The organism is Anaerostipes sp. MSJ-23, from assembly GCF_018918155.1.
Taxonomy (GTDB): Bacteria; Bacillota; Clostridia; order Lachnospirales; family Lachnospiraceae; genus Anaerostipes.
Window position 1 is genome coordinate 1 of the sequence record NZ_JAHLPY010000009.1, and the last position, 57,671, is coordinate 57,671.

At 35.8% G+C, this 57,671-nt stretch carries 55 protein-coding genes (1 of these 55 running past the window's edge); 16 read left to right on the forward strand and 39 right to left on the reverse strand.

The genetic code is table 11. The annotated features are described in order from the left end of the window. The 3 genes from KQI71_RS07195 to KQI71_RS07210 form a co-directional block, all read left to right on the forward strand. A partial coding sequence (locus tag KQI71_RS07195) for a transposase (protein ID WP_216435243.1) occupies positions 1–204 on the forward strand: 204 nt, incomplete at its 5' end. Between the two features lie 156 nt (positions 205–360). After that, positions 361–1,161 (forward strand): IS1380 family transposase, encoded by an 801-nt coding sequence (locus tag KQI71_RS07205; RefSeq protein WP_216435319.1) that lies wholly within the window; start codon positions 361–363, stop codon positions 1,159–1,161. A 440-nt stretch (positions 1,162–1,601) separates the two neighbouring features. Beyond that, the gene (locus KQI71_RS07210) at positions 1,602–2,156 is read left to right on the forward strand and encodes a hypothetical protein (RefSeq protein ID WP_216435244.1); all 555 of its coding nucleotides are present in this window, start codon (positions 1,602–1,604) and stop codon (positions 2,154–2,156) included. 98 nt (positions 2,157–2,254) lie between these two features. Here the strand turns inward: KQI71_RS07210 and KQI71_RS07215 are convergent, their stop codons facing one another. The 7 genes from KQI71_RS07215 to nth all read right to left on the reverse strand — a co-directional run bounded on the left by KQI71_RS07215 (position 2,255) and on the right by nth (position 8,074). Continuing rightward, positions 2,255–2,752: a tRNA (cytidine(34)-2'-O)-methyltransferase gene (locus KQI71_RS07215; protein ID WP_216435245.1), complete on the reverse strand. Its 498-nt coding sequence runs from the start codon at positions 2,750–2,752 to the stop codon at positions 2,255–2,257. Further along, complete coding sequence (locus KQI71_RS07220; RefSeq protein WP_216435246.1) at positions 2,753–3,916, reverse strand: aminotransferase class I/II-fold pyridoxal phosphate-dependent enzyme; 1,164 nt, start codon at positions 3,914–3,916, stop codon at positions 2,753–2,755. Then, positions 3,916–4,410 (reverse strand): Lrp/AsnC family transcriptional regulator, encoded by a 495-nt coding sequence (locus tag KQI71_RS07225; RefSeq protein WP_216435247.1) that lies wholly within the window; start codon positions 4,408–4,410, stop codon positions 3,916–3,918. The genes KQI71_RS07220 and KQI71_RS07225 overlap by 1 nt, the downstream gene beginning before the upstream one ends. Before the next feature lie 22 nt (positions 4,411–4,432). Beyond that, positions 4,433–5,053, reverse strand: a complete 621-nt coding sequence (locus KQI71_RS07230) for an AIR synthase-related protein (protein WP_216435248.1) — start codon at positions 5,051–5,053, stop codon at positions 4,433–4,435. A gap of 21 nt (positions 5,054–5,074) precedes the next feature. After that, positions 5,075–6,598, reverse strand: a complete 1,524-nt coding sequence (locus tag KQI71_RS07235) for a VanW family protein (protein WP_216435249.1) — start codon at positions 6,596–6,598, stop codon at positions 5,075–5,077. A 115-nt stretch (positions 6,599–6,713) separates the two neighbouring features. Continuing rightward, positions 6,714–7,421: a 3'-5' exonuclease gene (locus KQI71_RS07240; protein ID WP_216435250.1), complete on the reverse strand. Its 708-nt coding sequence runs from the start codon at positions 7,419–7,421 to the stop codon at positions 6,714–6,716. Beyond that, positions 7,418–8,074, reverse strand: coding sequence for an endonuclease III (gene nth, locus KQI71_RS07245; RefSeq protein WP_216435251.1), 657 nt, complete (start codon positions 8,072–8,074; stop codon positions 7,418–7,420). Before nth ends, KQI71_RS07240 begins: the two co-directional genes overlap by 4 nt. A gap of 125 nt (positions 8,075–8,199) precedes the next feature. Between nth and KQI71_RS07250 the strand changes: the two genes are divergently transcribed. The 3 genes from KQI71_RS07250 to KQI71_RS07260 all read left to right on the forward strand — a co-directional run bounded on the left by KQI71_RS07250 (position 8,200) and on the right by KQI71_RS07260 (position 11,041). Continuing rightward, a complete protein-coding gene (locus KQI71_RS07250) occupies positions 8,200–9,072 on the forward strand; it encodes a Cof-type HAD-IIB family hydrolase (protein WP_216435252.1) in 873 nt (290 codons plus the stop codon). 86 nt (positions 9,073–9,158) lie between these two features. Then, entirely contained in the window at positions 9,159–10,064 is a 906-nt protein-coding gene (locus KQI71_RS07255) for a Cof-type HAD-IIB family hydrolase (RefSeq protein WP_216435253.1), read from the forward strand. 92 nt (positions 10,065–10,156) lie between these two features. After that, a complete protein-coding gene (locus KQI71_RS07260; RefSeq protein ID WP_216435254.1) occupies positions 10,157–11,041 on the forward strand; it encodes a Cof-type HAD-IIB family hydrolase in 885 nt (294 codons plus the stop codon). Positions 11,042–11,117: 76 nt separating this feature from the next. On the opposite strand, the gene pyk is transcribed toward KQI71_RS07260, so the two are convergent. From pyk to KQI71_RS07310, 10 genes are all read right to left on the reverse strand, one after another. Further along, complete coding sequence (gene pyk / locus KQI71_RS07265; protein ID WP_216435255.1) at positions 11,118–12,113, reverse strand: pyruvate kinase; 996 nt, start codon at positions 12,111–12,113, stop codon at positions 11,118–11,120. Between the two features lie 108 nt (positions 12,114–12,221). Next, positions 12,222–13,070: a Cof-type HAD-IIB family hydrolase gene (locus KQI71_RS07270; protein ID WP_216435256.1), complete on the reverse strand. Its 849-nt coding sequence runs from the start codon at positions 13,068–13,070 to the stop codon at positions 12,222–12,224. Between the two features lie 14 nt (positions 13,071–13,084). Then, a complete protein-coding gene (locus KQI71_RS07275) occupies positions 13,085–13,588 on the reverse strand; it encodes a hypothetical protein (RefSeq protein WP_216435257.1) in 504 nt (167 codons plus the stop codon). A gap of 34 nt (positions 13,589–13,622) precedes the next feature. Further along, positions 13,623–14,957 carry a 6-phospho-alpha-glucosidase gene (locus KQI71_RS07280; RefSeq protein ID WP_216435258.1) on the reverse strand — a complete coding sequence of 445 codons (1,335 nt, stop codon included), beginning with the start codon at positions 14,955–14,957 and terminating at the stop codon, positions 13,623–13,625. 179 nt (positions 14,958–15,136) lie between these two features. Then, entirely contained in the window at positions 15,137–15,907 is a 771-nt protein-coding gene (locus KQI71_RS07285) for a MurR/RpiR family transcriptional regulator (RefSeq protein ID WP_216435259.1), read from the reverse strand. Beyond that, positions 15,907–16,674, reverse strand: coding sequence for a MurR/RpiR family transcriptional regulator (locus KQI71_RS07290; protein WP_216435260.1), 768 nt, complete (start codon positions 16,672–16,674; stop codon positions 15,907–15,909). The genes KQI71_RS07285 and KQI71_RS07290 overlap by 1 nt, the downstream gene beginning before the upstream one ends. A 323-nt stretch (positions 16,675–16,997) precedes the next feature. Beyond that, on the reverse strand, positions 16,998–17,651 hold the full coding sequence (locus tag KQI71_RS07295; protein WP_253287989.1) for a YczE/YyaS/YitT family protein: 654 nt from the start codon (positions 17,649–17,651) through the stop codon (positions 16,998–17,000). Positions 17,652–17,726: 75 nt separating this feature from the next. Next, positions 17,727–18,212 carry a PTS sugar transporter subunit IIA gene (locus KQI71_RS07300; RefSeq protein ID WP_216435261.1) on the reverse strand — a complete coding sequence of 162 codons (486 nt, stop codon included), beginning with the start codon at positions 18,210–18,212 and terminating at the stop codon, positions 17,727–17,729. 42 nt (positions 18,213–18,254) lie between these two features. After that, the gene (locus KQI71_RS07305) at positions 18,255–19,589 is read right to left on the reverse strand and encodes a 6-phospho-alpha-glucosidase (RefSeq protein WP_216435262.1); all 1,335 of its coding nucleotides are present in this window, start codon (positions 19,587–19,589) and stop codon (positions 18,255–18,257) included. Between the two features lie 30 nt (positions 19,590–19,619). Then, entirely contained in the window at positions 19,620–21,188 is a 1,569-nt protein-coding gene (locus KQI71_RS07310) for an alpha-glucoside-specific PTS transporter subunit IIBC (protein ID WP_216435263.1), read from the reverse strand. A 268-nt stretch (positions 21,189–21,456) separates the two neighbouring features. Between KQI71_RS07310 and KQI71_RS07315 the strand changes: the two genes are divergently transcribed. Further along, positions 21,457–23,160 carry an ABC-ATPase domain-containing protein gene (locus KQI71_RS07315; protein WP_216435264.1) on the forward strand — a complete coding sequence of 568 codons (1,704 nt, stop codon included), beginning with the start codon at positions 21,457–21,459 and terminating at the stop codon, positions 23,158–23,160. Here the strand turns inward: KQI71_RS07315 and KQI71_RS07320 are convergent. Then, positions 23,157–24,026, reverse strand: a complete 870-nt coding sequence (locus KQI71_RS07320; protein ID WP_216435265.1) for a LysR family transcriptional regulator — start codon at positions 24,024–24,026, stop codon at positions 23,157–23,159. The genes KQI71_RS07315 and KQI71_RS07320 overlap by 4 nt on opposite strands. 191 nt (positions 24,027–24,217) lie before the next feature. Here KQI71_RS07320 and KQI71_RS07325 point away from each other — a divergent pair, with 191 nt between their 5' ends. Together KQI71_RS07325 and KQI71_RS07330 are read left to right on the forward strand one after the other, a co-directional pair. Further along, entirely contained in the window at positions 24,218–24,868 is a 651-nt protein-coding gene (locus KQI71_RS07325) for a YczE/YyaS/YitT family protein (protein WP_216435266.1), read from the forward strand. Positions 24,869–24,951: 83 nt separating this feature from the next. Continuing rightward, complete coding sequence (locus KQI71_RS07330; RefSeq protein WP_216435267.1) at positions 24,952–26,685, forward strand: ABC transporter ATP-binding protein; 1,734 nt, start codon at positions 24,952–24,954, stop codon at positions 26,683–26,685. On the opposite strand, the gene pdxT is transcribed toward KQI71_RS07330, so the two are convergent. Then, on the reverse strand, positions 26,661–27,224 hold the full coding sequence (gene pdxT, locus KQI71_RS07335; RefSeq protein WP_216435268.1) for a pyridoxal 5'-phosphate synthase glutaminase subunit PdxT: 564 nt from the start codon (positions 27,222–27,224) through the stop codon (positions 26,661–26,663). The two genes, KQI71_RS07330 and pdxT, sit on opposite strands and share 25 nt — an antisense overlap. A 1-nt stretch (position 27,225) precedes the next feature. Then, positions 27,226–28,098 (reverse strand): pyridoxal 5'-phosphate synthase lyase subunit PdxS, encoded by an 873-nt coding sequence (gene pdxS / locus KQI71_RS07340; protein WP_216435269.1) that lies wholly within the window; start codon positions 28,096–28,098, stop codon positions 27,226–27,228. A gap of 105 nt (positions 28,099–28,203) precedes the next feature. On the opposite strand from pdxS, the gene pdxR reads away from it, so the two are divergent. Continuing rightward, positions 28,204–29,643 carry a MocR-like pyridoxine biosynthesis transcription factor PdxR gene (pdxR, locus tag KQI71_RS07345; protein WP_216435320.1) on the forward strand — a complete coding sequence of 480 codons (1,440 nt, stop codon included), beginning with the start codon at positions 28,204–28,206 and terminating at the stop codon, positions 29,641–29,643. On the opposite strand, the gene KQI71_RS07350 is transcribed toward pdxR, so the two are convergent. From KQI71_RS07350 to KQI71_RS07365, 4 genes are all read right to left on the reverse strand, one after another. Beyond that, positions 29,638–31,314 carry a glycoside hydrolase family 13 protein gene (locus KQI71_RS07350; protein ID WP_216435270.1) on the reverse strand — a complete coding sequence of 559 codons (1,677 nt, stop codon included), beginning with the start codon at positions 31,312–31,314 and terminating at the stop codon, positions 29,638–29,640. The two genes, pdxR and KQI71_RS07350, sit on opposite strands and share 6 nt — an antisense overlap. Before the next feature lie 194 nt (positions 31,315–31,508). Further along, on the reverse strand, positions 31,509–32,384 hold the full coding sequence (locus KQI71_RS07355) for a polysaccharide deacetylase family protein (protein ID WP_216435271.1): 876 nt from the start codon (positions 32,382–32,384) through the stop codon (positions 31,509–31,511). A 2-nt stretch (positions 32,385–32,386) separates the two neighbouring features. Next, positions 32,387–34,048 carry an adenine deaminase gene (ade, locus tag KQI71_RS07360; RefSeq protein ID WP_216435272.1) on the reverse strand — a complete coding sequence of 554 codons (1,662 nt, stop codon included), beginning with the start codon at positions 34,046–34,048 and terminating at the stop codon, positions 32,387–32,389. A 14-nt stretch (positions 34,049–34,062) separates the two neighbouring features. Further along, positions 34,063–34,674 carry a C39 family peptidase gene (locus KQI71_RS07365; protein ID WP_216435273.1) on the reverse strand — a complete coding sequence of 204 codons (612 nt, stop codon included), beginning with the start codon at positions 34,672–34,674 and terminating at the stop codon, positions 34,063–34,065. Between the two features lie 89 nt (positions 34,675–34,763). On the opposite strand from KQI71_RS07365, the gene KQI71_RS07370 reads away from it, so the two are divergent. Then, positions 34,764–35,390, forward strand: coding sequence for a TIGR01906 family membrane protein (locus tag KQI71_RS07370; RefSeq protein WP_216435274.1), 627 nt, complete (start codon positions 34,764–34,766; stop codon positions 35,388–35,390). Positions 35,391–35,479: 89 nt separating this feature from the next. After that, the gene (locus KQI71_RS07375) at positions 35,480–36,514 is read left to right on the forward strand and encodes a phosphatidylinositol-specific phospholipase C/glycerophosphodiester phosphodiesterase family protein (RefSeq protein WP_216435275.1); all 1,035 of its coding nucleotides are present in this window, start codon (positions 35,480–35,482) and stop codon (positions 36,512–36,514) included. Between the two features lie 19 nt (positions 36,515–36,533). Here the strand turns inward: KQI71_RS07375 and KQI71_RS07380 are convergent, their stop codons facing one another. From KQI71_RS07380 to KQI71_RS07410, 7 genes are all read right to left on the reverse strand, one after another. Continuing rightward, on the reverse strand, positions 36,534–37,499 hold the full coding sequence (locus tag KQI71_RS07380; RefSeq protein ID WP_216435276.1) for a D-2-hydroxyacid dehydrogenase: 966 nt from the start codon (positions 37,497–37,499) through the stop codon (positions 36,534–36,536). A 255-nt stretch (positions 37,500–37,754) separates the two neighbouring features. After that, positions 37,755–38,903 (reverse strand): lactaldehyde reductase, encoded by a 1,149-nt coding sequence (gene fucO / locus KQI71_RS07385; RefSeq protein WP_216435277.1) that lies wholly within the window; start codon positions 38,901–38,903, stop codon positions 37,755–37,757. A 136-nt stretch (positions 38,904–39,039) separates the two neighbouring features. Next, on the reverse strand, positions 39,040–39,588 hold the full coding sequence (locus KQI71_RS07390) for a TetR/AcrR family transcriptional regulator C-terminal domain-containing protein (protein ID WP_216435278.1): 549 nt from the start codon (positions 39,586–39,588) through the stop codon (positions 39,040–39,042). Between the two features lie 306 nt (positions 39,589–39,894). Further along, positions 39,895–40,803, reverse strand: a complete 909-nt coding sequence (locus KQI71_RS07395; protein ID WP_216435279.1) for a LysR family transcriptional regulator — start codon at positions 40,801–40,803, stop codon at positions 39,895–39,897. 44 nt (positions 40,804–40,847) lie between these two features. After that, positions 40,848–42,155 (reverse strand): O-acetylhomoserine aminocarboxypropyltransferase/cysteine synthase family protein, encoded by a 1,308-nt coding sequence (locus KQI71_RS07400; RefSeq protein WP_216435280.1) that lies wholly within the window; start codon positions 42,153–42,155, stop codon positions 40,848–40,850. A 250-nt stretch (positions 42,156–42,405) separates the two neighbouring features. Then, the gene (locus tag KQI71_RS07405; protein ID WP_216435281.1) at positions 42,406–43,428 is read right to left on the reverse strand and encodes a DnaJ C-terminal domain-containing protein; all 1,023 of its coding nucleotides are present in this window, start codon (positions 43,426–43,428) and stop codon (positions 42,406–42,408) included. A gap of 74 nt (positions 43,429–43,502) precedes the next feature. After that, on the reverse strand, positions 43,503–43,937 hold the full coding sequence (locus KQI71_RS07410) for an Hsp20/alpha crystallin family protein (RefSeq protein WP_216435282.1): 435 nt from the start codon (positions 43,935–43,937) through the stop codon (positions 43,503–43,505). 362 nt (positions 43,938–44,299) lie between these two features. On the opposite strand from KQI71_RS07410, the gene hcp reads away from it, so the two are divergent. Next, the gene (hcp, locus tag KQI71_RS07415) at positions 44,300–45,853 is read left to right on the forward strand and encodes a hydroxylamine reductase (protein ID WP_334300761.1); all 1,554 of its coding nucleotides are present in this window, start codon (positions 44,300–44,302) and stop codon (positions 45,851–45,853) included. Between the two features lie 87 nt (positions 45,854–45,940). Here the strand turns inward: hcp and KQI71_RS07420 are convergent, their stop codons facing one another. From KQI71_RS07420 to KQI71_RS07430, 3 genes are all read right to left on the reverse strand, one after another. After that, positions 45,941–46,351 (reverse strand): GNAT family N-acetyltransferase, encoded by a 411-nt coding sequence (locus tag KQI71_RS07420; RefSeq protein ID WP_216435284.1) that lies wholly within the window; start codon positions 46,349–46,351, stop codon positions 45,941–45,943. Positions 46,352–46,366: 15 nt separating this feature from the next. Then, the gene (locus tag KQI71_RS07425) at positions 46,367–46,753 is read right to left on the reverse strand and encodes a winged helix-turn-helix transcriptional regulator (protein ID WP_216435285.1); all 387 of its coding nucleotides are present in this window, start codon (positions 46,751–46,753) and stop codon (positions 46,367–46,369) included. 95 nt (positions 46,754–46,848) lie between these two features. Beyond that, complete coding sequence (locus KQI71_RS07430; RefSeq protein WP_253287991.1) at positions 46,849–47,205, reverse strand: pyridoxamine 5'-phosphate oxidase family protein; 357 nt, start codon at positions 47,203–47,205, stop codon at positions 46,849–46,851. Positions 47,206–47,428: 223 nt separating this feature from the next. Between KQI71_RS07430 and KQI71_RS07435 the strand changes: the two genes are divergently transcribed. Then, entirely contained in the window at positions 47,429–48,361 is a 933-nt protein-coding gene (locus KQI71_RS07435; protein ID WP_216435286.1) for a lactonase family protein, read from the forward strand. 4 nt (positions 48,362–48,365) lie between these two features. Here the strand turns inward: KQI71_RS07435 and rlmD are convergent, their stop codons facing one another. The 3 genes from rlmD to ppk1 form a co-directional block, all read right to left on the reverse strand. Beyond that, positions 48,366–49,742: a 23S rRNA (uracil(1939)-C(5))-methyltransferase RlmD gene (gene rlmD / locus KQI71_RS07440; protein WP_216435287.1), complete on the reverse strand. Its 1,377-nt coding sequence runs from the start codon at positions 49,740–49,742 to the stop codon at positions 48,366–48,368. A gap of 8 nt (positions 49,743–49,750) precedes the next feature. After that, positions 49,751–50,692 (reverse strand): 3'-5' exoribonuclease YhaM family protein, encoded by a 942-nt coding sequence (locus tag KQI71_RS07445; protein WP_216435288.1) that lies wholly within the window; start codon positions 50,690–50,692, stop codon positions 49,751–49,753. Between the two features lie 187 nt (positions 50,693–50,879). After that, positions 50,880–52,925 (reverse strand): polyphosphate kinase 1, encoded by a 2,046-nt coding sequence (ppk1, locus tag KQI71_RS07450; RefSeq protein WP_216435289.1) that lies wholly within the window; start codon positions 52,923–52,925, stop codon positions 50,880–50,882. Between the two features lie 220 nt (positions 52,926–53,145). On the opposite strand from ppk1, the gene KQI71_RS07455 reads away from it, so the two are divergent. Together KQI71_RS07455 and KQI71_RS07460 are read left to right on the forward strand one after the other, a co-directional pair. Further along, on the forward strand, positions 53,146–55,554 hold the full coding sequence (locus tag KQI71_RS07455) for an endonuclease MutS2 (RefSeq protein ID WP_216435290.1): 2,409 nt from the start codon (positions 53,146–53,148) through the stop codon (positions 55,552–55,554). Positions 55,555–55,572: 18 nt separating this feature from the next. After that, a complete protein-coding gene (locus KQI71_RS07460; protein WP_216435291.1) occupies positions 55,573–55,947 on the forward strand; it encodes a DUF3783 domain-containing protein in 375 nt (124 codons plus the stop codon). A 156-nt stretch (positions 55,948–56,103) separates the two neighbouring features. On the opposite strand, the gene KQI71_RS07465 is transcribed toward KQI71_RS07460, so the two are convergent. Together KQI71_RS07465 and KQI71_RS07470 are read right to left on the reverse strand one after the other, a co-directional pair. Next, complete coding sequence (locus tag KQI71_RS07465; protein ID WP_216435292.1) at positions 56,104–56,697, reverse strand: sortase; 594 nt, start codon at positions 56,695–56,697, stop codon at positions 56,104–56,106. Then, positions 56,687–57,671 carry the 3' portion of a Cna B-type domain-containing protein gene (locus KQI71_RS07470; protein WP_216435293.1) on the reverse strand. It continues 20 nt past the right edge of the window, so the window shows 985 of its 1,005 coding nt (coding positions 21–1,005); the start codon falls outside the window, past its right edge; its stop codon occupies positions 56,687–56,689. The genes KQI71_RS07465 and KQI71_RS07470 overlap by 11 nt, the downstream gene beginning before the upstream one ends.

Genomic DNA, 57,671 nt, shown 5'->3' on the forward strand with positions numbered 1-57,671 from the left:
GATGATAAGATCAGAAAACATACAGACAGCAAAAATGCGATCCAGAAGATCTACCAGCTGATCGCTGGATATTTTCAGGATGATGATGCAGATGAACTGACATCCGATCCAGTCTTTACAACGATCCTTGATAAAAGTTCTCTTGCATCACAGCCGACCATGTCTCGTTTTATCAACCGCTGTGATGAGATCTGCCGGTATTAGTTTGAGCTCATTCATCAGAAGTTAAGAGAGCGGATCTATTCATGGAAAAGACCGGATCATCTTTTGATCGATATCGATTCTACCCTGTTCACAACTTTTGGAACACAGGAAGGAAACTCTTTTAACTCACATTACAGAGATTAAGGATATCATCCTCTGGTTGCCTATGATGGACTGACAGGTGATCTGCTAAGTGCCTGCCTTCGGCCGGGAAGCAGTTATACTTCGAAAAATACAGTTGATTTTCTGAAACCTCTTTTGGACGAATTTAACAGATATTATCCGGATATTCCTCTGTACCTCCGAGGTGACAGTGGGTTCGCTGACATTATGATCTACGAAGCTCTGGAATCCAATGGGGTATCCTATGCGATCCGTATGAAAGAAAACAGACGGTTACATAGTGCTGCATCTTTTATAGAAGATGAACTGTTTACAAAAACAAAAGATAACCAGATCAATCATGCCGTCAGTTATGGCGAGTTCTTCTATAAAGCCGACAGCTGGCTTTATCCAAGAAGGATCGTCTGCAAGATAGAAAAGCCAGAAGGTCAGATGAACTTTTTGTATACTTTTATCGTGACAAACATGGATGGCCGTCCAGAGGATCTGATCTGTTTTTACTGGAAACGAGGCCTAATGGAAACATTTATCCGCGAATCAAAACACGGATTTCACATGGATGCCATGAGCAGTCACAGCATGACGGTCAATGCGAATAAACTGCAGATCAGTATGCTGGCATATAACTTATTTAATTGGTTTCGACGACTGGTACTTCCAAGAAGCATTCAAAAACTACAGGTTGATACAATTCGTTTCAAACGATTAAAAATAGCAGCAAAACTTGTTCGTTCTGCAAGATATCTGACATTTAAGCTGTGCAGTCATTGTCCATATAAAAATGAATTCTATGAAATTTTAGAACACATTTGTGGATTAAAGCAACTGGAATAACAAAATCTTTGTACCTTGACAGTTTCAAAATGTTCTTTATAAATTGATAGGATAAGTCTGCCTTTTTTTAGACTGTATTGGGGTAAAACAGAACGTATTTGAAATAGATACAAAAGCAATGATAGACCATGAGCAACTTTAGTTGCTCATGAATAATTCAGGTTAATGACAGTCTTATATTTTAAAAGAAAAGGAAGCAAAAGGCTATCAAGCCGTTGCCAATGTTTCACCAAAGACTGTAAGCACTACAAATATTTATTACGGCGGTTACAAATCCTCTGGAAAACTAAAAACATACACAACATATACTGCCATTCCTAATAAACGAGTATATAAAACAACCGACGTAAATGTAACTCTTTATCAATCAAAAATTTTAGATATACATACTTATACTAGTGAAAAATCTATATAATAATTATTAGTCTAAGGAGGTTTACATGAAAAAAAAGATTCTTATCTCCATTATTTTTGTTCTGAGCACAATAACATTGTTTGCCTGTAAAAAGACTTCTTCTGAAAGTAAATCAAAGAAAACAAATGCTTATCAGATCTTTCAACAAGACTACAAAAATATTGTGAAAAATTATAAACCTGATGGATTTACATCTATCAAAGACGGGGAGCATTCCTATTCATCTACGTCTTTTCCTGAAAATGATTATTTCAATGAAAAAAATGATATGGTAAATGATGATGCATTCAAACCATGCAAACGAAATTTATATTATATTAATAAAAAGAATCATGTTGTATTATATATTACCCATATGTATGTAAAGACTGCCATGAAAAAACAATGGCTAACCTATGATGTTCCAGCACAAGAATGTTCTGGAGAAAACATCCCATACTTTACCGAAGATTTTATGACATACCGTCACACTATGGTTAGTTTCAAAACAATTTATACTGGGAAGGATAAAAAATTCAAAAAAGAAACCCAGAACATTGCATCAAAAGCCATTCAACAATATATCAAATGTTTAAAATAAGGATGTTGTCAATCCCTACACTCAATAACATAAGCGCACAAAAAGCCCCAGCAGATGCTAACTACTGAGGCTTTTGCTTATTTTTATACGGTGAAACATCACCACTTGTAATGATGTAGCTGTCCTTCCATTTGAAACGCCTGAAATCCCTGATGTCTTAATACTTCATATGCTACAATGGCTACAGAATTTGATAAATTCAGAGATCGAATATGTGGCAACATCGGAATTCGAATAGCCGTTTCTTCATAATCAAGAAGAATTTCTTCTGGAATTCCAGCACTTTCCTTTCCAAACATAACATAAACATCTTCATCATTCTCATAGGTTGGATCTGAATAAACATGTTTTGCTTTTGTTGTTGCCATATAGATTTTTGGATGATTATTTTTTTCCAGAAAATCTTCAAAATTAATATAAGTACGTACATCAAGCTTATCCCAATAATCAAGCCCGGCACGTTTAATCATTCTTTCATTTAAACGAAAACCAAGTGGTTCAATCAAATGCAGCACTGCTCCGCAGGCTACGCATGTTCTTCCAATATTTCCTGTATTAGCCGGCATTTCCGGCTCATGTAATACTATGTGAAGCATCTATTTCTCCAATCTTTTGATAAATCTTTCCAGTCTTCCAAGTGCCTCTTTTAATTCTTCAATGGAATAAGCATAAGAAACTCTCAGGTAACCTTCTCCACATTTTCCAAATGCAGATCCTGGAACGATCGCTACTTTTTCTTCCTTTAAAAGTTGTGTTGCAAACTGTTCTGATGTCATACCAAACTTTTTAATCGATGGGAAAATATAAAAGGCGCCTTCTGGTTCAAAGCAATCCAATCCCATTCTCTTAAATTCGTGAATTAGGAATCTTCTTCTTTGGTTATATGCTGTACGCATTTCTGCTACTTCATCATCACATGAACGCATTGCCTCAATTGCCGCATACTGACTAGTCGTTGGTGCAGCCATAATACAAAATTGATGTACTTTGATCATCTGCTTCATAATCTCTCTTGGAGCTGCAACATAACCAAGTCTCCATCCCGTCATAGCAAACGCCTTAGAAAATCCATTAATCACAATCGAACGATCTTTCATTTCTGGCAAAGCTGCAATACTAAAATGTTCATGCCCATAAGTAAGTTCCGAATAAATTTCATCTGAAATAACCATCAAATCATGTTCATGTGCAAAATCTGCAATCGGCTCCAACTCTTCTTTTGTCATAACCGCACCCGTTGGATTGTTCGGGAAAGAGATGATAATTGCCTTTGTTTTATCTGTGACAGCCGCTTCTAGCTGTTCCTTTTTTAATTTAAACTTGTCTTCTTCCTTAAGACTTACGGTAACTGGAACTCCTCCCGCCATAATGACGCAAGCAACATAAGAAACAAAACAAGGCTGCACGATAATTACTTCGTCTCCTGGATTTAATATCGTACGCATGGCAACATCAATTCCTTCACTTCCACCAACAGTTACAAGAATCTCATGGCATGGATGATAAACAAGCTGATATTTTCTTTCTAAGTATTCACTGATCTCATATCTGAGTTCTTTTAATCCTGCATTTGATGTATAAAAAGTCTTTCCTCTTTCCAGAGAATAAATTCCTTCTTCGCGAATTCTCCATGGGGTATCAAAATCTGGTTCCCCAACACCAAGAGAAATGGCATCTGGCATCTCACTAACAATATCAAAAAACTTTCGAATCCCAGATGGCTCTAATCCCACAACTCTTTCTGATAAAAAATTTCTCATTATGGAGTCACCGCCTGTCTTTCATCTACCTTTTTTGCTTCCAGCACAGTTCCATGATCTTTATATTTTTTCAATACAAAATGAGTCACTGTACTGACAACAGATTCAAGCGGCGCAAGTTTTGATGATGTAAATAGAGAAATTTCTTTCATCGTCTTACCTTCCAGCATAACCATGAAATCATATCCTCCAGACATTAGATATACTGCCTTTACTTCAGGGAAATTATAAATACGTTCTGCAATTCTGTCGAATCCCTGTCCTCTCTGAGGTGTTACTTTTACCTCAATCATCGCCGTCAGCTGATCTTTACTTGTATTATCCCAGTTAATCAACGTGTGATAACCACAGATAATATGTTCCTTCTCCATATCTGCGATCTCATTGGCGACCTCTTCTTCTGACACATCCAGCATTACTGCGAGATCATGAAGTTCCAGACGACTGTTCTTTTCAATCAGCTTTAAAATCAATTCCCTAAGTTCTGTGTTCATAACATCCTCCATTTCCATATAACTAACAAATCTTATATAGCTCATCATATCTTGAAGCTTCCAGATTTCCTACTTTTCCCTGGCGATAGATCAGTTTTTCTCTGGATGCCGTTGTATGACCGATAATTCTTGCCTGAATCTCTCTTCTTTGTAAAGTATCTGCCAGCTTTCTTCCCTGATTTGTTGCAATTAAAATGCATCCTCCTGATAAAAGTTGGTATGGATTCAGATCATATTTTTCGCATAATTCAATTGTTGGTTGTTTTATAACAATATCTTCGATTGAAATTTCCAGTCCAATACCTGCTTTTTTTGCGAGTTCCCACAAAGCTCTATAAATTCCACCTTCTAGAACAATCTGTACCGCAGAAACATCACATCCTGCAGTAATATCTTCTGGTATAAAACGTGACATTTCCAAACACTGATACGCTTCTTCCAGAAAAGGTTTTGAAAACCACTGTTTAAGCTCGTCTTCCTTTACCTGTGCAAGAATTCCTGTCCCTGCAAGTCCTGGAAAACCAACCAGGACAAGGTCCTGGTCCGGCTTTGCAAATAACTCCTGCCATACAGGATTCTCCACCTTCCACTGTGTGGCTATCATTTTTTGGAGGGAAACTCTTGATAACTGTTCTGTTTTCATTTATTCACCTGTTTTCCCTAATTATTCATTTGTTTGAGCTGCAGTTGTTCTCTGCGTAGATCTTGCGGTTGTGGCTCTTTGTGTACTTCTTGCAGTTGTCGATCTTGCTGTCGTTGATCTTGTCGAACTTGTTGCATATGTGGATCTTGCAGTTGTGGCACTGCTTTCCGAAGTACTCATTGTACTTTCTGAAGACTGTGTTGATTCTGTAGCAGCTTCTTTTGTACCTACACGATACGTTGGTGCAATTGCCATATACGTAGATTCATTAAACACTTTCTTTGATTTTTGTTTTCCATTAATTTTTACAATTTTCCACAGACGTGCAGTATAACCTGTTTGTCCTCCACGTTCCAAAATCTTTGTCCCAACTGGCAATGTTGGATCACTGATTTGCTTTTCACCAGTACTTTGTTTCGTCGAAGTTGTCTCCGAAACAAATTCTACGGTTCGATTCGGATCTTTTTTAACTCCATAAACAGTAAATGTGATAGACGCCCCATCTGCCTTTCCTTCAATATAAATTGGGAAATCATTATTATTTTTAAATTTCATATCCTTCGATGTTCCAGCAATAGCTGCATCGGCAGAACGTGGAACATAATGTACCGTCATAGAATGTGGATGTCTTTCCTTAATCTCAAGTTCAGCACGAATCACTGCATTATAAAGCGTTGTGGATACCTGACAGATTCCTCCTCCATAAGTCTGAACCGTTTGTCCATTTTCATAAGACCCAGCCAGCTCATATCCGTTTTTCTTTGTAAATGGAGAAACTGCTTTATAAACAGAGAATGTTTCTCCTGGATAAACAACAGTCCCATTAATCTTCTTAGCACCATTGGCTACATTGGCTTTTCTTCCATATGGAGAAGAACTATAGTCTGTTGAAAATTTACCCATAACATCTTTAATCTTTTCTACATCTTTTGTTGTATACTTAGCTTTTTCACGAATGGCATCAATTTTACATTCATTTTTACCATCATCAACTGCCTTTTTAAAATTGTCAAATGTCTCATCAATCTTTAGATCATAGCCGGCTCTTTCTTTTACCACAATAAATTTTCCATTTTTTCTTTTTACTGTTGCATTTTGAGGCTCTGCTACTAATTTTTCTGCTGATTTTCGAATCTGCTTTTCGAATTTCTTTTTATCATATTTACAGTAAACTGCTACTTTTACATTTTTATTTTTTACTGCTGCATATTTCTTAAAAATACCACCAGTTCTTCCGACATCATAAGCTTCCTGTGCTGTCTTTTGAGCATTTGGCGCTGCTCCGAGAGACTCAATAGATGTCTTAATTTTTTCATCATCTGTAGTTATTGTAATCTTTCCTTTATGAAGATCTGCAACACGAGCCTGAATTGCTTTTTCAGCTTCCTCTTTTGTCATTCCTCCAAGATGAATTCCACTACATGTTACCCCATCAAGAATACGATCACTTTTCACTGCACCACTAACGGTCATATTCAGATGCAAGATTACCGCAAGAACTGCAATGATAATAACACCTGCTCCAATTCCTAAAGTCTTTTTCATATCTTTTACCCTTCATTTCCTTTTTGTTACATCATTAGATAACCGGCTACCATCGTACCTACCATGACAATAACCAGCACAATGGCTACAATTGTTACAAAAATTCTTTGTTTGTTCATTTCTTCATCACCCCATAATTTAAAATAATGCGGTCAATTTCTTTCGACGCTTCTCTTTGCGTCATCCCATCAACCTTTGCGCTATCTTTTATTTTATGATATTTTACTAGTTCCTTCAAGTAGCGTATCTGCTTTTGCGTTGCCGGGCGTTGCTTTTTTACGCGATACTGAAGCTGCTTTGGTTCAAAGAGTTCTTTTTCCTGCGGAAATTCCTTCTTCATCTGCTCAAATACAACAGCAGTCGCCAATGCATCATCATAAGCTCGATGCGCTGCTTCATTAACATAATGATAATAAGAACAAAGAGTTCCTAGCTTCTTATTTTCCAGTCCCTTTAAGAGTTTTCTCGCAAGTACAAGCGTATCTACTCCTTTTTTTTCAAACGATCTGGAAACTGATTTTGCTGCAATTTTCATAAAACTATAATCAAACATAATATTGTGTCCAAGAACTGGAAACCCTTCACTAAAATCAAGGAATCCTTCTACTCCATCTTTTAATGGGATTCCTTTTGAAAGCATCTCTCTTGAAATTCCTGTTAGCTCTACAACGAAATTGCTCACAGGAACCTCCGGATAGATAATACAATTATACTTTCCAATAATTTTTTCATTCCGAATCTTTACAGCACCAATTTCAATCATCTGATCATTTTCTGGTGAAAGTCCGGTTGTTTCAAGGTCAAATGCTACATATTCTTTCATTGATCTACCTCACAGGATGGACATACAGATTGCAGTGTACATTCTAAACATTTTGGTCTCCTGGCAATACAAATCTTACGTCCATGGGTAATGATCTGTATATTATAAAGGATCCATTGTTCTTTCGGAAGAATTTTCATAAGGTCTTGCTCAATTTTTACCGGGTCATCATTTTTTGTAAGATACAAAAGTTTTGAAATTCTCTTCACATGAGTATCCACAACAATGCTTGGCTCATGATAAATATTTCCACGAATCACATTGGCTGTTTTTCTTCCAACTCCGGCTAAAGCGACAAGATCTTCTATTTTTTCCGGTACAATCCCCTGATGTCTCTCCAGCAACTGATTTGCGCATAAAATGATATTTTTTGCCTTATTTTTATAAAAGCCCGTTGAATAAATATCCTGTTCCATTTCTTTTCTATCTGCATTTGCAAATGCTTCCAGTGTTGGATATTTTACGAACAGATTCGCTGTTACTTTATTGACCCGCTCATCTGTACACTGGGCACTAAGCATGGTTGCAAATAAAAGCTGCCATGGTGTCTCATAATTTAAATAACATTTATATTCCGTAGAGTATGTTTCATTCAAAATGTCACAAATCTTTTGTACACGCTCTTTGGTAATTCTTTTCGATACTTTCGACATCTACTCATCTCCCACTAAGTTATCTTATCATTGTACACAAATGATCCTTCTCTTTCAAGCAACTTTTTCTATATTTTCACTGACATTTATGCTACGATAAATATACAAAATAAAAGGAGGGAATTATGATTAAATTTATCGTTTCTGATCTGGATGGAACACTTCTGGACAGCAGACAACAACTAACAAAACGAACAGCTCTAGCAATCCAAAAATTGCAAAAAAAAGGGGTACGTTTTCTTTTAAATACAGAACGCGAATATTTTGATGCCAAGCATCTGATAAAACAGGCCGGTATTGAATGTGATATGATCTGCTCCGGGGGTGCCTGTATCGTTGATCAAAAAGGACAAAATCAACGTGCCTCCTATATTCCGCAAGATCAAATTGCTCCAATGCTACGTCTTTTTGGAAAACATCGAACCTTTTATGAAATTTATAGCACAAAAGGACGTTGTATTCTTGGTACAAAAAAAGCCTATGAAACTTATCTTACAACAGAAGTAATCCCATCCCTTCTCTTACAGGATAAAAATTTCAGTCTAACGCAAAAAGCTTTTGATCAGCGCATCAATGAAACTCTTTTTTATGATAGTGCCAATGCTCTTTTGAAAGAAAATCCAAAAATTTTAAAAATTACAACCAGCTCTAATGATACATGGAAACTTGAAAACTTAAAAAGAGAAATTCAAGAACAAGTCCATCAGCTGGTTGTATCAGATGATTCCATCTATCGTCTGGAAATTACCGCAATCGAAGCTTTAAAAGGTGTTGCACTGAAAGAATACATGGAAGATCACAATCTTTCTCTAAAGCATACATTGGTCATCGGTGATGGCGAAAATGATTACTCTATGCTGGCTCTTCCTTATATTTATAGTGTTGCGATGGAAAATGCTACTCCATTAATCCAGAATATCTGCGAATATCAGACAAAGAGCAATGATGAAAACGGCGCTGCACTTGTTTTTGAAAATATTTTACATCAGCATACTTAATTTTTCATGATTTTAACACACATAACATCATAACTTTTTATTCCGGTGCTAGCATAAAAATAGACTAAAAAAAGGAGAAAAAGTATATGATTCGTTTATTTGCATCTGATATGGATGGAACTTTATTAAATAATAATGGCTATATTTCCCGCTACACAGCTGATACAATTCGTAAATTACAAAAATGCGGAATTGAATTTATTGTAAATACCGGCCGCGAGTACCGCAGCGCAAAAAAAGAATTAGATGCAGCAAATATTTCCTGTGATCTTATTTGCTGCAGCGGTGCTTGCACCTATGATCGATTTGGAAATCCTTATAATATCTTTTCTATTCCCAAAAGTACCGTAAAGAAAATTCTTGCAATTTTTAAAAGACACGGTGCCTTCGCCGATATATCCACAGAACTTGGAAAATGTTCTATTGAAAATCCACAGACTTTGTTGTCTTATTACTATAACGAAGTTTTTCCTGCAGTAAAACTTGAAAATAAGATTTATTTTAAGAATGAACAAGATTTTAAACAAATGACAGATAGTGTTCACTACTTTGAACACGCAGACAGTCTTCTTAGAAGCGATGTTCCAATCTATAAAATTTCCACAACTTTTTTTGATTCCAAAAAGACTTCTGCTCTTCGTTCTGAAATTGAAGAAATCCCAGGGCTTCACATTGCTTCCACAGCCTCCACGGATCTCGAAATTAGCGACGAAAAAGCACAAAAAGGGTATGCCTTACTTCGTTATGCCCATCAAAAATCCGTCGATCCTTCCGAAATTCTCGCTATTGGGGACAGCGAAAACGATGCTTCCATGCTTTCCCTAAATCTTGGAAAAACCGTTGCTATGGCAAATGCAGATCCAAAGATTATCAAAATGTGTTCTGCTCAGACTTTATCCAATGCAGAAGACGGTGTTGCTGTCTTAATGGAAGGTCTCATCATGGAACGATATTTCTATGAAATGGACCGTCATTACGCATTTGGAATATAGTTTCTATTTTTTCCTCTTTGTGATAACATGATGATTAGGTAAAAGTACATAAGCTTCAACCAATTTATCGGATTTTAAGGAGGAAAAATAACATGATACGCTTAGTCGCATCCGATCTTGACGGAACTTTGCTTGACAGTTACCGCAGGATTACGGAAACAAACAGAGAAGCTATCCGAAAGCTTCAGGAAAATGGCATTGAATTTATTATCAATACCGGACGTGAGTACCAAAATGCTATTGAAATCGCGAAAGAAGCCAATCTGACCTGTGGCTTTATATGCAGCAATGGTGCCAGTGGATATGATGAAAAAGGGAATCTTTTATTTGAGCATTTTATTCCACCAGAAAATGTAAAAAAAATCCTTTCCGTTTTCCATGAAATGGGATTTACACCCAATATCTTCACCAACAAAGGACGTCTTTCCCTTTTGTCTCCAGAAGAATTAAAAGTATATACAAAAGAGGTTATGATTCCATCAATGCAAGTTAGCCACCCTGACTTTAACTACTCAGAAAAAGATTTTCAACAGTTACTAAAAAATGTAATTTTTATTGATGGAGAAGAATCCCTTTATAATGGAGAACATCAAATTTTGAAAATCATTTCCCAAAATCCAGATCCAGAGAAACTTCCAGTTCTCGCAAATGCCCTAAAGAAAATTCCTGGTCTCTCGATTGCTAATACATCAACAACGGACATTGAAATTACTTCCAGTGAAGCACAAAAAGGGCTGGGACTAATGGACTATGCAAAACGGCGCGGATATACTGCAGACGAGATCGTAGCCATTGGGGACAGTGGAAATGATTATTCTATGCTTTCCCTTCCTGGCATTCACTCCGTTGCAATGGCAAATGCAACAGAAGAAATTCAAAATATTTGTGTCTATCGAACGAGAGATAATAAAAATGATGGTATCGCCTATATTATTAAATGCATTCTTACAGACCGAAATAATTTTGAATTGCGTTAAATAAAATCTAAAAAACAACCATTGGGCAGCACATTGTGTAATATGTACTTCCATGGTTGTTTTTTATTTCGTATTTTTAACTTTCCAGCTCTTTTAAATAATCTTCCGCCTCTTTTCCTGTGTCAACAAGCATCTTTATCGCTTCTGCCGGATATTTTCCAGCAGCTGTCTCCCCTGTCAACATTACAGCATCTGCTCCCTGCTCAATTGCATGAAAGATATCATTTACCTCTGCTCTTGTTGGATATGGATGCTCTATCATAGAATGAAGCATTTGTGTAACCACCATAAATTTTCTTCCATATTTCTGACACCTTCTTGCAATTTCAGCCTGAAGCCGTGGAAGTTTATGATAAGGAACTGCATTTCCAAGATCTCCCCTTGCAATAACGATATAATCACAAAATGGAAGAATTTCCTGCAAATGTTCCACCCCTTGCATATTTTCGATCTTAGCAAAAATCCGAATATTTTTATAACCATTTTGATCCAATGCCGTTCGAAGATCTAAGAGATCCTCCTTTCCACGTACAAACGGAAGCATTACATCTGTTACTCCATATTCTTCTGCAAAATTCAAATTCTCAAGATCCTTTTGTGTCAATGTTGGACGTTCTACTTGACACCCCGGCAGCGTAATTCCCTTTCTGGATGACAAAGGACCACCACACAAAACCCTACAGCGGCATTTTCCATCTTTTTGCTCTTCTGTAACTTCCAATTCCAATTTTCCATCATCAATGAGAATTTCCTGTCCTTTTTTGAAATATGGCAAAATTTCTTTCTGCACCGGAATCTGCCCGTCTCCAACGGTAACTTCTTGTCCCTTCTTTAATACCATCATCCCAGACATAGCTCCAACGCGAATCTCCGGTCCCATTAAATCAATCATAAAATCAGGATATATTTCGCATTCTTTTGCTGCCTTAAAATAAGTCTTAATCAAACTTTCACTTTCTCTTAAAGAACGATGTGATAAATTTAAACGAACGCCTGTCATTCCTGCTTTTATCATTTGTTTTAAGGTCTCCACATGCGCACATGCAGGACCCAATGTTCCAAAATACTCCATAAAAAAAGAAGCCTCCTTTACTTCTTTTTATTTTACCATATTTAAAAAAAACTGAAAGCCTATAGTCAAACCACAGGCCTTCAATATTGATGGATTGCTTTTCTTCTCTTAATCTCTGCTTACCATCGTCTGTATTGCATATGCTACACCATCTTCATCGTTGCTTTTTGTTATAAAATCTGAAATTTCCTTCACTTCCGGCAATGCATTTCCCATTGCAACAGCTGTTCCGACTGCAGATAACATATTCAGATCATTGCCGCTATCTCCAATTGCCATGGTCTCTTCCTGCTTGATTCCAAGAAGATCTGCCAGTTTCAACAATGTTTTTCCTTTTTGAGCTTCTTTTGAAACAATTTCCAAATTTTCCGGCACCGCACTTGTAATATCCCACCAGTCTTTCCAACGAAATTCTTCAATCACCTGCTTCTTTACTTCAGGATCTTCAAAAAATAAATTAAGTTTTTCAATTGGAAAAGGATCCTTATGAAAACGTTGATATAAATCTTTCAAAAAAATCGTCCTGCCCATCATCATTTTAAGATTCGGATATTTCTCCAATATTCTTTTTGAACTTGCCTTTGCAGATTCATCACAATAAACATTTCCATCATAGAAAAACTCTAAATGAAGATTCTTTGTTTTTAGAATATCTACTGTTTCTGAAAGATGCTCTATTTCCATTAATGCTTCATAGACTGGTTTCTCCGTTTTCAAGTCCGTAATGGATGCCCCATTTGAGGTCAAAATATAACGAATCCCTTCTATATTAAACAGTTGCTCTGGGATTAATGCTTTTGGCCTTCCTGTCGCTGGAACAACAACAACACCTTTTTCTATAATATTAGAAATAACCTCACACGTATGTGAGGTTATTTCTTTTTGACTATTAAATGTTGTTCCATCCAGGTCAAGCGCAATCAATTTTATATCTTTTTTGATTTCTCTTCCTGTCAAAACTTTTTCCTCCTTTAAATTCCAACTTGTCCAATTTGAATCATTGCAAACAAACAAATAGCTGCAAAGATTAAAACAACAATACTTCCTGAAATATCACGGAGAAAATGATTTTTAAAAGTTTTCTGAACCGAATCTTTCACTGATATCTTGTATGTTTTAATACACTGATAGGTAAGGAAAGCAAGAACTAATACATAGATAAGGTTTTGGAGCATTAATTCAGCTATTATCATCAGCCCAAGATTTATCATCGCATATCCATAATCACCATCATCTAAATGCTCTTTTAGATAACCAAGTAGATAAGCAATAAACGGATTGATCATGGCAACAAGAAACATGACCGTAAACTTAGGGTTGGACTGGAGGATGCTCTGAAGAGATCCTCCATATTTTGCAGTATCCACAGATAAATATGTCAATGCCATAAATGGGCTGAGTGCGAGCAATATACGGATAATCGTAAAGATACGATCTACAGTATTTGTCTGAACTTTGTTTGTCATCAGTTTCATGTCTTGCTCTCCTTCCTTTTCTTTGGTTTTTTCCTTATTTCAATTCTGGCCAGAAATCCTTGTTTGCTTCAATTAAATCATCTAAGATCTGTTTTGCTACTTTTGCACTTGGTACTGTCTTTGATAATGTCAGTGCCTGCCATAACTTCTGATAGCTTCCTTCGATCCATGCTTCGACTGTCAGTTTTTCTACGCTTACCTGCTGTTCCATCAATCCTTTCTGGAACTGTGGGATTGCTCCCTGACAAATCTTTTCATATCCATTGCTTCCTACGATACATGGAATTTCTACCATGGCTGTGCGATCAAAGTTTTCTACCGCTCCCTCATTTGGTACAATTAACAGGAATCTTTCCTGTGTATTTTCTGCAATGGCGCATGCAAGATCTACGATATAAGTTGCATGTGCATCTGGCTCAAATGCACTTCCTACCGCTGTTCCACTTTCGATGATCTTTCGGCATTCTCCAAAGACGAATTTTTCTCTTCCGTCCATAACTTCGTTCGCTCTGGTATATTCTGGATTCGATGTTTCTACAACATAATCTGGGAACAGATAGTATTTTAAGTATGTATTTGGAATGGTTTCTGGATCTACTGCATATACATCTCTTGCTTTCTGGAATGTGTGTACCCAGCTTTCATCTACATGCTGGTTGGAATCTGATAATGCATCTGCATATCCGTTTGCTGCCATATGTTCTTTGATCTGTGGCATTAAGTCATTTCCTTCAGAATCATAGATCTTATTCCACCATCCAAAGTGGTTTAATCCATAGTATCCGTACTGCATTTCTTTTCTGGATTTTAATCCCACCATGTTTGCCATTTTTTCCATTAAGTCGATTGGCATATCGCAGATATTTAAGATCTTAGAATCCGGTCTTAATCTTCTTGTTGCTTCTGCTACAATCGCTGCTGGGTTTGAGTAGTTTAACATCCATGCATCTGGTGAATATTTTTCCATGTAGTCAAGGATTTCAATAACTCCACCGATGGAACGCATTCCGTAAGCAATTCCTCCTGGTCCGCAAGTTTCCTGTCCGACAACTCCATATTTCAAAGGAATCTTTTCATCTTTTTCACGCATTGCATATTTTCCTACACGGATATGTGCTAACACAAAATCAATATCTGTGAACGCTGTTTCTGGATCTGTTGTATAATCAAATGCTACGTCTGGTGCATTTTCTTTTAAATAAATTTCACATGCTTTTGCTACTGTTTCCTGTCTTTCGGCATCATTGTCATAAAACTTGATGGAACGAATTGGGAATCTGTCCATGTGATCTAAAAGCATTAATACGATACCTGGTGTAAATGTACTCCCACCACCTGCTACTGTAATTGAATATTTTTTCTTCGCCATTTTTCATTCCTCCTGAATGCTTATTTTTCTTTGTTGAACTCATCATACTATCGTATGGATTTTTATACAATAGTTTGAAACCATTCAGGAACTTCTCATTCATGTTGTAGTATTTCACAAAAGGTGTGATTTTTCACAAACCACGTATTTTCGTGCTTTACAGACATTTTTGCTAAAAATCATGCTTGTTTTCTCGTCTGATATTCCATATATTTTAATGTCAAAAATTCATTGACAATATGAAAATGAAGCGTCGGATAATAAACATATCCATAGCCAACAGTCCGGATTTCTTCTACATGAAATGTCAAAGTCTCATCTGCCAAATCATAAAGTTCTCCTTTTCCTTCCATGGCAATCAATAAAATTTTTGCCCCTTTTTCTTTTACCTCTTTTGCTTTTTTTATCTGTTTTTCATTCTTCCCTGACAGACTGATAAAAATCACAAGATCTTTTGATGTCAAATTTTCCTGAATCAATTCAAATTCAACACCACCTTCTACTGTATTAATAAAAACTCCTTGATACAAAAATTTTTCTTTTAATTCCTTTGCAGCTATTTTCTGAATTGATCCAGAACCCTGTGTATAAATTCGTTCCGCATCTTCAATCATTTGGCAAACCGAATCCATATTCTTATCTTCCAACCGACGAATCGATGAAACAAAGCTATTCGCATTGCGATCCATATCTTTTTCTTCATACAAAATTTCCGCCTTATCTTCCCATTTTAGAAAAGACCTCATTTCACTATAACCAGAAAAACCAAGTTTTTTAGCAAACCGTAAAATCGTTGTATGAGATACATGACAAAAAACTGCCAGCTGCTGAATAGAAATTTTCTTACATATATCTTTATGAGAAACAATATATGCCCAGATTTGCATATCACTTTCATTTAAACTATCAAATTTTTTCTGGATTAATTCCTCCATACTTCTAGCTCTCATCAGACTTCCTCCCCACTCTTTTCTTCTACATACTCAAGGTAACGTAAAAACAGCATTTCTGACAAAATAAAATAGGAAGTCATGGATTCATAACGCCCTTTGTATATGTTTTGTTCTACCGTTGTTGTCGAAATATAAAGATTATAACTACTGAGCTCCGCCAACGAATTTTTTTTCTGTTTTGTGATCGAGATAATTGGAACACCTTTAATTTTTGCCCGCTTTGCAAAATCAATCGTATGCACTCCTTCACCTGAAACAGAAATAATCAATAGCAGATCCTCATTATTCATATAGCTCAAAACTGTTTCATACTCTGTAATTCCATCAAAATCATAGAAATTCTTATTTACAAAGTAAAACAAGCGTTTAAATTCTTTTGCAACGGTTCTCTGTACCATTCCAGTTCCAAAAACAAAAATTCGTCTTGCCTGATAAATTAGTTTTATGATTTCATGAAAATCCTGTTGTACAATGTCCTGCATCATTTCCTCATAGGCAAGACAAACTTTAACTGCTTTGCTTGTTTCTTTTTTATTATCATCATTCTCCATCTTTAGATGAACTTTAAATTCTCCGAATCCTTTTAAAGATAACTTCTTTGTAAACCGTAAAATCGTTGTCCTAGATACATTACATTTCCCTGCCAGCTGCTCGATTGTCATATTTTCACATTGTTTCTTATGATTTTCCACGTAGTTCCATATATACAGATCGTTTTCACTAAGCCGGTCACTGTATTGATTCATTAATTCTTCTAGCCTCATATTTTCCTTCTCTCTTATGATACAGTTATAGTTCCGACACATGCTTATTAAAAAAATGCCAAGTAAACCGGTACTAACTGCTATGATTAAGGTTCCTGTTTTTTAATTTCCTCTAAATATTAAAGCTATTATAACATAGATTAATTGTACTCCTACAGATTTTAATTTAAATATGATATATTTCTCTAAAAATACTGTCTAAAAAACATATCACATAATGCCAATAATTAAAACTTTGTTCGTATCAAGTTGACACAAAAAGAAAAACCTCCAGTAGGCTGCAACTACTGAGGTTTTTTACTTTTTCAAAGAGAAAATATTTTTCATCTACAGAAGGAAAACATTTTTTTAAATTTCCTATGATATAGCCATGGTTTTGATACATGCTCATTAAAAAACTGTACAAGTGGGCCGGTGCCAACTGCTGTAATCAAAGTACCAATTCCTACATTTCCTCCAAATATTAAGGCTGTTACAACACAGACGATGTCTGTTGTAATCCTGCATACTCTAAACGGAATCTTACTCTTTTCATGAATCTGTACCCCTAAAGCATCATATGGAGCACTCCCAAGATCTGGTGTCATATAAATAGAACATCCAAGACAAATACCTAGAATGGCTATAATAAGAAATACGATACGCAATACGATTCCATGTGGATTTTCAAAAAACATATGGTATCTACTCGTAAAAAAATCTACCAGCAGACCACACCCTGTCATATTCCATAATGTTCCAAATCCAAACACTGCTTCTATTTTCTTTTTTTCTTTTAACACATGTAAGAAAAGCCCTATGAGAATCGCTGCATTTACAAAAATCTGCCATATACCATAAGAAACCGGAAGATGTGCGCTCACTGACATATTCATACAACTAAATGGATCCACTCCAAATCCAGACAAGTTTAACACTGCTACGCTAAGTCCTATCAATATAACTCCGATAAATGCCATCCAGTATCTTTTTATCATTTTTCTTTTTTCCTTTCACCACAAATAGGGAACCTTGCTTTCGCAAAGTTCCCCTCTTTTTTAGATTCCACTTTTTTATTTACAAATTTTAAATAAAACGTCTCCAACATTTACAGGTCCTTCTGTTTTTACAAATTCGATCTTATATTCATCCATTGCAGTTAAAACAATTGGTGTCACGATCTCTTTTCCCTGCGATTTTACAAAATCAAGATCAATCGTTCCCATCAATTCTCCTGCATGAACTTCATCCCCTACGGAAATATCAAGATCAAATCCTTCACCGTTTAATTCAACGGTATCCATTCCAATGTGCATCAGAAGCTCCGCTCCATTGTCCAATACAAAACCAATTGCATGTTTTGTATCAAATATAGAAGCAACTTTTCCATCTACAGGAGCGTATAAATTTCCATTTACTGGATCAATTGCTACGCCATCTCCCATAACTTTATCAGAAAACATAGGGTCATTCACTTTTTCTAGAGGAAGCGCATTTCCTTCAAAAAACGCCTTTATTTCAACTGCACTATCTTTCTTTTTCTTCTTAAAAAATAACATGTTATCCACCTTTCTTCTCATGCACATTGACGGGAAATTTTCTTATTTTAATTCCGGCCAGAAATCCTTGTTTGCTTCAATTAAATCATCTAAGATCTGTTTTGCTACTTTTGCACTTGGTACTGTCTTTGATAATGTCAGTGCCTGCCATAACTTCTGATAGCTTCCTTCGATCCATGCTTCGACTGTCAGTTTTTCTACACTTACCTGCTGTTCCATCAATCCTTTCTGGAACTGTGGGATTGCTCCCTGACAAATCTTTTCATATCCATTGCTTCCTACGATACATGGAATTTCTACCATGGCTGTGCGATCAAAGTTTTCTACCGCTCCCTCATTTGGTACAATTAACAGGAATCTTTCCTGTGTATTTTCTGCAATGGCGCATGCAAGATCTACGATATAAGTTGCATGTGCATCTGGCTCAAATGCACTTCCTACCGCTGTTCCACTTTCGATGATCTTTCGGCATTCTCCAAAGACGAATTTTTCTCTTCCGTCCATAACTTCGTTCGCTCTGGTATATTCTGGATTCGATGTTTCTACAACATAATCTGGGAACAGATAGTATTTTAAGTATGTATTTGGAATGGTTTCTGGATCTACTGCATATACATCTCTTGCTTTCTGGAATGTGTGTACCCAGCTTTCATCTACATGCTGGTTGGAATCTGATAATGCATCTGCATATCCGTTTGCTGCCATATGTTCTTTGATCTGTGGCATTAAGTCATTTCCTTCAGAATCATAGATCTTATTCCACCATCCAAAGTGGTTTAATCCATAGTATCCGTACTGCATTTCTTTTCTGGATTTTAATCCCACCATGTTTGCCATTTTTTCCATTAAGTCGATTGGCATATCGCAGATATTTAAGATCTTAGAATCCGGTCTTAATCTTCTTGTTGCTTCTGCTACAATCGCTGCTGGGTTTGAGTAGTTTAACATCCATGCATCTGGTGAATATTTTTCCATGTAGTCAAGGATTTCAATAACTCCACCGATGGAACGCATTCCGTAAGCAATTCCTCCTGGTCCACATGTTTCCTGTCCGAGTACTCCGTATTTTAGAGGGATCTTCTCGTCTTTTTCACGCATTGCGTATTTTCCTACACGGATATGTGCTAATACGAAGTCGATGTCTGTGAACGCTGTTTCTGGGTCTGTTGTATAATCAAATGCTACTTCTGGTGCATTTTCTTTTAAATAGATCTCACATGCTTTTGCAACTGTTTCCTGTCTCTCTGCATCGTTATCATAAAACTTGATGGAACGAATTGGGAATCTATCCATATGATCTAGAAGCATCAATACGATACCTGGTGTAAATGTACTTCCACCACCTGCGACTGTGATTGAATATTTTTTCTTTGCCATTTCTTCTTTCCTCCGAATTTATACTATTGATTATAATAATGTTTCAAATACTTCTCTGATACTAGGAACTTTTAATCCAACGATAACCTGGTATGCTTTTCCATTGATAGAACATCCATGTGTTCCGATTGCTTTGAAATAAGGATCGTCTTTACATAATGTTTCATCTTTTACGTTGACACGTAATCTGGTTGCACAGTTTGTTACATCAACGATATTGTCTTTTCCTCCGAGTCCTTCAAGGATCAGTTCGCATAACTCAAGCTTAGGATCTCCTGCTTTTCCGCCTTTTTCTGCCTGTTTGTTTCTGAATTTTTCTTTTGATCCAAATTCGATCTCTGCTTCATCTTCACGTCCTGGTGTTTTGAAATCAAATTTTAAGATCAGGAATCTGAATACTACAAACCAGATAGCTGTAAAAATCAGACCAATAACCAATTCTAATAAATACTGCTGCCAGTGGTTTCTCATTAATGGGATCAAGTTCAGTGATGCGATCTCGATCAATCCACCTGAATTGATACCAACGATTCCGGCAAGCCACATTGTTGTTGCAAGTGCTGCTGCAAGTAATGCATGAACTACAAATAATCCTGGTGCTACGAATAAGAATGTAAATTCAATTGGCTCTGTAACACCACAAACAATTGCTGTCAGTGTAATTGGTAATAATAAAGCAAATACTTTTTTCTTCTTTTCTGGTTTTGCTGTACTGTAGAATGCTAATGCTGCACCAAGACATCCGAACATTTTTGCAAATCCACTTGCTGTAAATCCTGCTTCTGGACAGAAAGATTTTAAAGATGCTGTTGATGCTGCAATCTTTGGTAACAGTTTTGCCCAGTAAGCATATAATCCGCCCGGTACAACAACATTATCATAATAAAATGGTGAGTATAATAAGTGATGTAAACCAAATGGAATCAGTGCTCTTTCAAGGAAGTTAAATACGAAGATTCCGACCGCTCCTGCACTCTTTACAAATCCCTGGAATGCTGTAATTCCTAACTGAACTTTTGGCCAGCAGAAACATGCAATAACTGCAACTGGAATCATTACAAAAAATCCAATCATAAATACGAACGTTGATCCTGTGAAAGATCCAAGCCATTCTGGAAGTTCTGTATCAAAGAAACGGTTATGTAAATAAATAACAATTCCAGATACTGCTAAAGCTCCGATCATACCCATATCCAATGTCTTAATACTTGCGATCATTGCAAGTCCGCTTGTTCCTCCAACTTCTGCGGACATATCAACTCCGAATACTCCGCCCCACTGTGTAAGCATTGTATTTACAAAATAATGGAATGTTAAATATAATACCAACGCTTCCATACAACATCTTGCATTTTGCTTCTTTGCCATTCCGATTGGCAATGATACGGCGAACAATAATGGAAGCTGATTAAATACGGTCCAGCCACCCTGTAAAAATACATTCCAGCATTTATACCACATGCTTGTTGGTGCTGCCAGACTACCCATGATTGCCTGTGTTGTGAATAGAGTACCTATTCCAACAGAGATACCTGCAAAGGCAAACAGAAGTACCGGTGTAAACATGGCACCTCCAAATTTTTGAATCTTCTGCATCATTTTTCAAATCACTCCTTCTCTTTTTATTTCTCTTGTAACGTTTTAAATACCGGCATTTCTTAAGTACGAATCAATCATAACAAACCCGGTATTTTTTCTCAATAGATTGTACATGTTTAGAAACATCGCATGATACTTTATGATTTTTCACATTTTGTGTGATTTGTCACACGTTCTTTGAAAACCTCGGATTTAAGCCATTTTCTTTACAAAAATGGTATTTTGTGATATGAAAAGATAGATACATTTGTTACTGAAAGGAGTCATTATGAAACCATCATCTTCTCTAAGAAGTTTATTAAAAAATATTGATCAGAAAGGATATCCAGCCTATAAAAGCTTGAAAGGTCTCTATGATTTTCATGATTATAAATTAAATATTCACCATGTACAAGGAGATCCTTTTGCATCTCCTTCCCATGTCAATATTGAAATTGACGGGAAAATTGCTGAATTCCCAAGAGAATATTATGATACATCCTGGCGCAAAATTGCGCTGGAAGATTATCTTCTGCGCCTTCTTTCCAAAAATGTGGAAAAATATAATTTTCAAGCAAAAGGATCCGGAAAAAGTGGTCTGATTGGCACAAGCCGATGCGGCCAGGAAATTTTAGAACGAACAGCCTTACATATAGATTCAAAAAGCGGAGCCGTTATTGCCTGTCTGGAAATTGGTTTTCCTGCCAACGGACGTCGCGTCCAGGCTAGAGAACTTGAAAAAATCTTATTTGATTTTATTCCAAAATTCACACAATCTGCTTTATTTTATAAAAATATGAACAAAAAAGCTCTGAAAAACTGCATTGATCTATCCGATGATCAGTACTTTATTCGCCAGGAACTAGTCAAACGAAATCTTACTGCCTTTGTAAATAATGGTGCAATCCTGCCACGAGAAAGCGGTATCTCCCAAAAGCCATTAAAAAGTGCCATTCCTTTCCAATCTCCAACAGCTTTTGAAATTACAATGCATCTCCCACACTATGGGACAATTCGTGGAATGGGAATTCCAAAAGGAGTTACACTCATCGTTGGCGGAGGTTATCATGGAAAATCAACCTTACTAAAAGCTTTGGAATTAGGTGTTTATAATCATATTTACGGAGATGGAAGAGAATATGTCATTACCGATTCCTCTGCAGTAAAACTCCGCGCAGAAGATGGACGAAGCATTAAAAATACCGACATTTCCCTATTTATCAATCACCTTCCAAATGGAAAAGACACCTTTTCTTTTTGTACAGATGATGCCAGTGGAAGTACTTCGCAAGCTGCCAATACAATAGAAGCGATGGAATCAAATACTTCGTTATTTCTAATCGATGAAGATACAAGTGCAACAAACTTTATGATTCGTGATGAATTGATGCAGAAAGTCGTTTTAAGAAATCAAGAACCAATTACTCCTTTTATTGAGCGGATTCGCTATCTTTATACAAACTGTGGAATTTCTTCCATTTTGGTTGCCGGAAGCTGCGGTTCTTATTTCCATATGGCAGATCAGATCATTCAGATGGAAAATTATATTCCAAAAGATATTACAAAAATGGCAAAACAAATAGCTTGTGAATTTCCTTCTATCTCCATACCAAAAGAACAACCAAAAATTCCTGCTTTCCATCGTTGTTTTTATCCAGATCCATCTTTGCAAAAAGATCGACGAATAAAATTAAAGGTTACAGGAAAAGATTCTTTTTCAATCAATAAAGAAATAGTAGATTTAAGATACGTAGAACAGCTGGCTGATCGTGAACAAACCGCAGCTCTTGCCCATATTCTTCTTTATGCACAAACACATTTGATGGACGGAAAAAAAGATCTCCAACAGATCGTACAGGAAATGCTTAACCTACTCAACATAAAAGGTCTTGGCTTTCTGCAAAATGGAAAAGATTTAAAAAATGGACTCGCTATGCCACGAAAACAAGAAATCTTTTTCTGTTTTAATCGATATCGTAAGCTACAATTTTAACTACACTGAACATACTTTCTGATAAATTCAAGAAAAACCCTCTGAGCATAGTCAAGGGATTGATTTTTTCTATAAATAATGGAAATTGGATAGTGGAATTCGTCTTGAAGCGGAATCATACAGATTCCAGTGCATTTTGCTTCTTCATATACTTTTGGAAATGTAATCGTCACCCCAACCTGTTCACTAATAAAACTCATAATCGTATTTGCTTGTGGAAACTCAAAAGCAATCTTTGGGGTGAATCCTGCTTTTTCACAGCTTTTATAAAACATTTCATAACTTCCGCTTCCCTGAACTGGGAAAATAAAGGGTTCACCTGCAAGTTCTTTCAGGTGAATCCTTTTTCTATTTGCAAGCGGATGTTTATCATAAACAACCGCACATAAACGTTCATCATATAATGGATAAAAACGATATTTTTTTCCATCTTTAATCGTCGATTCCCGTAAAATCATAAAATCATAAGATTCTGCATGATTCATAATATCTCTTGCCTTTTTTTCTTCCAGTACAAGCGTAATATCTGGATATTTTTCATGAAAATCTGCAACAACCGCTGCAAAATGATATGGAGCCAGAACCGGCATACATCCAATTCTTATTTCTCGATTTTTCTGCACCTTTTGAAGCATATCCTCATAAACCTCTGTCATTTTTCTCGCATACTCCAGAAATATTTCTCCTTCTCTGGACAGTTCAAAATGTCTTGTATTACGACGAATTAGCGTAGTCCCAAGTTCATTTTCTAATTTCCTAATCTGTTTTGACAAAGCACCTTGCGTCATATTGCAGGCATAGCCAGCTTCTGTAAAATTTTTCTGTTTACATAACTCCATATAATAATATAATTGTTGTATTTCCATTTCTTTTTTCCTCTTTTGTTTCTTCCTACAGTATAAAGTGGATTTTTTCTCTTGGCAAGAATATATTCCCATATAGAATATATAAGAATAAAAGTGGAATTGTCTTTCTTTCTGTCCCTTCCTATAATAAAAATCACAAAGAAAAAAAGATACGATCATTTATAAAAAATATTAGAAAGGAGAGATCGCATATGAAAAAAAATACTTTCTTTTATCACCGAATTTTATTTTATATTGCTGGCCTATTCATTATGTCTATAGGTTCGAATCTGTTTCTAAAAGCCGCACTTGGAGTTGCTCCAAGCTGCACAATGGCTCTGACTTTGACTTATTTAAGTCCATTTCACAGCTATGCTCTATTTAACTTCCTGATAAATACAAGCTTTTTGATTTTAGAAGCAATGATTCTCCAACAATTTGGAAAAATGCAGATCATTCAATTGTGCCTTACTTTTTCATATTCTTTATTTATTGAATTTACATCATATGGGTTATTTTTTATTGAACCCCACAGCATGATAGCAAAAATTTTTCTTTCCATTTTTGCCTGCGCGATTCTTTCCATCGGAGTATCCTTTACAATTAGTTCCGGTTTTGCCGTAATGCCAATGGAAGGTCTTGTAAAAAGCATTGCAGCAAAATGTGATTGTAGTTTTGGCTCTGTCAGAGTCTGTCTGGAAGTCTTATTTACCGCTGGTTCTGCCTTAGCATCCTTTTTCCTTCTTCCTGGAATGCCATCTGTTGGAATTGGAACCGTAATCGCTGCTTTTCTAAGCGGCAATATTACAAATATATTTTCTTCGGTCTTCCATAAAAAAATCAATGCTTATCTTGGTTTTTAATGAAAAAAGTTCTCATTTAAATTGTTTCTCGACACATTTTGAACTATAATGTAAAAAGAAAATTTAGATAGGAGTTTTATTTTATGAGTATATTTCAAAAATTTATTCGTTACTATCGACCCTATAAAAAGGTCTTTTTCTTTGATCTTTTTTGTGCTGCTTTTATCAGCCTTGTAGACCTCGCCTATCCACAAATCTTAAGGAGTCTGGCGAAAACCTTATTTCACAGAAATTCTAACGTTATTCTGCATTCTTTAGTTTTTATCAGTATTATTTTATTCGTCTGCTATGTATTGCAAGCATTATGTAAATATTATGTTAGCTGTCAGGGACATATCATGGGCGCTCAGATGGAACGCGATATGCGAAAAGAATTGTTTGAACATTATGAAAAACTTTCTTTTTCATATTATGATAAAAATAATACCGGTCAAATGATGAGCCGCTTAGTATCTGATTTATTTGATATTTCCGAATTTGCTCACCATGGACCGGAAAACTTATTTATTTCAGTTGTCAAAATTGTTGGTTCCTTTGTCTTCCTTTTTATCATTCAATGGCGTCTGGCTCTCATTCTTGGTATTGTCGTAATCATTATGATTTTATTTAGTGCTCGCCAAAATCAAAGAATGCAAGCAACCTTTCTAGATAATCGCCGAAAGATTGGTGCAGTAAATGCCACCCTTCAAGACTCACTGGCTGGAATCCGTATTGTCCAATCTTTTGCAAATGAAGATATTGAACGTCGAAAATTTCATAAGGGAAATGAAGCGTTTCTCGTTTCAAAAAAAGATAACTACCATGCCATGGGCACTTTTCAAGGTGGCAATACTTTCTTTCAAGGAATGATGTATCTTGTAACTTTAACTGCTGGCGGTATTTTTATCGCCCTTGGCCAAATGACTCCCGAAGATCTTACCATGTATGCCCTGTATATTGGTATTTTTATCAGTCCTATTCAAATTCTTGTAGAACTGACAGAAATGATGCAAAAGGGATTATCTGGTTTCCGCCGTTTCCTTGATATTATCGAAACAGAACCTGAAATTCAAAATTCCAAACATGCTGTTTCCATCAAAAACCCTTGCGGTGATATTGATTACCACGATGTTTCTTTCAGTTATGAAGGCAACGAAATCGTATTAAATCATATTAATTTTACGATTCCTTCCGGAAAATCTATCGCTCTTGTTGGACCATCTGGTGGAGGAAAAACAACCATTTGTTCTTTGCTTCCAAGATTTTATGATCTCACAGGAGGTACCATTACTATTGGCGGTCAGAATATCAAAGATATTCGTTTGGAAAGCCTCAGAGATTCTATTGGAATTGTTCAACAAGACGTTTATCTCTTTGGCGGTACAATCAAAGAAAATATTGCTTACGGAAAACCTAACGCCTCCATGGAAGAGATTATTTCTGCTGCAAAAAAGGCAAATATCCACGACTTTATCATGGAACTTCCAGATGGATATGATAGCTTTGTCGGAGAGCGTGGAACAAGATTATCCGGAGGGCAAAAGCAACGTATTTCCATTGCCAGGGTCTTCTTAAAAAATCCACCTATCCTGATTCTTGATGAAGCAACCAGTGCTCTTGACAATGAAAGCGAACGCTACATCCAAAAGAGCCTAGAAGCATTGTCCGAAAATCGTACAACGATTACCATTGCACACAGACTATCAACCATACAAAATGCGGATGAAATTCTTGTTATTGATAACCATACCATTCAGGAGCGTGGCACTCATGAACAACTGATTCAACAAAATGGCATTTATGCCCGTTATTATCAGATGAGTTCCAAAAATTTCTGATGAATCGCCTTATCATTATCCAATTCCGGATGAAATGCAAATGCTAGCTGTTTTTTGTACTGGACACCGACGATTTTCCCTTCAACTTCCGCTAGCACCTTGACACCTTCTCCGACATAATCCACATAAGGTGCACGGATGAAGGTCATTGGAACCTCTCCAATTCCTTTCACATGATCTGTTGTATGGAAACTTCCAAGTTGTCTTCCATAAGCATTTCTTTTTACACACATTGGAATAGTTCCGAAATATTGCTGGCTCTGATTTTCAATATCAGATGCCAGCAAAATCATTCCAGCACAGGTACCAAGTACTGGTGTTCCATTTTCAATCCGTTCTTTTAATTCCTGATCCATTTCAAGTTCTTTTAATAATTTCCCCTGCACAGTACTTTCCCCTCCAGGAAGGACAAGCCCGTCAAGATCCTGCTTTAAATCTTCTTTATTTCTAAGTTCTACACAAGAAGCCCCAAGTTTTTCAAGCATTTTTTCATGTTCAATAAATGCTCCTTGCAATGCCAGAACGCCAATTTTTTTCATCTTATTTTCCTCTTTCTGCCATTAAAAGTTCAATTTCTTGTTCATTAATTCCAACCATAGCTTCTCCAAGATCTTCTGACAGTTTTGCAATTCTCTTTGCATCTGTATAATTTGTTACTGCCTGTACAATTGCAGAAGCTCTCTTCTTTGGATTTCCTGATTTGAAAATACCAGATCCAACAAAAACACCTTCCGCTCCAAGCTGCATCATCAAAGCTGCATCTGCAGGTGTTGCAACTCCTCCTGCTGCAAAATTAACAACTGGAAGTTTTCCATTTTCATGCACATATACAACAAGATCATATGGAACTCTTAATTGTTTTGCAGCTTCAAATAATTCATCTTCTCTCATGCTTTTTAATTCTGCGATTTCATGATTCATTTTTCTCATATGACGAACAGCTTGCACAATATCGCCAGTTCCTGGTTCTCCTTTGGTACGAATCATAGATGCACCTTCATTAATTCTTCTTAACGCTTCTCCAAGATCTTTTGCTCCACATACAAACGGAACTTTAAAATTTCTTTTATTGATATGATACACATCATCCGCTGGTGATAATACTTCACTCTCATCAATGTAATCAATCTCGATTGCTTCTAATACCTGCGCCTCTGCAAAATGTCCAATTCTACATTTGGCCATTACTGGAATAGATACTGCCTCTTGAATTCCTTTGATCATTTTCGGGTCACTCATACGAGAAACACCACCTGCTGCACGAATATCTGCTGGAATTCTTTCCAATGCCATAACTGCACATGCTCCTGCTTCCTGTGCAATCTCTGCCTGTTCTGGTGTTGTAACATCCATAATAACTCCACCTTTTAACATCTGTGCCAGCTCTTTGTTTAACTCATATCTTTCTGTCATTTATCTAATTCCTCCATTGGTTTTTCTTTTGTATTCATTACTTTACATATGTTATGCCAATGATTATAATGATTCCGTGACCTTTCTAAAATCCTCAAAATAAATATATTCAGTAAGGTCAGATTGGAGAAAAAACAAACATTGCTAACTTATAATTTTACAAAAAAAGGGTCAGATTCCCTTTATGAATACCTTTACAAATGTATCAAAAATGACATTTTACATGGAACAATCCAAATTGGAGAAAAACTTCCATCAAAACGAACTTTTGCAAAAAATCTGGGTATAAGCGTTATTACTGTTGAAAATGCTTATGAACAACTGATGGCAGAAGGTTTTATTTATTCTATTCCCAAACGTGGATTTTACGTATCCGATCTGAAAGACATCGATTTTTCGGAAAAGGCCGTCCAAAAGGATCATCTGATACTGACTGGCGGAACTACTTCTTATCTTGCTGATTTTACAAGCAATCAAACAGACAGCCAGATCTTTCCCTTTACAATCTGGGCGAGAACTATGCGTGAAATTTTAAATGAAAACCAAACACAGCTGATGATCAACCCACCCTGTGGCGGCGTTATGGAATTGCGCGAAAGTATTGCAAACTATTTACATGACTTTCGCGGTATGATTATAAAACCAGAACAAATTATCATTGGTGCCGGAACCGAATATTTATATGGTCTCCTCATTCAACTTCTTGGAAATGATAAAATATATGGAGTAGAAAATCCAGGATATCCAAAGATCGCAAGAATTTATGATAGTATGAAAATTTCTTATAAAATTATTGATATTGATGAAGATGGAGTCCCAATAAATTCTCTGGAACAAGAACATGTTGATATTATCCATCTATCGCCTTCACACCATTTTCCAACTGGAATCGTCACTCCTGTCAGTCGTAGATATGAACTGCTTGGATGGGCCTGTAAAAACGAAAATCGGTATATTATTGAAGATGACTATGACAGTGAACTACGCCTTAGCGGGAAACCGATACCAACATTGCAGAGCATTGATGTATCCGATAAAATCATTTATATGAATACTTTCACAAAGACTTTATCCTCTACTGTCCGTATTAGCTATATGGTTTTGCCAAATGCACTAACCGAACGATTTTATGAAAGACTTTCCTTCTATTCCTGTACAGTATCAAACTTTGAACAATATGCCCTTGCTCGTTTTATGGAAAGCGGCAGTTTTGAAAAACATATTAACCGGCTGCGCAATTATTACCAACACAAACGAGATGCAATTTTATCTATTTTCCGTCAAAACCCACTAGGAAAATATATTACCATTCGTGAAGAAGAAGCAGGCGTTCATTTTCTGATTCATATCCGAACAAAAAAATCAGAAGAAGAAATCATATCGAATGCGAAATCAAATGGAATCAAATTGGCTCCTCTATCTAAATATAATATGAAAGAACAAAAACAGCAGCAATTTAATAATACCTATGTGATCAACTATTCTTCTATTGATCTAAGCCAATTAGACAAAATTGCTGCTGCTTTATACAAAATTATTTTATAATGATTCTTCCAAAACCACGGCCTCATACGGTTTTAAAATTAGTTTCTTTCCTTGCATTGTTGTTTGTTCATAATTAACAAATACAACATTTTCATAATTCTCTTTTAACTCGACCTCTGAAGGCTGGCAGCTGAAATTGCAGATCAGAGCCAGCCTTTTCTTTTCGTTGATACGTTCATAAGCAAAAATATGATCCTGCGTCTCATAAATAGGATGAAATTTTCCATAAGTTAATACTTCTCGATATTCTTCTGACTTACGAAATGCAATCAGACGTCGGTAAAAATTAAGAATAGAACCATATTCTTTTTCTTCATCTTCTACATTCACCGTTCTATAATTCTCATTAACTGGCATCCATGGTGTCCCATCACTAAATCCAGCATTCATTTCATGACTCCATTGCATCGGAGTTCTGGCATTATCTCTACTGTGATGCCCTACGATCGAAAGTGCATTTTCTTCACTGATTCCGGATTTTACCGCAATCTCATATTGATTTAATGTTTCCAAATCATTAAATTCATCAAGCTTCCATTTTCGATTAGACATACCAATTTCCTGTCCTTGATATAAAAATGGAAGACCTCTCTGGCAGATCATAATCATCGCAAGTGCCGATACACTATAAAATCCATAATCTTCTTCTGGAATAAATAAACTAGCTCCTCTTGGCTGATCATGATTTTCTATAATATTCGCCTCAAACCCTGTACTTTCAATTAACTTCTGATTGTGGAAAGTTTCTTTTCTCCAGTCATCAAATGGTTGCGGCCAAAGATACTCCTTATAATTCTTTCCCTTACGGTACGCATGACACGGTTCAAAAGCAAAGATCGTTGAAAAATATCCGTCATCTCCAATAAAATTTTTTAAAATATCTTCTTTTACAAACATTGCCTCTCCGATTGCAAGCCCATCGTATGGATCAAAACAACGATGTTTCATTTCCATCAAAAAATCTCCAATGCCCGTTACTTTTCCAGTTATTTTATAAACATCTGCAAGCCCATCTGGCCCATCTGCTGGAAGATCTGACCAAGTGAGATCCTTCTTTATATTCATAATTGCATCAATACGAAAACCACCAAGACCTTTTTCCATCCACCAGCAAATCATTTCATAAATCTTTTCTCGAACTTCTTTATTTTCCCAGTTCAAATCTGGTTGCTCTTTTGCAAAAGAATGTAAATAAAATTTATTATCATAACCAGGTACTTTTTCCCAGACACTTCCACCAAAATATGATCTCCAGTTTGTCGGTGCCTTTCCATTCTTTCCATCTTTTATATAAAAATAAGAACCATATGGCCCATCCGGATCTTTCATTGCTTCACGAAACCATGGATGTTCACTCGAGCAATGATTTACAACCAAATCCATTAAAATAGAAATTCCTCTTTCCTTTGCTTGTACAATCAATTGATCCATATCCTCCATTGTTCCAAACATCGGATCAATTGCATAGTAATCAGAAATATCATATCCATTATCCACCATTGGAGACCGAAACATTGGTGATATCCACAAAATATCAATCCCAAGCTTTTGAAGATATGGGAGCTTTTTTATAATACCTTTAATATCACCAATTCCATCTCCATTTGTATCATAAAAACTCTTTGGATAAATCTGATATGCTATCTTGTCATGCCACCATTGTTTCTTCATAAAATTCCCTCCTGAACTCAAATTCATCTTGACTATCTGCCGTAAACTGTATTTGGAAATATTATACTATATTTTATATGCTTAAGAAAGAATCATGTTTTACAGGATTCTCCTCCTGCAGCAGGTCGCTTTAATGACAATTTTCTATGAAATAAAAAAAGAATCGCTTTCTGCGATTCTTTTTATGTATATCTCTATTTATGAGTATCATGAATAATATCTGTTGCACTAAATACTTTATCACCCTTTTTAACTTTTACACCTTTGGCTTCTAAAAGCTCTGATACCGTGCAAACTTCAAATCCTTCTTTCTTTAATTTTGGAAGAACTTTTTCTACCGCTGCAACTGTTGGTGCATGAATATCATGCATTAAAATAATGTCTCCATCCTTTGCATTTTTAAGGATTGCATTTACCGTTGCATTTGTATTTAATGTTTTCCAATCCAGTGTATCAACACTCCATAAGATCAGTGGCTTATCAACAACCTGTTTTACATTTTCATTTACTGCTCCATATGGTGGACGGAAAGAAGCTGCTTTACTCTTACAAGCTGCATAAATTGCCTGGTTCATGCGATCATACTGATCTTTAATCTGTGCTTTCGTCAATTTCGTCAACTGTGGATGATTCCATGAATGGCCAGATACTTCATTCCCAGATTTATAAACTTTCTTTACTGTATCTGGATATAATTTTGCATTTTGTCCAAGCATAAAAAATGTTGCACGGAAATTATATTTATCAAGTGCTGCCAAAATTCTTTCTGTATTTCCTTTTCTCGGACCGTCATCAAAAGTAAATGCAATCAATTTCTTTGATTTATCAAGCTTTCTTGGAACATACAAATTCTTTTTAAACTGCTTTCCTGTATTTTCATCAAGAAGCCCTTCATTCGCTTTCACTACATACTGTCCAAGACCTTTATTTACAGATTCATATTTTGTATTTCCAGCTCTTACAAATACAAATGCAGCAATGATAATCACCGCTAAGATCGCGATCAGACCGCATACTCTTCCCTTTCTCCATTTTCTTCTTCTGCGATAATTGTTTCTTCTTCTACGCATCCTTACCCTTCCTTTTTCCTTAATAATTCAAATTTTGTTACGTCAACAAGGCCAAGATCTGTTAGTCGTAATTCTGGTATTACCGGCAATGCCATAAAAGATAATGTAATAAACGGGTCAATATTCTTGGAAATTCCCATCTCCCATGCTTTCTTTAACATAAGATCAATATTTTTTTGAAGCTTATCGGATGGTTCCATGCTTAAAAGGCCTGCAACCGGCAATGGAAGCTTGCCTTTTATTTTTCCTCCCGAGACTAATACATAGCCTCCCTGCATCTCCTCAATTGCTTTGGCTGCACAAAGAATATCCTCGTCATTGTCTCCTGCTGCAATAATATTATGAGAATCGTGGGCTACTGATGTTGCGATAGCTCCTCCTGTGATTCCATAACCTCGAATTGGAGCTGCTGCTGCATTTCCTGTATTCCTGTGACGTTCAAACACACATAGTTTCGAGTACGTCTCATTCGGAATAAAAAATCCATCTTTAGATGGTACCTCTTCTGTAAGAAATTGTGTCACAATCTGTCCTGGAATCATCCCAATCACCGGAATCTTTCCCTTGACTTTCACCTGAATTTTTTCTTCTGACAAATCTTTTAGAATAACCGTATGAAGCATAGATTCTTTTACCGGACGTACGGGAATATCAAACATTTCACTGCATACCTTTTTTCCTTTTTTATAGACGGCAAAAACGTCCACATTTTCTAGAGAATCCAGTACCACAATATCTGCATCTCTTCCCTCTTCCAGAATACCAGCCTTGTCAAGTCCATAAGTATCTGCCGCATGACAAGTTGCCATCGCAATAGCCTGTATCGGTTCCATTCCAAGAGAAATACTCTTCTTTACATTGTAACGAATATGCCCTTCATTTTCAATAGTATCCAGATGTTTATCATCCGTACAAAACATATAGTTTTTCATATCTTGCGGATCATGAATCAAACCTGGTACAATATTTTCAACATTTCTTGCCGCACTTCCTTCACGAATTAAAATCTTCATCCCTGCGTGACATTTTTCTTTTGCCTCTTCATAAGTTGTACATTCATGCTCCGTCATAACCCCTGCTTCTACATAAGATTTCAATTCATCACCAGTCAAACCTGGCGCATGTCCATCAATCACCATATCTTTACATAAAGCAATTTTATCCATAATTGCCGGATCTCTAGCAAGGACTGCTGGATAACACATAACTTCTCCAAGCCCAAGAACTCTTTTATGATCTTTCCACTGTTTCATATCTTGAGCTGTAAAATCAGCACCATTTGTCTCAAACGGTGTTGCCGGAATCGAAGACGGCATCATAACATAAACACTGAGCGGAATATCCTCTGTTGCATCCAGAATATATTCCATTGCCTCATTTCCTTTTACATTTACAAGTTCATGGGGATCTGCAATCACCGTTGTTGTTCCCCACGGCATAACCGCTTTTGCAAATTCTAGTGGAACTGCCATACTGGATTCTATATGAACATGGGCATCAATAAAACCAGGGCAAAGATACTTTCCTGTACAATCTATTTCATTTTCACCAGAAAAAGTACCAATTCCTGCAATTTTACCATCTTCTATAAGAAGATCTGCACGAACCAACGTCTCTCTTCTTACATCTACAATCGTTCCATTTTTAAAAATTAATGATTCCATAAACCTTCATCTCCCTAGATACGCGTAAAACAAACCATTCCTACATAATATTTTACATTCGAGTCAAATAATAGATTCCAGTCAATTTCTTCCCTTTCTCCACAATTCGACCAGATCAACTGATGTTTCTCTTCATCATAACCTGTGATCGTTACCCAGTGCCAATTATCCTCACGAAATTCTTTTGCTGGATGTCGTAAAATAAGAAAAGCAACCGGATGATTATGATTAATACTTTCAAGAATAAATTCCAGGGATTCTCCCTTTTCTTTTGGCAAAAATAATCGTTTATCCTTTAATAAAATTCCACGGTCCTTCGCATATTTACAAAAATCTTTTGCAAAACGCCGAATCAGTGGATATCCCATAAATCCAGGTCTCATATAATGATACATTGTTTCCATCAATTTTAAATATTGCCCATACTCCCAAGCATCACCATCTGGATCATAAAGAGCCCCCATTGTTTCATCCATAGCAGCATAAATTGCTGCCATATTGCTGCCAGTCACACTTCCACAGCCTGCCAATCTTTGAAATTCACCAGGAAACCATTCCTGATTTCCACCATAACCAATGATAATCCCGTCCTTTAAAATATGTGGGCAGACAAGTTCTTTTCGCATAGTTTTCCCTTCCCTCGATCTTTATTATCCTTTATACTATTTCATACAGACAAGCCCCGTATCTTAATTTCAAAAGAAAGGACATGCCAATGAAACAAATTATTGCAGCTATTTTCTTAACTATTTTTATTTTAACGTTTTCAGTTGTCTTTACACTGAACTTCCGCCCTTTATATTACCATGATATTACTACTTTGAAAATAGAACACACCTCCGGATTCTCAAAAAAACAAATCCTTGAAAATTACAATACACTCATTGATTATAATTGTATTTTCCATCAAAATCCATTAAAACTGACTCTTCCGATGTCAAAAGAAGGGCGCCTGCACTTTGAAGAAGTAAAACATATTTTTGATTTTCTTCAGTTACTTTGCCTGATATCTGCTGTTGGACTATTGCTTTTATGCAAAAATGCAATCTCCAAACATAACTATAAATTTTTCATACTTTCCTCCATCTGTACATTTTTTGTGCCTACAGCTTTTGCAATTATTTTTGCTATCAATGGTTGGGAAAACACCTTTACATTTTTTCATAAAATATTATTTCAAAATGATTACTGGCTATTTGATGAATTTACAGATCCTATTATTAAAATTCTTCCTGATGTCTTTTTCTTTCATTGTACGATTATGATTCTATGCCTTGTTCTTACAGGAATTTTTATAAATTTTCTTTTATATCTGTTCTTTAGAAAAAAGAAATCCTTATAACAGGTGCTGTTTTGTATGTATTTACGCTCTATGTTATAATACCATCAGTGGCATTTAATCAGACAACATATTACAAGAAGGTACTTCATATGTCTTACAAAAATTTAATCAAACAAATCTCAATGAAACAAAAAATATTTTTTCGTTTCCTTTTTAGTATCCTCATCATTCTTATCCTGACAGGTCTTACTTTGCACCATAAGAATGAAGTACGTCAGAAAAGAATTCAAAAACAGCGGGAAGCTACTGCCGCAGCCAAAAGAGATCTTGCTCAAATTCGAAAGGAAAATCAAATAGATTCGTCTTTAAAACCTTGGTATTCTTATCACGGCATTGCACATGCTCTTGGCGGCGTTGACGAAAAAAAATATCTAAATTCCGTTGATGGATTTTATGAAGCCTATCGTAAAGGATATCATATTTTCGAAATGGACATGCTACTCACAACTGATCGCGTCGTAATCGGAAAACATAAGTGGGGATCCAATCTTGCAGATCCTCTGACAAAGAAGGGAAAACCTGTAAGCAGTCAACGATTCCTGAATACAAAAATTTATGGAAAATATAAACCTACAACACTCTCCGATGTGTTAAAACTTATGGAAAAATATCCTGATTTTTATCTGATGACAGATTCCAAAGACGATAAGCCAGGTAAAGTTCAGCAGGATTTTACGACCATTGTAGATACTGTAAAAAAAGCTGGTAAGGAATCTCTCCTTGATCGCTTTATTGTCCAAGTCTACAATGAAGAAATGTATCAAACAATTGAAAAAATATACCCATTTAAGCATGTACTTTATACAACTTATAAACAACCAGATGCATCTTTCTATAAAATGATACAGTTTTGCAAAGCAAACCATATTGAAGGAGTCACCAACCCACAAGATGATATCAATGATTACCGAATGGATTTACTAAAAAAAGCAGGTCTTGTTTCATATACACATTCCGTCAATGATTCTTATCAGGCAAAAGAATATATGGCACTTGGTGTTTATGGCATCTATTCAGATTTCCTTATTCCTGCAAAAATTGACTATGCATGGGTGCGAGCAAACTTTTCTCCATTTGCTAAAGAATTTATCCAATATACAGTACCGGCCTACAGAAATCTGTAGGCCGTATTACTAATATTTTTTATTTACGTGTTCCTGTCTCTTTATCAACAATATTATTCAAAGTTTCTTCTGAAAAATATCGTCTCAAATTTTCCGCTGCAATTTCAATAATTCTTGGTAAAGTTGCCGGATGATGGAAATCACCTGCAATATGCGGAGTAATAACAAGATTTGGCATATTCCATAATTTGTGCTGACTCTGTAACGGTTCTGGATCTGTAACGTCAATACCCGCTCCTCGAATTTTACCTTGAATCAATGCCTGACATAAGTCTTCCGTATTCACAGCTGTTCCTCTTCCCGCATTTAAAAGAACGGCACTTTTTTTCATTTTTTCAAATGTATCCAAATTAAAAATATTTCTCGTATTTTTAGAATCTGGAAGAACAGAAAATACAACATCTGCTTTCGGTAGCAATTCATCAAGATCTTCCAATGTATGAACTTCATCAATTCCCTCTGGAACTTCTCCAATTCTTCTCTTAACTCCAATGACATGATAATCAAACTTTTTCATCAGGCGGGCAAAATACATACCAATATCTCCAAGTCCTAGAACAAGAAGTGTTCCTCCTTGAAGTGAAAAAATATTTCCTTCATCTTGCCATCGACATTGATTTTGGTTATCTCTGTATAAATACAATTTTTTCTGGATAGAAAATAGCACAGATAACATATGCTCTGCCACACTCTGTCCATAAGCACCTGTCGCATTTGTCAACAAGACATTATCTTTTAAAACACCTTCTTTTACATACGGATCAGCACCTGCTGAGTTTAACTGAAGCCATTCCAACTGATCTGCATAATTCAAGAAAAATGGATCTACGTTTCCAATAATCACATTTGCCTGTTCCACCATATCTTTTGAAACTTTATCATAAGAGGTATATGTGAATGTATTTCCTTCTCCTTGTTTCTCTAAAAGTTGTTTCTGTTCTTCATTTACTGGCATCACTACTAAAATATTTTTCCCTGTAACCATAATAATAAAAATCTCCTTATTAAAATATGTTATTTTTTGTTTTCAATATAAAGTTTTACTCACATTTTATTTGATAACTTAACAATGAATCCTTTATGTGATAAAAAGCCGGCAAGAGAAATCTCTCTTGCCGACACTTTCATACTTTTCATGATCTTATTGTAACCTATTTAGGAAACTCCGTCCAGTCAATCTGAAAACTCAAATAATCCAATATATGGAATCATATTTTAATATACATACAAAAGATACCATTTACAGCAATGATTGATACAATTTAATAATATCTTCTACACTTGCATCTTTTGGATTTCCTGGTGCACATGCATCTGCATATGCGGATTCTGCTAAAAATTGCAAATCTTCTTCCTTTACAATTTCTTTTAAGTCTGATGGAATTCCAACATCTGAAGATAATTTTTTCACTGCATCTACTGCTGCTTTTCTATATTCTTCCTGGCTCATATCTTCAACGCCTTCAACTCCCATTGCTTTTGCAATATATTTATATTTATCTCCTGTTGCATCTGCATTATATTCCATAACTGTTGGCAACAAAATAGCATTTGCCACACCATGTGGTGTATCATAAACAGCTCCAAGAGCATGTGCCATCGAATGAACAATTCCAAGTCCTACATTAGAAAATCCCATTCCGGCAATATACTGTCCCATTGCCATTCCTTCTCTTCCTTCTGCTGTATTTTCAACCGCTCCTCTTAAGTTGTCAGAAATAAGCTCGATTGCCTTTAAGTGGAACATATCTGTCATTTCCCATGCTGCTTTTGTTATATAGCCCTCAATCGCATGAGTTAAAGCATCCATACCGGTTGCAGCGGTCAGCCCTTTTGGCATAGAAGACATCATCTCGGGATCAATCACTGCAATTACAGGAATATCATGAGGATCAACACAAACAAATTTACGCTTCTTTTCCACATCCGTAATCACATAGTTAATTGTAACCTCTGCTGCAGTTCCTGCCGTTGTTGGAACAGCAATAATCGGTACACTTGGTTTTTTAGTATCCGCAACACCTTCCAGACTTCTGACATCCTCAAATTCTGGATTGTTAATAATAATTCCAATCGCCTTTGCTGTATCCATAGAAGATCCCCCTCCAATTGCAATGAGGTAATCTGCTTCAGCTTTCTTAAACGCAGCTACTCCTGTTTGAACATTTTCAATCGTAGGATTTGGTTTAATTTCAGAATACACTTCATATGCAAGCTTTGCTTCATCCAAAACATCTGTCACTTTTTTTGTTACTCCAAATTTTACAAGATCTGGGTCTGAACAGACAAATGCTTTTTTAAATCCTCTTTTTGCTGCTTCTGTTGCAATTTCTTTAATTGCTCCTGCTCCATGATAAGATGTTTCATTTAATACTATACGATTTACCATAACTGTAACTCCTTTTATTCCTTGATATTTTTTTAACTATTTTTATTATAAAATTGTACAAAAGCTAATACAAGTTACAGATGAAACGAAATGTAAAAAATGTTACACTTCATCCAAAGTGTAACATAAAAAAAATTTATATATTTTTAAATAATTCATATAACCTCGGAGGAAGCGCTTCAATTAACCGATCTGCAAGTTGTTGAGGCGATAATTTCATTCCTTTTGTTGCCCATTCTACTGTCATAGCAATCGATCCTCGACAATACATTCTTAAAAGGAATTCTAATTCCTCTGAAATTTTTTCGATTCCTTGTTTGTGAATAATTTCACAATAAAATTGATAAATACACTCATAATCGTATTCCATCAGACAATTCTGACTCTCACTAGAAAAGGCTGCTGCAAAAAATTTTCCTTCTCCTTTAATAAATTCAAACTTTCTAACAAGACCCTCTCTCAACGTAAGACTAATTCCCATCTGCTTAAAAGATTTTTGTGCTAGTCTGTCGAAATACCAGTTGATCAGATCATATTTATCTTTAAAATGCCGATAAAATGTTGGACGCGTAACTCCACATTGATCCACAATTTGCTTAACCGTAATCTTGTCAACCACTTCATGCTCCAGCAATTCCTTCATTGCATCCGCCAATCGGTATTTCATTTTTTCCGATGCATCCATATCTTCTTTCCTGCCTTTCATTTTCTTTTGTTCCAGGCCTGAAATACATATTCTTTTCCAAAGACAGCCCAAATGAAAATAATAACTCTATATATGATATATTTTATCTCAATCTTTGATTTTTTTCCAGAACAAAGCAGTACAAATCACACACCCTCTTGACATGGTGTGATCTTTAAATACAAAAAATAAAATTCCTAGATAATATAAAAAATGCGATTGATATTAACCTGAAGATCAGTGGAAAAGCTCAGGTGAATTCAATCGCTATAAACTATATATGGCATACATGAAAACAAATTTATTTTATAATACGTTTTTTTCAAATTTTTTCAATTCTAAAATATATTTTTCTCCTAAACGGCTTAGCGGCATTCCTTTTTTCTTAAGATATCCAATGTACATTTTTTCATCAGTATGAAGTGGGATCGCCACATATTCATTTCCATTTAGATTATTACAGATAATCCCAGAACATAAGGTATAACCATGCAATCCAATCATTAGATTTAACATTGTAGCCCTATCATTTACCTTGATAATCTGTTTATATTCATAGGTACTAAAAACCTCTTCTGCAAAGTAAAAAGAATTTTCTTCACCCTGTTCAAATGAAAGACATGGATAATCTTTTAAATCTTCAAATTCTATTAGTTTTTTCTGTGCCAGTGGACTTCCTTTCCACAAAAATACATAAATGCTGCACGGAAACAGTTCAATAAACTCTACAGAATTCTCATGAAAAATCTTTTCCATAACTTTCCGATTAAAATCATTTAAATATAAAATTCCAACTTCACTTTTCTGGTTTTTTACATTTTCAATGACCTCATAGGTCTTGGTTTCATGAACAGCAAACTCATAATCTTCCATTCCAAAGTCTTTTGCCATCTCAATAAATGCTTGTACCGCAAATGTATAATGCTGCATGGAAACACTAAATTTTTGTTTCGATTCTTTCTTCTCTACAAATTTTTCCTCCATGAGCTGATACTGCTGCAAAATTTGCCTGGCATATCCTAAAAAGTCTTCTCCTTCTGCCGTCATGGTAATTCCACGGTTAGACCTGATAAAAATCTTCATGCCAAGCTCTTCCTCCAGATCCTTAATAGATCCGGAGAGACTTGGCTGTGAGATAAACAGCTCTGCTGCTGCTTTGTTCATAGATTTATGTTCTGCTGTACAAACCGCATATTTTAACTGCTGTAATGTCATAATTTTTTTCTCCTGACATTTTTTGTACTACAGTCCGACATTATTTACTGTACTGCTTTAAATGCTTCATCTAAATCTTCAATAATGTCATCAATATTTTCTGTTCCGATAGATAAACGGATTGTATTTGGTTTGATTCCTGAACCTAACAGCTCTTCTTCTGTCATCTGAGAATGTGTTGTAGATGCTGGATGGATAACAAGAGATTTTACGTCGGCTACATTTGCAAGTAATGAGAATAACTCTAACTGATCAATGAAATCTTTTGCTTTCTGTGCATCTCCCTTAATTTCAAATGTAAAGATAGATCCTCCTCCATTTGGGAAGTATTTTTTGTATAATCTCTGCTGTTCTGGATCATCAGATACAGATGGATGATGTACTTTTTCTACTAATGGATGATTTTTCAGATAATCTACTACTTTTAATGCATTTTCCACATGACGTTCTACTCTTAATGACAGAGTTTCTAATCCCTGAAGGAAGATAAATGCATGTACTGGAGAAAGTGTTGCTCCTGTATCACGAAGTAATAATGCTCTGATCTTTGTAACGAAAGCTGCTGCTCCTACATCTTTTGTAAAGCTTACACCATGATAGCTTGGGTTTGGTTCTACTAAAGATGGGAATTTTCCAGCTGCTTCCCAGTCAAACTTACCACCATCAACGATAACACCACCGATGGTTGTTCCGTGACCACCAATGAATTTTGTTGCAGAATGTACAACGATATCTGCACCATGTTCAATTGGTCTTACAAGGTAAGGTGTTGCAAATGTATTATCTACAATCAATGGAATATTATGTTCATGTGCAATTGCTGCTGCTTTTTCAATATCTACAACATCAGAGTTTGGATTTCCTAATGTTTCAATGAATAACAGCTTTGTGTTATCCTGGATAGCATTTCTTACTTCATCTTCATTAAAGATATCAACGAATGTTGTTGTAATTCCGAATTCTGGTAATGTATGTTCTAAGAAGTTATATGTACCACCATAGATATTCTTTGCTGCTACAACATGATCTCCTGCTTTTGTAATATTTTCAATTGCATATGTGATTGCTGCCGCTCCAGATGCTACTGCTAATGCTGCAACTCCACCTTCCAATGCTGCAATTCTCTGTTCGAAAATATCTTCTGTTGGGTTTGTTAATCTTCCGTAAATATTACCTGCATCTGCAAGCCCAAAACGAGCAGCTGCATGATCGCAGTTTTTAAACACATAAGATGATGTCTGATAAATTGGTACTGCTCTTGCATCAGTAACTGGATCTGCCTGTTCCTGTCCTACGTGAAGCTGTAATGTTTCAAATTTTAAATTTCTTTCTGCTCTTGTTTTCTTTGCCATTGTTTCATCCTCCAATAAATTCTATGTAATAATCTCTGTTATTTTCTTTGTTGTTTTCCTTTGATGAATTTATCATACCAAATCAGTATGAAAATGTCCAATACGTATACCATATGACTCGTTATAGTTTTTTCCTATAATAAGATTTTAGTATAATCAAAACAATCGTTCAAAAAAAGAAACACAGATTGCATCAATTACAATCTGTGTTTCTTCTATCTTATTATATATTAAAACGATTTTATTCTGTTCATGCGGCATGACCATTGCCATGTCGTTTTGTTAAAGCTTCAAATTCTTTTAACTTTCTCTGTGCTTCCGGTGTCAGATTTCTCGGAACCTCAATTTGTACCGATACATACTGATTTCCCTTTACAGAAGTATTTTTCATCGACGGAATACCTTTTCCACGCAGTCGGATTTTAGTTCCTGATTGGGTACCTGGCTGAATCTTACACATAACATTTCCATAAAGTGTCTTTACAAGTGCTTCTCCTCCAAAAACAGCTGTTGTAAATGGAATTTGAACCGTTGTATAAACATCCATGCCTTTTCGTTCAAATCCAGGCTTTGTTCCTACATGAACCTTTAAGAGCAGATCACCATTTTCACCGCCCCCAAATCCAGGCATTCCCTTTCCACGCAGTCTCAAACTCTTTCCATCTTCCATTCCTGCTGGAATCTTAACCTGCAAAGATTGCACTTTTCCATCAGATTCCTGAAGATGTACAATTTTTTCACATCCAGAAACTGCCTCGTCAAAGGTAACAGAAACTTCTCCTGTAACATCGGAACCTTTTTGTGCAAAATGACTCTGGTGGAATCCGCCATTTCCAAATCCATGACTTTGGTGGAACCCATGAAATCCACTGCCTCCATTTGATCCGTGGAATTCATAATGAGCAGAACCTCCCTTATTTCCTCCGTGAAACATGTCACCGAAAATATCTCCAAAAATATCATCCATAGAACCATCGTTTTCAAAATGGAATTCATGATAACCTGCATTTGGACCTGCACCGTTCTGGAAACCAGATGCACTGCCATCAAAAGCAGCATGGCCAAACTGATCATACATTTTCTTTTTCTCTGGATCACTTAAGACCTCATAGGCTTCTGTTACTTCCTTAAACATCTGCTCTGCATGAGCATCACCGGGATTTGTATCCGGGTGGTATTTTTTGGCAAGTTTCCGATATGCTTTTTTAATCTGTGATTCTGTTGCATTTCTTGAAACACCAAGTACCTCATAATAATCCCTTTTCGCTGCCAATATTCTCACCTCCTCATGTTTTCACACAATGAAAGACATCCCCGGAAAAATTTCCGGGGAGTATCTTTTAATTTTTATCCTTCAATCGTTACATATTTCTTTTCTTCTTTTTTCGCTTCTTTCTTTGGAATGTCAAGCATTAAGATTCCATTTTCAAATTTCGCATGAATATCTTCTTCTGTCACATTCTTTCCTACATAAAAGCTTCGGCTCATATCTCCGCTATAACGTTCGCGGCAAATATATTTTCCATCTTTATCTTTTTCGTCTTTATCTAGTCCTTTTGCAGCACTAATTGTCAGATAACCATCTTTCAGTTCTGCTTTTACTTCATCTTTCTTAAATCCAGGAAGATCAATTGCAACTTCATATCCATTATCTTTCTCTTTTACATCCGTTTTCATTATATGTGCTGCACGTTTTCCATACAGTTTCTTATCAATATCAGGGAAGGAAAAATCCATCCAGTCATTCAATAAATTTTCTCCAAAAATACTAGGCATCATCATAACTCATCTCTCCTTTATGATTTTTTATTTATGTGAACATCCCGGTAAGTCCGGGAATGTTATTTTGATAAAGCTTTAAAACATCGGTTCTTTGGTTCCCTCTGGAACCCTTCTCCTTTGTTCTATATGTAATATAACACCTATTATTAGCACTGTCAAGAGGTGAGTGCTAATTTTTTTAATTTTTTTATAGATCCAAGAGATATGATAATAAAATGCTTAAACTATTATATTTTGAGTCCCTCAATCATAAAAGAAATCAAGAGCATGAATACCAAATTTTTGTATAAAGCCTTTCTTTCTGTACAAACTATAACAAGAAACTATCATTTTAAATTCAGAAAGGAATGCTCATGAAAGACATGTTTTGTTTTCAATGTCAGCAGACAGCTCATAATACTGGCTGTGAAGGGAAGGCTGGTGTTTGTGGGAAAAAATCAGATACCGCAAATTTTCAAGATGAACTAACTGGTGCTCTTATTGGGCTCTCTCGAGCTGTAAAATCCGCCAAAGCAACCGAAGCATCAAATAAACTGATGCTCAAAGGATTATTTACAACAATTACAAATGTGAATTTTTATAATGATACGATCATAAAACTGATAAAAGAAGTCCAAAATGAAAAAGAATCCATTGCACCTGAAACAAAGGATTATGACATGGCGAAAATATGGGAAGCTGACGAAGATATTCGTTCCCTCAAATCACTGATCCTTTTTGGTCTTCGCGGCATGGCCGCCTATGCCTATCATGCTTATGCCCTTGGATACAGGAATGAAAAAGTCTTATCATTCTTTTATGAAGGTCTCACTGCAATCAGCGAAGAAGGTTCCATCGATACTCTGCTTCCAATGGTTTTAAAAACTGGTGAAATCAACTTTCAATGTATGGAACTACTTGATCATGCAAACTCTGGTTCTTATGGAACTCCTATTCCGACAACTGTTCCACTTACCATTGAAAAAGGTCCTTTTATTGTCGTCAGCGGCCATGACCTTCATGATCTAAAACTTCTTCTGGAACAAACAAAGGATAAAGGAATTAATATTTATACACATTGCGAAATGCTTCCTGCACATGGATATCCAGAATTGAAGAAATACCCACATCTAAAGGGAAATTTTGGTACTGCATGGCAAAGCCAACAATCAGAATTTCATAATATTCCTGCCCCAATCCTTTTCACAACAAACTGCCTAATGCCTGTTCGCCAAAGTTACTGTGATCGTGTCTTTACGACTTCTATTGTATCTTATCCAGAACTGACACATATCGGAGAAGATAAAGACTTCACTCCAGTCATTGAAAAGGCTCTAGAATGCGGTGGATACCCAGAAGATCATCCAATGACTGGTATTAATGGCGGTTCTATCGTAACAACCGGTTTTGCTCATGAAAGTGTCCTTTCACAGGCTGCAAAAATCATTGATCTCGTAAAAAAAGGAAAAATCAGACATTTCTTTTTGATTGGAGGTTGTGATGGTGCAGCTCCTGGACGAAGCTACTACACAGAGTTTGCTAAACAACTGCCTATGGACACAATTATTTTAACCCTTGCCTGTGGAAAATACCGACTAAACGATTTAGATCTTGGAAATATCGAAGGTATCCCAAGAATTCTTGACATGGGACAATGCAACGATGCTTACAGTGCTATACGCGTTGCTCTGGCTTTAGCGGATGCTTTTACCTGTGATGTGAATGAACTTCCATTAACACTTGTTTTATCCTGGTATGAACAAAAAGCCGTTTGTATTTTATTGACTCTTCTTCATCTCGGTGTAAAAAACATTCTTCTGGGACCAACACTCCCTGCTTTTATCTCACCAAATGTGTGGAATATATTATCCAAAGAATATAAGCTTTCAAAAATTACAACGGCAAAAGAAGATATTAAAAAGATTCTTGGAAATTAAAAAAACAGTCATTTAACCATTGACTTTTACATTAATATAACAAAAAATGGGCCATCGCATGAAGCGGTGGCCCTTGTGTTTTATGGGTTAATGTTTATTGGAAAAATTACATAACTGCATAGCAACTCCATCTTCCATGATCTGAAAACCATGATTTTCATAAAAAGCAGCGTTTTTGCTTTCTTCTGGCATAAGTTCAATGTACAGATAGTCTTTATATTTTTCCTTCATTTTTTCAATCAAAATGCCTGCGATTCCCTGTCCCTGATAATCTGGATGAACAAGCGCATAATGAAGAAATGCAACTAACTCACTGTCATCTAGTGTGCGTACAAGTCCGACTAGTTTTTTACCATCCCACGCAGAATAAACGGTAGATGAATTCATCAATGCCTTATAAAGACGCTCAGGATATTCTCCTGAAATCCAATCAACAGATAAAAACAATTCCCTGACCTGCTCTTTTGTAAATATTTTTTCTTCTGTATAAATGATCATTTTTTCTGTTCTTTCCTATAACGGGTTGCCATGATAGTCGCATTTTTGGCATTGCGCCATTGTATTTTTATTGTCTTCTTTATGATAAGCACCAGACCACTGACAAATATGCTGTAAAATTGGAACAACCGACTTTTCCTTTTCTGTCAGACTATATTCAACTCTTGGTGGAATTTGATCATATTGCTTCCTTGCAATCATATCATCTTTCATTAACTCCTTTAATGTGGATGAAAGAACTGCATCTGTAATATTAGTCATTTGCGTTCTCAGCTGACTATATCGCAGCGTCTGTTTATCCGCTAATACACAGATAATTCTTGATTTCCATTTTCCTCCAAATACATCCAGTCCATATTCCAGAGGACATCGAATATCTTTTTCCAGTTTTGGATGATACATATAAATGCTCCTTGCTCATAGAATTTTTTTTCTTTCATTATAAGAATCAAACAGAGGAAAAACAAGTTACTATAGAATTTATAAGTTACTATTTTTTATAAAGGTAATTCTTTTTTATTATCTGCACCCGGTGTTGTCACAATCACTTTTTCAGGTGTAATAATCAAAGCGCCTTTTGCTGTTGCACCTCCATGGAACATATCAGATACTAGTTTTTTAAATGTATCAACAATTGGACCTTCTGTAATATATTCTGCACTTTCTTTAATCTGATAACCTTCCAATGTCTCTCCATTGCTGGCAGAAACGGCAATCTTTCCATTTTCCTTTAAGTTATTTAATGTTGTCTCAAGGAAAACATCTCCTACCAACAATTTTCCATCATCTGTTACATCTTTAAATGCAACTGGAACAGCATTTGGTTCCTCCACATAGGTTGCCAGATACCACATCTATTCTTTTAATAAAGTTCTTACTTGTTCGTTCATTACTTGACCTCCACTTCTTTTTCGTTTACATCTACATCATAAGAAATCGGCTCTTCACTTACAAGATATGTGTGAATTTATGAGTTACTATTTATTTTCATAGTAAGTCTAGTCCTTTTTTTTGCATCTTTCTATTTTTCTTTTTATAATATAATAAATGTAAAAATTTAAAAGGGAGGACAGCATTATGAAACATACGATCTATGCTGGAACTTATACATCGAAAACAAGTCAGGGAATTTATACCTTTGACTTTCAAAACGGAAAGCTTTCCAATCCACAACTTTTTTATTCCATAAAAAACCCAAAATATTTATGTGTTAATCAAAATAATATTGTTTCTACGGTTGATTTTGATGAAGGATCCGGTGTAATTCTTATGGACCATCAGAGAAATGTTCTAGATAAATTTGTGTTCGAACATTGCACTTCATGCTATATCACTCAAAAAGGAAATCGACTTTACACTGCCAATTACCATGAAGGAACTTTTTCTGTTTTGGAAATAAAAGACAACCACCTAACATATCTTCAAACAGTCCATATAAAAGAACATGCTGGTTGCCATCAAGTTTTGTTCTGGAAAGATCTAATTTTAATTCCATGTCTCTTTTTAGATCAAGTGCTTTTCTTTGACCGTGATCTCCATCCGGCCGGAAGCATTGACTTTAAAAAAGGAACTGGACCACGCCACGGCATTTTTACAAAGGATCAGAATTATTTATATCTTGTATCAGAACTTAGCAATGAATTATTTGTTATTTCTACTACAGATTGGGAAATCGTCTCTTCTATTTCCATTCTGCCAGATGGACAAACTCATAAAAACGATACCGCTGCCATTCGTATGAACAAAGAAGAAACAAGGCTTTATATATCCACAAGAACAATGGATATCCTGTCGGTTATCAACATCGAAGATGAACAGCCACAATTGATTCAGACAATAGATTGCGGTGGAAAGCACCCTCGTGATTTTATTTTAATAGAAGATTATCTTTTATGTGCCAATCGCTTATCTGATTCTGTTTGTAGTTTTGAAATAAAAAAAGACGGCACTGTTGGAAATCTCGTTAGCGAGATTACAGTGCCGGAATGTGTATGCCTTGATACACCTTAAAATTTTAATAAATTTTTGATAATAAACAGACGCTTTCTACATGAGAGCTATGACTAAACTGATCGACAACGCTGACTTTTTCTACCTGATATCCATTTTCTCCAAGGATTTTCAGATCTCTGGCCAGTGTTGCCGGATCACAGCTGACATAAACAATTCTCTTCGGTGCCATCTTCACCATCGTATCAAGAAGCTTTGCATCGCATCCCTTTCTTGGAGGATCAACAACAATGACATCTGCATAAACACCATTCTTTTCATATTCTCTTGGAAGTACTTCTTCTGCTTTTCCTACAAAAAACTTGGCATTATCAAATCCATTCATCTGAGCATTAAATTTTGCATCATCAATCGCTTCTTTTACAATTTCTACACCATAGACTTCTTTTGCTTTTTGTGCAAGGAACAGAGAAATTGTTCCAATTCCACAATAAAGATCCCATACCGTCTCTTGTCCGTGAAGATTCGCATACTCCATTGCCTTTTCATAAAGAACTTTTGTCTGTTTTGGATTTACTTGGAAAAAGGATAATGGTCCAATCTGGTATTTTACATCTCCAATGTAGTCATAAATATAAGCTGGTCCATAAACTGTCTCTATTTTATTCCCAAGAATCTTATTTGTTTTTTCTTTATTTATATTAACACAAATGCTTGTCATTCCATCAATTTCTTTTAAAGAATCAACCAACTGATAAAGATTTCTAAGATCTTTTTTCTTTCCATTGATTACAAGACAAACCATGATCTCTTCGGTCACAAATCCAACTCTTGTCATAATATGTCTAACCAACCCATGGTTTGTTTTCTCATCATATGCAGAAATCTTATTTTTCTTCATATAATCTAATACCTTTAACAAAATACTTTCATTCACTGGATGCTGAATGACGCAATGAGTACAATCAATAATATGATGTGTTCTTCCTGCATAAAAACCTGTAACCAGATTTCCTTCTTTATCTGTTCCTACTGGAAACTGTGCTTTATTTCTATAATAAAATGGCTCATCCATTCCATAAATTGGTTCCATTTTTTCTTCAATTCCCTGAAGTCCACCAATACGTTCCAGACAATTCTTTACCTTTTGAAATTTATATTCCAACTGTTTTTTATAAGATAAATGCTGAAGAGTACATCCTCCACAAGCTCTTGCCTTCGGACATTTTGGTTCTACGCGGTCTTTCGATGGCTCAAGAACCTCCTCTACCCTGGCAAATCCATAATTTTTCTTTGTTTTTATAATTCTGGCACGAACTTTATCTCCGATCACTGCATCCTTTAAAAAAAGGGCATAGCCATCAATATGGCCGATGCCCTCTCCTTCATTTCCAATATCATCAATATACAGTTCTACCATTTGATTTTTTTTAAATTCCATACTTACCTCTAAATTGATGTTTTTCGGATTCTTGTATCTAGAAGACGCTGGAATCCTGACCATTCCTGATCTTCTTTCTGTTTTTCAATAATTTCTGCAAATGTTTCCATCCTAGCATCCAGGTTATCTGCCTGACTCAATGCAATGGCTTCCAGAAGTGCTGGTTTCTTTGGAGATCCAAATTCCAGCTCGCCATGATGTGCCAGCATACAATGCTTCACTTCATTTGCAAGTTTCGGAGGAAAACCTGGAATCTGGCGAATCAAACGATCTAATTTGATAGCTCCCATCACAATATGTCCAACCAGCTGTCCTTCATCTGTATAATCATTTTCAGGGAAATTTGAGAGTTCTTCCACTTTTCCCATATCATGCCACAATGCACACATAACAATCAAATCACGATTTATCTGTGGATACAAAGCAGCATAACTTTCACATAATTTTGCTACTGATAAACTATGTTCCAGCAAACCACCAATATAACCATGATGTACACTTTTGGCTGCTGAATGCACTTTAAATTCTCTTGCAAAATCCTTATCTTCCACAAAGATCATTTCTGCCAGCTTTTTCAGATGCGGTTCCTTTGTCTTCTGAATCATTGCAAGCAATTCCTCAAACATTCCATCAATGTCTTTCTTCGTGCTTGGCATATAATCAGCCATCTGATATTCACCTTCCTGAGCTTTTCTAATTTGTTGAATATTTAACTGATTAGATCCCTGGTAACTGGTAACCTGACCTCTTACAAGAATATAATCCATTGCTTCAAAATGTCCAATCGCATTGGTTAGCTCCCAGACCTTTCCATCGATGACACCTGTCTTATCCTGCAAAGTTAAAGAATAATAAGATTTTCCATATTTTGAAGTTCCTGGAGATTTTGTCTTGCACAAATAAATCTCGGAAACTCGATCCCCTTCCTGCAGGTCACTAATATATCTCATAATATTGCCTCTCTAAACTAAAAAAATTCCTGATAGTGCTTGTTTACACATACCATTTTATTATGCCATAGTTTATTTGTAAAATCTATATGAAATTAAAAAACAACTATGAAACAATGATATAAGTATTTCAGTATTGTATAAATTAATGCAAAAATACACTGCCAAATAGTTGTTTTTTCACTTTTTATGCGTTTTTATATGCCTGTTCATAGAAGAATTCCTGAGAATTCAATGGAGTTTCCTGATTTTTTGGGATTTTATAATTACCCTTATTGTCTTCTTCTCTAGCCTTCTGATTATCACTTAACATCGTAATGAACATTTCAATTAACTGCATTTTGATTTCTGGATCATAGACAGGCGCTGCTACTTCCACTCTTCGTAAGGTATTTCTCGTCATAAAATCTGCAGACGCAATATAAACTCTTTCTCTGCCCCGACTTCCGAAAATATAAATACGAGAGTGCTCTAAAAATCTTCCGACAATACTTCTTACATGAATATTCTCTGTTTTTCCTTTGACTCCTGGGATCAAACAACAGATTCCTCGAATAATCATATCAATTTTTACACCTGCACAAGAAGCTTCTATCAATTTTTCCATAATCTTTTTATCTGTTAAAGAATTCATCTTCAACCCAATATAGGCATCTTCTCCTGATTTTGCATGTGCAATTTCTTCATCAATCATATGAAGAATACGATTTTGCAAACAATGTGGTGCAACAAGCAGATGATTAACATTTTCTACGGTTTCTCCCATAGACAGAGATTGGAAAACATCCGCGGCTTCCATTGCAATATCTACATTGGCCGTCATCAATGATAGATCTGTGTAAAGCCGGCTTGTTTTTTCATTATAATTTCCAGTTCCAATCTGCGTAATATATCCGACATGTCCTTTGATTTTTCTCGTAATCAAGCATAACTTCGAATGAACTTTATATCCATCCAATCCATAGATAACACGACAGCCTGCATCTTCTAACAATCTGGACCATTCAATGTTATTTTCTTCATCAAAACGAGCCTTCAGTTCTACAAGAATTGTAACATCTTTTCCGTTTTCTGCTGCCTCAATCAAAGATTCGACGATTTTGCTCTGTTTGGCAACACGATACAATGTCATTTTAATAGAAATGACATCTTTATCATTTGCTGCTTCTTGTAACAGATTTAAAAACGGTTTCATACTTTCATATGGATAAGATAACAGTTTATCTTTCTTTGCAATCTGATCTATAATAGATTCTTCATCGTTAAACTGCGGCGATTTTTGAGGAACCCTTCTTTCAAAAAACAGTTCTGATTCTTTTCTTAAAATATCCTGAATAGAAAAGACAAACGAAAGATCAAGTGGCGTCTGACTCTGGAATACATATTCCGGATCAAGTTCTAAGTATCCACATAAGGTATCTATAATCTCTCCATCCATTTCTTTCGAAAGTTCGAGACGTACTGGCGCAAGCTTCTTTCTCTTTTTGATAACTTGCACCATAAAATCACGATAATCAAGATCCTCATCATACATGGCATCTGCATCGATATCTGCATTTCTTGTCACACGAATTAAAGATTTTGCCTTTACATGATATCCCTTAAAGATTCTTGGTACATAATGAAGGATCATTTCCTCTGATAATATATAAGCATCTTTTTCCGGAATTTTGATTAATCTTTGGAATACTTCATTCCCACATGGGATAATCGCAAGTTTTTCTTTTCCATTTTTTGTTTCTAATACTGCCACAACATACAATTCCTTATTTTTCAAAAAAGGAAATGGCTGTCGTTTTCCAATAATCGTTGGGGAGATTAATGGTGCGATTTCTGTTTGAAAATAAGCTCTTAAATATTCGCTTTCTTTCTTGGAAATCTTCTGGAATTTTACCAATTTGATACCATAATCTTCGATCTGTTCCATAATTTCTTCATAAACAGCATCTTTTCTGCGATTAAGTTTTTGCACCTGAGGCATAATTGCCTCAAGCTGCTCCTTTGGTGTCATTTTTGTTTTATTTTCTTTCATATTTTTATCAATCAACATCTGATCAATCAAAGACCCGACACGGACCATGAAAAATTCATCCAAATTGCTCTGATAGATCGATGCAAATGTCAATCTTTCACATAAAGGAACTTCTCGATTTTCTGCTTCTTCCAGTACTCTTTCATTAAATTTCAGCCATGAAAGTTCCCTATTCATAAAAACTTTTTGTTCTATTTTCATTCTTTATCCTCCAAATATATTTGAGACTCCAATTTTTATTCTACTATTTCTTTGTTAAGTTCCCCATCGTCTTTTGTTAAGTTCCTGTAAAGTCCAACTATATTTTTACATTTTTCGCCTATTTCCATCCGTTTACACCATAACTGATCTATGTTACACTCATAGTATCTATAATAATGAAGAAATTTTTCATTGTCATTTTAGAAAAGGAAATAGAAATATGAATCATAAAGTATTACAAACTCTTGAATTTGATAAAATTATAAATATTTTAACCGGCTATGCCACAACAGAACTTGGAAAAGAACGATGTGCTGCATTAACACCTATGGAAGATGAATCTTCTATTTTAAATGCACAAGACCAAACACAAGATGCATTAACTCGCATTTACAAACGAGGAAATGTGTCTTTTTTAGGTGTCTCCGATTTGAAACCATCTCTGATGAGACTTCGTATGAAAGGAACACTTGGAGCAGGAGAACTTTTGAGAATTGCTGCTCTTTTGGAAACCGTAAAAAATGCCGTTGATTATGGAGTTCGCCCAGAAGAAGAACTGGAACTTGGCATCGACTCTCTAGATGAAATGTTTGAAAGTTTGATTCCTCTCCCAGATCTTCTGCATGAAATCCGCCGCTGTATTGTTTCAGAAGAAGAATTTAATGACGACGCTTCTCCAACATTAAAAAGTATCCGCCGTTCCATCAGACAGACCAATCAAAAAATTCACACTCAACTGACGGCAATGATCAGTTCTTCTTCCAACCAAGAGAAACTTCAGGATGCTATCGTTACAATGCGAAACGGCCGCTACTGTATTCCGGTAAAACAAGAATATAGAAGTTCTTTCCAGGGAATGATCCACGATCAGTCCGCTTCCGGCAATACATTATTTATTGAACCAATGGCTGTTGTTACCTTAAACAATGAATTAAAAGAATTGGAAGGAAAAGAACAATCTGAGATTGAACGCATTCTTTCCGTTTTAAGTGAACAGGCTGCTTTTGGTGTTGATGATTTAGCTCATAATCAGGAAGTTCTGATCTGTCTTGATTTCATTTTTGCAAAAGCGAAATATGCCAAAGATCTAGATGCTTCCAAACCAATTTTCCGTGAAGACGGAGTGATCAATATCAAACAAGGAAGACATCCTTTGCTTGACCAGAAAAAAGTTGTACCAATTAATGTATCTCTTGGGAAAGATTTCTCTATGCTGATCGTCACTGGTCCAAACACTGGTGGTAAAACAGTATCTTTAAAAACGGTTGGTCTTTTAACTTTGATGGGACAATCCGGTCTCCATATTCCGGCATTTCAGGGATCTTCTTTAGGTATTTTCCGTGAAGTTTTCGCTGACATTGGAGATGAACAGAGTATTGAACAAAACTTAAGTACCTTCTCCTCTCATATGACAAATATCGTTTCTATTATCCAGCAAGCACACAAAGACTCTTTGGTGCTTCTAGATGAGCTTTGCGGAGGAACCGATCCAATTGAAGGTGCTGCTCTGGCGATTTCTATCCTAAATGATCTTCATGACCGTGGAGTTAAGACAATGGCAACCACACATTACAGTGAACTTAAAATGTTTGCACTCTCCACCGATGATATTGAAAATGCTTCTTGTGAATTTGATGTAGAAACACTTTCACCAACCTACCGTCTAATGATTGGTATTCCAGGAAAGAGTAATGCGTTTGCCATTTCCAAAAAGCTTGGACTCGATAACCATATCATTGAAAACGCATCAGAACAGATTGATGAATCCGTCAAAGATTTTGAGAGCATTCTAGCTGATTTGGAACAAAGCAAACAGACAATTGAACAGGAGCAAGAGGAGATCTTTGAATACCGTAAAGAAATCGAATCTCTGCGTAAAAGTCTTAAAAATAAACAAGACAATCTTACGGAGAAACGCGAAAAAATGCTTCGCGATGCGCGTGAAGAAGCTCATAATATTATTTCTGAGGCAAAAGAAATCGCTGATTCTACGATCCGTGAATATAATAAACTAAAGAAACAGAAAAATAATCAGAATGCAAATAAGAAAATGGAGCATATGCGAAGTGATCTGCGCGGACGCATGAATAAATTAGAAAATCAGATGGCCTATAAATCCAAAAAGAAGGTCAACAAGCGGCACGATGCTTCTGATTTCCAGATTGGTGATCAAGTTTATGTTTCAAGCCTTTCTCTTGCTGGAACAGTTCAGACACTGCCAAATGCCAAAGGAGATCTGTATGTACAAATGGGTATGATGCGTTCCCTTGTAAATATTAAAGATCTTGAAATCACAAAGACTGTTAAGGAAGTTAAAAAGGAAAATCAACGCAACGAAAGCCGTAATCGCGGACGCACTGCAATCAATAAATCTTCTTCTATCAAGCCAGAAATTAATGTAATGGGTATGACCGTTGATGAAGCAATCGCACAACTTGATAAATATATTGACGATGCCTGTCTCGCCAATTTAAATCAAATCACCGTTGTCCATGGAAAAGGAACCGGTGCTTTAAGAAAGGGACTACACACATACTTTAAACAGCTGAAAAAACAAAAACGAATTTCTGGATATCGTGATGGGGAATACGGTGAAGGTGATCTTGGTGTTACTGTTGTTATGCTTTAAAACAGAAAGGAACGTTCAATGAAAAAACAAGTCTTATTATATAATATCAAAGATAAAAAACGTGCACTAAATATCCGTAAAGTTTTGATGCCATTAAAAGTCCCTGTCAAAATGATATCTTCCAAAGATTTTGCACACCCTATTGGATACCTTGCTGGACAAAAAGAATATCAACCATCCAGCCAATCCCCATCCGATTGTCAATTTGATGAAGAGATGATGGTTATGGCAGGCTTTACCAGCTATGACATTGATCAGGTGATTCGTGGATTCCATAAAAAAAGAATTAAGGGAATTCCATTAAAAGCAATCTTAACACCACATAATCAAGATTGGAATTCCTACCAGCTCTATCAAAATTTAAAAGAAGAACATAAAAAAATGACACAATAAATGTGTAGAAATACAAAACAGCAGATGATGGGCATCTGCTGTTTGTTCGTTGTAAGGGGTAATATAAAAAAGTTCTTACTAAAACTTTTTTTATGATCATACTATAGCACCAATAGCGTGACTGAATCGTGACTCATTCCAAAACTAACAATATTTTTATTGTTGTATCCATTTGCAACGAATAGCCATACGATTTTTTCCTCCATAGGTACAGGTAAATAATGTCATATCCCACTCACCTTTTTTCTTCATGGCTTTTACATCTGTTCCTGGAATCACTTCCATGTCTATAATTCGATACCAAAAAATATTACCATCCATATCCGTAAACTTAATCTTATTTCCGATATTCAATGTCTTCAAACGACTAAAATGTGCACGAAAATTATGACCTGCAATAATAATATTCTTCTTATATACGCTTCCACGATAACGGCATGGTGCAATCTTTAATCCAGCATAACTCCACTTGCTTAATACTGGAAGTTTTAACTTTAAATCCGGTACATAAAGCACTCCAATATAGTCTCTTCCATTGATTGTTTTTACTGGCATTTTCATATCTGGATAAAGTTTATATAATGGACTTATTTGTGCTTTTGGAATCTCTGATTCTAACTGATTTAGTACTTCACTGGAAAACTTTTTTGCTCGAGAATCTTCCCATCGATTATAAATGGTCAATACAAGTGCCGCTGATATCAACAACATTCCGATTACCATCCATATGGTTCCCTTTTTACTTTTCATCTTCGCTATCTCTCCGTCTTACCATTCCAATCAAAATACATAAAATTCCGCTGACTGTAAGAACCGGTACCGGCCACCATAACTGTCCTGTCTGCGGCAATTTTTTTCTCGTCGTATTCTGACGTTTATACTCTGCCGTTGTACGGGCTGTTGTTGTTTTTATTCCCCTTGATGTCGTTGTTATTGTATTCGTAGACGTTGTCGGCTTATTTATGTGTTGGTTTTTATAAGTATTAGTTATGATAAAAGACGTCCCTTCTTTTGCAACACTGACCGTATAAGCTCCTCTGACTTCTTCTGTCACTTCCCATTCATTCTTTTCGGAAAGATCTTTCCATGTATGCTGCCAATTATTTTTTTCATTTAATGTAACTTCATCATAGATTTCCCCATCTTTTAAAAGCTGTACAACAATTGTTTTGGGACGATTTTTTCCATGGCCTTCATCTTTCCATATCTTTGTCACTTGATAATCGCTTTTCTTTTCTATCTCTGGTTTTTTTTCATATTTTGGAACTGCTTTGATTGTATATGTAATTTGACCATTTTCATCTCTTGCCGGAATCTCTGCAAAAAATGGCATTGCTGTATAAATATTACCTTTTTTCTTATGTTCTTCTCCGATCACTAAATACAAACCCCGTTTCAAGTCAGAAAATGTTAAATTTCCCTGTTTATCGGTTGTTCCGTGACAATAGGAAGCAAGTTGATCTCTGCAAACATAAGCAGCCAAAGTTTCTGCAGCGTCTCTCATAGCATCTTTATCTTTCCCATTCAATTCTACTTGATACTTGGAAAACTCATCTGTTGTAATATAACTTCCGTTACCTGAAATATCTGCAACTCTATAAACACGAAATGTTGTATCCGAACATATGTAAGAAATTTGCAAATTTCCTGTTTTCTCTTGTGATATTTCTTGTGCAAATATATGAACCGGCATACTTACACAAACAATCAAAAATAGAATTATC

What these genes read in the sequence shown, in the direction of transcription:
- KQI71_RS07210 (WP_216435244.1), top strand. Translation starts at nt 1,602, where the DNA reads ATGAAAAAAAAGATTCTTATCTCCATTATTTTTGTTCTGAGCACAATA.
- KQI71_RS07215 (WP_216435245.1), bottom strand. Translation starts at nt 2,752, where the DNA reads ATGCTTCACATAGTATTACATGAGCCGGAAATGCCGGCTAATACAGGA.
- KQI71_RS07220 (WP_216435246.1), bottom strand. Translation starts at nt 3,916, where the DNA reads ATGAGAAATTTTTTATCAGAAAGAGTTGTGGGATTAGAGCCATCTGGG.
- KQI71_RS07225 (WP_216435247.1), bottom strand. Translation starts at nt 4,410, where the DNA reads ATGAACACAGAACTTAGGGAATTGATTTTAAAGCTGATTGAAAAGAAC.
- KQI71_RS07230 (WP_216435248.1), bottom strand. Translation starts at nt 5,053, where the DNA reads ATGAAAACAGAACAGTTATCAAGAGTTTCCCTCCAAAAAATGATAGCC.
- KQI71_RS07235 (WP_216435249.1), bottom strand. Translation starts at nt 6,598, where the DNA reads ATGAAAAAGACTTTAGGAATTGGAGCAGGTGTTATTATCATTGCAGTT.
- KQI71_RS07240 (WP_216435250.1), bottom strand. Translation starts at nt 7,421, where the DNA reads ATGAAAGAATATGTAGCATTTGACCTTGAAACAACCGGACTTTCACCA.
- nth (WP_216435251.1), bottom strand. Translation starts at nt 8,074, where the DNA reads ATGTCGAAAGTATCGAAAAGAATTACCAAAGAGCGTGTACAAAAGATT.
- KQI71_RS07250 (WP_216435252.1), top strand. Translation starts at nt 8,200, where the DNA reads ATGATTAAATTTATCGTTTCTGATCTGGATGGAACACTTCTGGACAGC.
- KQI71_RS07255 (WP_216435253.1), top strand. Translation starts at nt 9,159, where the DNA reads ATGATTCGTTTATTTGCATCTGATATGGATGGAACTTTATTAAATAAT.
- KQI71_RS07260 (WP_216435254.1), top strand. Translation starts at nt 10,157, where the DNA reads ATGATACGCTTAGTCGCATCCGATCTTGACGGAACTTTGCTTGACAGT.
- pyk (WP_216435255.1), bottom strand. Translation starts at nt 12,113, where the DNA reads ATGGAGTATTTTGGAACATTGGGTCCTGCATGTGCGCATGTGGAGACC.
- KQI71_RS07275 (WP_216435257.1), bottom strand. Translation starts at nt 13,588, where the DNA reads ATGAAACTGATGACAAACAAAGTTCAGACAAATACTGTAGATCGTATC.
- KQI71_RS07280 (WP_216435258.1), bottom strand. Translation starts at nt 14,957, where the DNA reads ATGGCGAAGAAAAAATATTCAATTACAGTAGCAGGTGGTGGGAGTACA.
- KQI71_RS07285 (WP_216435259.1), bottom strand. Translation starts at nt 15,907, where the DNA reads ATGAGAGCTAGAAGTATGGAGGAATTAATCCAGAAAAAATTTGATAGT.
- KQI71_RS07290 (WP_216435260.1), bottom strand. Translation starts at nt 16,674, where the DNA reads ATGAGGCTAGAAGAATTAATGAATCAATACAGTGACCGGCTTAGTGAA.
- KQI71_RS07295 (WP_253287989.1), bottom strand. Translation starts at nt 17,651, where the DNA reads ATGATAAAAAGATACTGGATGGCATTTATCGGAGTTATATTGATAGGA.
- KQI71_RS07300 (WP_216435261.1), bottom strand. Translation starts at nt 18,212, where the DNA reads ATGTTATTTTTTAAGAAGAAAAAGAAAGATAGTGCAGTTGAAATAAAG.
- KQI71_RS07305 (WP_216435262.1), bottom strand. Translation starts at nt 19,589, where the DNA reads ATGGCAAAGAAAAAATATTCAATCACAGTCGCAGGTGGTGGAAGTACA.
- KQI71_RS07310 (WP_216435263.1), bottom strand. Translation starts at nt 21,188, where the DNA reads ATGATGCAGAAGATTCAAAAATTTGGAGGTGCCATGTTTACACCGGTA.
- KQI71_RS07315 (WP_216435264.1), top strand. Translation starts at nt 21,457, where the DNA reads ATGAAACCATCATCTTCTCTAAGAAGTTTATTAAAAAATATTGATCAG.
- KQI71_RS07320 (WP_216435265.1), bottom strand. Translation starts at nt 24,026, where the DNA reads ATGGAAATACAACAATTATATTATTATATGGAGTTATGTAAACAGAAA.
- KQI71_RS07325 (WP_216435266.1), top strand. Translation starts at nt 24,218, where the DNA reads ATGAAAAAAAATACTTTCTTTTATCACCGAATTTTATTTTATATTGCT.
- KQI71_RS07330 (WP_216435267.1), top strand. Translation starts at nt 24,952, where the DNA reads ATGAGTATATTTCAAAAATTTATTCGTTACTATCGACCCTATAAAAAG.
- pdxT (WP_216435268.1), bottom strand. Translation starts at nt 27,224, where the DNA reads ATGAAAAAAATTGGCGTTCTGGCATTGCAAGGAGCATTTATTGAACAT.
- pdxS (WP_216435269.1), bottom strand. Translation starts at nt 28,098, where the DNA reads ATGACAGAAAGATATGAGTTAAACAAAGAGCTGGCACAGATGTTAAAA.
- KQI71_RS07350 (WP_216435270.1), bottom strand. Translation starts at nt 31,314, where the DNA reads ATGAAGAAACAATGGTGGCATGACAAGATAGCATATCAGATTTATCCA.
- KQI71_RS07355 (WP_216435271.1), bottom strand. Translation starts at nt 32,384, where the DNA reads ATGCGTAGAAGAAGAAACAATTATCGCAGAAGAAGAAAATGGAGAAAG.
- ade (WP_216435272.1), bottom strand. Translation starts at nt 34,048, where the DNA reads ATGGAATCATTAATTTTTAAAAATGGAACGATTGTAGATGTAAGAAGA.
- KQI71_RS07365 (WP_216435273.1), bottom strand. Translation starts at nt 34,674, where the DNA reads ATGCGAAAAGAACTTGTCTGCCCACATATTTTAAAGGACGGGATTATC.
- KQI71_RS07370 (WP_216435274.1), top strand. Translation starts at nt 34,764, where the DNA reads ATGAAACAAATTATTGCAGCTATTTTCTTAACTATTTTTATTTTAACG.
- KQI71_RS07375 (WP_216435275.1), top strand. Translation starts at nt 35,480, where the DNA reads ATGTCTTACAAAAATTTAATCAAACAAATCTCAATGAAACAAAAAATA.
- KQI71_RS07380 (WP_216435276.1), bottom strand. Translation starts at nt 37,499, where the DNA reads ATGGTTACAGGGAAAAATATTTTAGTAGTGATGCCAGTAAATGAAGAA.
- fucO (WP_216435277.1), bottom strand. Translation starts at nt 38,903, where the DNA reads ATGGTAAATCGTATAGTATTAAATGAAACATCTTATCATGGAGCAGGA.
- KQI71_RS07390 (WP_216435278.1), bottom strand. Translation starts at nt 39,588, where the DNA reads ATGGATGCATCGGAAAAAATGAAATACCGATTGGCGGATGCAATGAAG.
- KQI71_RS07395 (WP_216435279.1), bottom strand. Translation starts at nt 40,803, where the DNA reads ATGACATTACAGCAGTTAAAATATGCGGTTTGTACAGCAGAACATAAA.
- KQI71_RS07400 (WP_216435280.1), bottom strand. Translation starts at nt 42,155, where the DNA reads ATGGCAAAGAAAACAAGAGCAGAAAGAAATTTAAAATTTGAAACATTA.
- KQI71_RS07410 (WP_216435282.1), bottom strand. Translation starts at nt 43,937, where the DNA reads ATGATGATGCCTAGTATTTTTGGAGAAAATTTATTGAATGACTGGATG.
- hcp (WP_334300761.1), top strand. Translation starts at nt 44,300, where the DNA reads ATGTTTTGTTTTCAATGTCAGCAGACAGCTCATAATACTGGCTGTGAA.
- KQI71_RS07420 (WP_216435284.1), bottom strand. Translation starts at nt 46,351, where the DNA reads ATGATCATTTATACAGAAGAAAAAATATTTACAAAAGAGCAGGTCAGG.
- KQI71_RS07425 (WP_216435285.1), bottom strand. Translation starts at nt 46,753, where the DNA reads ATGTATCATCCAAAACTGGAAAAAGATATTCGATGTCCTCTGGAATAT.
- KQI71_RS07430 (WP_253287991.1), bottom strand. Translation starts at nt 47,205, where the DNA reads ATGTGGTATCTGGCAACCTATGTGGAGGAACCAAATGCTGTTCCAGTT.
- KQI71_RS07435 (WP_216435286.1), top strand. Translation starts at nt 47,429, where the DNA reads ATGAAACATACGATCTATGCTGGAACTTATACATCGAAAACAAGTCAG.
- rlmD (WP_216435287.1), bottom strand. Translation starts at nt 49,742, where the DNA reads ATGGAATTTAAAAAAAATCAAATGGTAGAACTGTATATTGATGATATT.
- KQI71_RS07445 (WP_216435288.1), bottom strand. Translation starts at nt 50,692, where the DNA reads ATGAGATATATTAGTGACCTGCAGGAAGGGGATCGAGTTTCCGAGATT.
- ppk1 (WP_216435289.1), bottom strand. Translation starts at nt 52,925, where the DNA reads ATGAAAATAGAACAAAAAGTTTTTATGAATAGGGAACTTTCATGGCTG.
- KQI71_RS07455 (WP_216435290.1), top strand. Translation starts at nt 53,146, where the DNA reads ATGAATCATAAAGTATTACAAACTCTTGAATTTGATAAAATTATAAAT.
- KQI71_RS07460 (WP_216435291.1), top strand. Translation starts at nt 55,573, where the DNA reads ATGAAAAAACAAGTCTTATTATATAATATCAAAGATAAAAAACGTGCA.
- KQI71_RS07465 (WP_216435292.1), bottom strand. Translation starts at nt 56,697, where the DNA reads ATGAAAAGTAAAAAGGGAACCATATGGATGGTAATCGGAATGTTGTTG.